The organism is Nostoc sp. (assembly GCF_036917095.1).
Classification (GTDB): domain Bacteria; phylum Cyanobacteriota; class Cyanobacteriia; order Cyanobacteriales; family Nostocaceae; genus Nostoc.
Genome location: NZ_JBALFH010000018.1, coordinates 1 through 51,656, shown reverse-complemented (window position 1 = coordinate 51,656; position 51,656 = coordinate 1). Strand labels below are relative to the sequence as shown.

The following is a 51,656-nucleotide window of genomic DNA, read 5'->3' as shown; positions in this document are numbered from 1 at the left end:
GATTTCTTGGTTTTCGCACTATCCCTCAAGCTCAACGTGCTTTAGCCAATCAAATTCAAAAGGTTTTTTCTTTCTTTGTATGAAACCACCCTGCCCAACGCTAGTAGGGAAGGGGCTGGGGGTTAGGTCTTTATTGGACTCAACCCAGAAGGTTTATCGATTGGCTCCGATTTTTGCCTGCCAGTAAATTAGCGATCGCAGTACTAATCGCCTGACCTGTAAACTGTTGGTAATAGGTAAACCCAGGCGAAGGATTAACCTCGAAGCAGTACCATTCACCTCCAGGTGTGCGCCGCAAATCGATGCCGCAAAGAGGTAGATTTATCGCTTTTGCCAATACTCTGCACTGCTGTTCTACTTCTTCAGGAAGATGACAAGCACGAATTTCTGTAGATTCGTCCTCTGGTGTTGCATAGCGATAATCATCAGCTTGGGAAATTACCTCGCTGGCAAAAACTTCTGTGCCCACGACATGAACGCGATAATCTCTGCCAGGTATATACTGCTGGAACTGAGTTGGACACCAAGATACATTATCAAGTCGCTGCAAATGCTCAACTCCCAGACGCGAGACTTTGCTACGGATACCACTGATTGATTTATAAATTATGTCGCCGTGGCATTTCCAAAAAGCTTGCACAGCTTCCGGGTCAGTGGTGACAAGGGTTTCGGGAACTTTAAAGCCTAGCGATCGAATTTGCTCTAGCTGGTAAGGTTTAGAGCCATTAGCAGCCATTGCTGACGGACGGTTAACGACAAAGGCGGGTGTAATTTCAGACCAAGACATTAAGGTATCATCAACTGCGATCGCATGTTGCCAAGCTGGACTATTTGCACCTGCTTCGGCAATTTGGGGGAGGCGGCGCGAGTCATAGGGGCGCAAGTAGGCTGCGGTAATTTCACTCAAGTCTATTTTTTGATACCAAGTACGAATTTGTCCTTGAACTGGTAGTTGTAAGACATCGCCTACAGTAAGTTCAATTTCAGTATCTAAAATATCTCGTTGGTCAAGAAATACTGATGGTATGCCCAAACGAGTTAGTTCTGAGTAGACTGCTGCCAAAGGAGATTCTTCGGAAATACCCCACAACAAAATCAACATTTGGCATCACCTCCACTCAAATACTCAAAGATGGCATCACCTACATCTGGCGTAGAAATATCAGTCCACAAGTCAGCCCCCAAAAGCTCTGCTGAGGATTCACTGCTGCTAAAATGAACTGTCAACAGGTCAACTTGAGCAGCATCAGCAAGGCGTCTTGCATGAGATGCCAGCGTTTTTTCAACATCACCCAAGCAGCGATCGCCTACTACCGTCACCGTTACCAGCGGTTTTTTAGGAACCTGGGAACACACATTTGCCGACATCGAACTGTGCCGTCGCACTGGACGTACTGGAATACCCAGTTGAGCAGCCGCATAAACCCATTGTTCGGGTCGCCAAGCCGGCCCCAACAGATACGTTGGTGTCGGTCGGTTCAAGACTGGACATTTTAAGCTGGACAGCCAAGCAATTAAAAAGGCATTCATTTCCGTAGCGACATATCCCCGGTCTTCAGGAACGATGTGCCAAAGTTCTTGCTCAAAAATAGAAGGTAGGCGAGTCAGAACGCCGGTAATCCGATCGAGAGCGTTAGCGCAACCCGTTGTAGACATCACACGCCCGCCTACCACTGCTTCCCCTACTCCCCCTACTCCCCCTGCTCCCCCTGCTTCCCCTCCTCCCCGATCGCTAGAACTCAAGTAGTGTCGCCATCCAATCATTGATAAATCTTCAGGTGTTAGGAGGCTAGCACCATAAACCGCCCAATTAGCAACCAGCGCCTGTGCGGCTTTGTCATGACGACTGGCGACAACAACCAACATCCTTGGTTAATTCTTTGGTTGATTAACTACTTGTTCGCCAACACTTGGGCGTTCTTTGGCTTGAATGAAAGACTGGCCATTTTGACCATTAGCTGTGCGCTGTTCTATTTGATCGAGACGTTGAGCCATCAGACCGATTAGCCGCTGTAGGTCATTTGAACCATCTCCTGAAGTCAGATTTTCAACTTGACTTGTCTCAGCGAGTTTTTCAGCCTGAACTTTCTCGAAATCTTTATCTTTCTGAACTTTCTCGAATTCTTTAACTTCTATCTTCAGTTCTTTGTTAATTTTCAACACTGGCGCTGTAAGCGTAAACAAGCTTCCACCACTAGATGTGGGCAGAGAATAGGCCAATTGATCGAAGTCAGGATTGGGAGCCGCCAAATTCTGAGGCAGGAATGTGCCTCTATGTTCAGGCGTCAACAGCAGGTTAACTGGAGTTCCCGCAGAGGGAGAATTTAATAAGATTTCCACATACCCGCGAATCTCTAGTTTCGCTGCTTTTATAAGGTCTATTTTGCTGACATCAGGTAGTAATGTAACCAAAGCCGTATCGTTGGCTGAAATGCCCAAACTAAAAGTAAATCTATTAGGATCGCCTGCAACAGGGGTTAGATCGCTAAAGTCATTAGTTCCTTTGACATCACTGATTGTCACCGTGTCGGCTACATTTAATACTGGTGTAGTTGCAGTAAATTGCAGCGTCAACCTTACATTGGAGTTGCTAGTATTGGCAATCGTCAAAAAGTAACCTTGGACAACTGTACGAGCAACAGGCTCAGTACCAGGAGCGGTAACGGGTGTAATTGCTTTTACTAGTAGTTCAAAGGTTGAAACTAGAGTTGGTTTTTGTCTGATAATTCCAATTCCGTTTGATAGGTCTGTCATATGTTTGTTTACAGCGAAACTACATATACAAACTAACTGCCTAGACCTATTGACGAGTAGTACCCCTTAGGGTAATATTTCGGACAAAAAAAGTGGCTCTGCAACTAGCAGAACCACTAAAGCTTTCGCAAACCTGTTATAACTTAACGAACTGCGCCTTGAGCAGAAACAGTATCAATTGGCTTCATCAGGTACAGCCGCAATAACTGCCAGCCATTGGAGATGTAAAGCGGCAGTTTTTGGAAGAATTGCAAGAATTTGGGAGTGCTAGAGTTAGCGATCGCACCCAACTTCTCGTTATTGCTTATACAAGTATCCAACCGCTGATAAAACTCTGGATTCTCTACATCCAGCATCAACGGGAACACTCTACCTGCATTCTCGTTTGTCTTCTGAATAACATGGATGTCGTATTCTCGCGCATCCAGCCCAAGGGTGGCATAAAAGTCCTTGCGTTGGATGTCATTGAGATACATTGTCGCAAACACAGATAACAAGAAGAACCGACTCCACAGCCGTGCTTTCCAATCATTCAATATTTGCGGCTGGGATTTCATGATCGCATCAAAGAAATCGCCGTGACGGTTTTCATCCTGACACCAGTTCTCAAAGAACCGGAAGATTGGATAAACCCGGTCTTCGGGATGTGCTTCTAAATGGCGATAAATGGTGATGTAGCGCCAATAACCGATCTTCTCAGAAAGATAAGTAGCGTAGAAGATGAATTTCGGTTTAAAGAAGGTATAACTGCGACTCTTAGTCAAAAACCCTAAATCCAGGGACAGATCAAAGTCCGACAAAGCTTTGTTCAAAAAGCCAGCGTGACGTGCTTCATCCCGTGACATCAGGTTAAAGCACTCTGCCAATACGGGGCTTTTGCCTTTCAAGCGACGACCAAGTTCTTTATACAGCAAAAAGCCGGAAAACTCTGCCGTACAGGAACGTTCTAGAAACTCAACGAACAATCGGCGAGTTTCCCCGTCAATATGATCCCAGGATTGTTCAAATTCGGCATCCCGAACAAAGTGATGGCGGTTGTAGTCAGTGCGAAACTCTTCGAGAATGGCTCTCAACTCGTCTTCGTTGACGGAGATATCCATCCGTGCCATTTCATCAAAATCGGTAGTATAAAACCGAGGTGTTAACAAGGTTTCTTTTGCCGGGACTTTAATCCCTGGCCGGATTTCTTCAAAGCCTGGTTTTTTGAGGGAATCTACCATGTCTTGATTGCTCTTTCGTCTTTATTATCTTAAGTAGACCCTTCGGGTGACGCTCCTACGTCGCTACCGCTACGCTAATAGCAGTTCCTCATGGGGAAACCCCGAAGACCGGACTGCCTTACCATAAAGCCAAAAGTAATGCTCTGGCAAGCTATAACAGCCCACAATAATCCAATTGTATAAAGTTCAGTCTACCAAGGTGCGGGTTACAAACTAGTAAGCAAAACATTAAGAGTTGCAACAATAATTCAATGTTTACGGAACAGAGAATCGCGGATTAGTAGTCAAATAAACGTAGTTGAGTAATCAGCATTGTTTTATCAAGTGGAGTGGCAAGCACGTGTTGTATTCTCAAAGCACTGCTATTTCAGTAATTTTCTGTGGTTGTTACTACAATAAATTAAAGCGGTTTTATCAATTTAAAATTAACAATCTCTGACTAGCATAATTACTGAAAAATTATAATCAATCTAGTGATATATTGCACCTTTATCGATAACTGTAAGTTGGACACTGCCCACAACCTCAAATCATAGTTGGAGCGAACAGCAGTGCCCATCTACAAAAATTGCCAGAAAGCAACTGGTGCAATATATAAGTCTAGCCATCCATACTTTGTATAAAAAACAGTATGGAACAACCATTTTAGACAACAGCAAATCCAAAGGGTTGAAAACAAGATGAATCTTGAAAACAATCAGCAAAAAGACCGACTTCTGGTCTCTTACATCTTGTGTGCAGTCGGATTTTTCGGGGTGGGAGGGCTGCACCGTTTCTACAATGGCAAAATAGGGACGGGTTTGTTCTGGCTGTTGACTGGTGGTGTGTTTGGTATAGGGCAGATCGTAGATGTGTTCTTCATCCCCAACATGGTTGACGAATACGAATACAACCTGAGACTAAGAGCGGGTGTATCTCCCTTGGGTGTGCCGTTGAATCAAGCAGTGGTTGCCTCTCAAGTCCACCACCCAACTGGTAACCAACTCATGGTTAAACTGATTGAAGCGGCGGAAAGCAAAGATGGTATTTTAACTGTCACTCAAGGCGTGAAGTTCACGGGAGCTAGCTTTGCTGAAGTGGAAGCTACTCTCAATGAAATGTATAAATCAGGCTATGTAAAAATTGATAACGACCCCAATACTGGAGCCGTTATTTATCATTTCCACGAGCTTTAAATTGTCATTTGTCCTTTGTCCTACCCTGCGGGAAGCCGCTGGGGCGTCTGTGTCTTTTGTAAAAAAAACCAATGACTAATGACTAATGACTAATGACCAATGACTAATTTATACCTAACCACTTTTGGCCGCCCAAGCGCTGAACTAAGCCATATACCAACAAATCGAGGGTAATTTTGCGCTCATCGATTAAGAAGGACTCAAGAGTGCTAGGTTTTTTGCCTTCATTACAGGAAAATCCTTTTTTCCCTTGAATATCTTCTTCGGGGAAATACAAATTAAACTGACGCAAACCAGTTTCTTTCCAACTGCCGATAATTTGCCAGCATTCTTCAGCCGATTCAAAGCCAGTGATTGGCACTTTCTGCTTGGTAAAAGATACCTGTAAATCTTGCACGCCTTGTTGAGCGATCGCTTTTTGTAAAGCTGGCAAGTAGTCTTGCTCGATGAACTCTACAAATGGCTTATCTTCAACAGCTGGGGCTTTTTCCTTTTTGGCGGCTTTAGCTGCGGCTGCGGGTTTTTCTCCTGTTGCGGCGGCGGCTGGTTTTTCGCCGTCTGCGGCTTTAGCTGCGGCGGGTTTTTCTCGCTTGGGTGATGCCGCAGCTGGTTTAGCAGCATTGGGATTATCTTCGGGGTTTGCGGCTTTAGGATCTGGCGCGTTAGCAGTAGGAATGTCTGTGGCTTCGGGTGAGTCTGTACTAGGAGCGTGTTCTTCAGCCACACTGGGAGCTTGCTTATCAACAGTGCTGGGAGCTACTTCTCCCGCTTGATTGTGATTGGTTGGGTCTGCCATTGCTCAGGTCAATCCTTTAATCTAGCTTTTGGAGCGATCGCTCACCTTGAGGTATCGGGTATTTTTATTTTGACATACTAATGCAGCAGGGCACTAATAACTGTACAGTTAAAAATAATCCAAAGGCATAAGACATAAGCTTTCTTTCCTTCTGTCCCCTATCCGTTGAATTTTTTATTTCGCGTAGCTTGCTTAAGAGTAGCGGTATCGGTGAGGCTCATACGTAGCTACCGCTTTGCTAACAGTGGATATGGAATTATCTAGTAAAATTTCTTTTCTTATAAAATAAAAGCCAACCCTCTAACCCTGATTCAGTCTTAGTGAAAATAGTAAAAACTATGGGAGGCCATTTCAGCATTTACCCCCTTTTTGAAGGTGTCAAGCTAGGCGGACGATTTGGATATTGGATAGCGCAACCCTTATCCGATAAGTATTGCGTACCTACTTAGAACTAACTTAAGGTTTACCAACTACAGCAATTTCTTTGAAGTTACCGTTAGAGGCAGCTAAAGATTTTAAAGTTTTATTTGATAAGCCATTAGAGCCTGTAGGTAATATTTCTTTCAAAATTAATTTATTGTTGTCAATGGATAGACAAATATCTGTTTCTTCAATGACTTTTTTTAAAAAATTTGTCAACTTCTCACCATGACTTTCTCTTTTTTCGTCAAAGTCTGGGATATTTTCTCTCAATAGCTTGTGGATTTGAGATATATGAATGCCATCTTGTTGAAGCTGAGTTAATTGCTCAATATTCTGCTTCAATTTCTGCAAAAATTTCTTAGTGGCTACTAAAATATCATCATTTAATAGACTCTCGTTACTTACTTCATTAATTGGAATATCCTCTATTTTTGCTTGGGGAGCAGGTATAGGTATAAAGCGATCGCAAACAGACTTGAAAATACGATTAATTTGTCCTTCGTAAGCACATCCAATTACAGTTTTTCCATATTCATGGAGCTTTTTAGCTAAAGCGGCAAATGCACCATCACCTGATACAATAACGAAAACTTGCAATGCAGGACGACTCTGTGCGAATTCCATGATATCAATGGCTAGTTGCATGTCTGCTGCATTCCGTTTATAACTGTAATCAAAAACTTGAATTGCTTCAATGCCAAGTTCTTGAATCTCATTTTTGAGTAGCCTTAATCGAGAATCACTCCAGTCAGCATAAGCGCATTGGATAGCAATTTTATTAACTAGGGTAGTGTTTTCTAGATTTGTTTGAATTTGTTTTAGAGAAAAATTTAAGTTAGGGTTGTTTCTACCCATTGTGAGGTTTTCAATATCATAGAAAATAGCTGTATTAAACTGCTCAGTCTTAGATGAAAAGTTAGTTGAATTAGTAAAATGCTCTACACGAATCTGACGTTGCTTTAACTCTTTCAACTCAGCTATTAAAGATGTTATCTCTATCCTTGATTCAGAATTAACTTCTTCCCCCTTTAACTGTGTAATTGTTGTTTTTAAGTCATTAACTTGCAGCTTTGCTTGTTGTAATTCTTCTTGTAATTGCTCAGTTAATGTATTGATTTGAGTCTGGGTTTGGATAGTCTGCTCTCGAAGTTCCCCAATAGTTCTGGAGAGAATTTGCTGGCGTTGCTGATAAGCTGTTACCAAAGCTTGCTGGACGACATCCCATTCTTTGGGGAAAGCCTCACTGGTACACACTTGCAAAACTGTTTCATAACCTGCGATCGCAATTTCTAAATTACTTGCAAGGTTACCTTGTTCAAACCCTTGAATAATTGTACTTAGTTTGACAATAACTCTGGCTATATTAATGGCATTGGCAGGTTCTTTAGCAAAGCGATCGCTTACCCATTTTCGCAACATTAAAGCTAAATCATCATTGAGTTTGCTTAAGTTATGTTGCAAAAGTGGATATACTTCCTGATTTTGATAAGTTGCTCTTAATAATTCAATCAGGAAGGTTTGCTCCTGGTTAGCAGCTTCGTTTGGCATAGCTAAATCCCTGACAATAAAGATTTAAGGTTAGTATTCCCAAGTTTTTATGCTATCTAACAATTATAGTGGCGTAATCCAATAATTAATGCCCCGAATAGGTTGTTTTTTAAAACCAAACAGAGGTAAATTCACTTCAGATAAACCTACATAAGTCCAATGTGGTACATCGTTTTCTACAGTTTGAAACCACCCATTTTCATTAAGAGCTTTTCTCTGTTTTTGATTAGATACATGTAAATCAATTGCTAATCCCCAGAGATGTTGTGAAGTTCCAGGAGGTGCAACCAAACCGAGAATTTTTGTTTCTCTACCCTGTTGAACTTTTGCCAAAGTTTCATTGTTAGCATATTTGTGCCAAAATCTTAAATTCGTGTTGAAAGTGCGAGTACAATCACCAGAACCATAACCCGATTTTAGCGGGATATGTTGTTGGATTTGCGCTTTATTTAAAGCATCAGCCGCCGATTTTTGTAAGTAACAGTCCTTAGTACCATCAATCTGGCCCATTGTTAAAGTAGCTTGAAACTCTTGGGTTTCTTTTTCGTTCGCCAAGATATCTTTAGGTGGCAGTTTAATCCCGGCATCTTGATTTACAAAGACTGCACCATATGCCCGCAGCAAAATATATTCATAAGTACCAGGCTGGGGAACTGTAGGTAACTTCCTAGCGATCGCAGATAAAAAACGCTGTTGCTCATTTAATTCTGGGTTGGGAATAAATGGTTCTGATATTGTCTCTTTAGAGGTATCTGTACAAGGTAATGAATCAGTACTCAAGCAGACGTTTAATGGTTGGGCAGTTCTAGCTAATTTGTGATGGGTAATTTCATTACTGGCTACTAAGATAAAAATCATCAAGATAACTATACCGATGAAAGTTGTCTTTCTGATAGCTCTAGTAACGAATTTTGGCTTCCTGATAGTGAGTTTCATTTTTAAATAATTACTTAATTGATTGAAGATTAAAACTAATAGGATTTTTGCAATCTGTTATTGCTTGGGTTAAGGCTTAATATTCCCTAGCCTTGCTTATTGACCAAGCATTGAAAAGGTGCAGCCAGCGCGGTCTTGGGGGGATGTTTCGGGGCAATATATAAAACACCAAGCGGATTAAGTTATTGATGAGTTAAAGCCACAGATGATAGAGATGAACACCGATAATCCATCAATGTTTATTTATGGTTTTCTATAACTTGTGCAAGATACCTAATATATACCCGCAACAAATCAATTTGTGTTGATGGCTAACCATGTAAAACTTAGCTTTGTTAAATAAACCGGAAGATTGCCACGATTCTTAAAAAAGATTATATTTTTACTTAAAATACAAGCTTAAAAATAGAAATTTCCCTTTAATTGAGTACTAGTAAATTTGATAACTTGTTTATCAGAAATATACATCCATGAAACCACTGGAACAGTTAAAATTGAAAAGAACTCTAAGCTTGCCGATCCTGTAAGTATGACCATGCACAATTCCGTTGAATTCCAAGACGCTTTTGATGTCATAGTCGTCGGTGCAGGTCACTCCGGTTGCGAAGCAGCTCTCGCCTCTGCACGCCTCGGTTGTCGTACCCTGCTATTGACGCTCAACTTGGATAGAATCGCTTGGCAACCTTGTAACCCAGCAGTGGGTGGCCCGGCAAAATCCCAGTTGACTCATGAAGTAGATGCACTTGGCGGAGAAATTGGTAAAGTAGCAGACCGCACCTACCTGCAAAAACGTATCCTCAACTCTTCACGGGGCCCTGCTGTTTGGGCATTACGCGCCCAGACGGACAAGCGCGAATATGCAGCGGTGATGAAAAATATTGTCGAGAACCAAGAAAACTTGACAATCCGCGAAAGCATGACAACAGACTTGGTGCTGGGTGCTAACGGTGAAGTCATCGGCGTTGAAACTTATTTTGGTGTCGGGTTCCAATGCAAAGCAGTCATCTTGACAACTGGCACTTTCCTGGGTGGTAAAATTTGGGTTGGTAACAAATCAATGCCAGCCGGACGGGCAGGGGAATTTGCGGCTGAAGGATTGACACAAACCCTAAATCGGCTGGGATTTGAAACCGGAAGACTCAAAACTGGAACCCCAGCACGGGTAGACAAGCGATCGGTAGATTATAGTAAAATGCTCATCCAGCCAGGGGATGAAGATGTGCGCTGGTTTAGCTTTGACCCAGATGCGTGGGTAGAACGGGAACAGATGCCTTGCTATATCACCCGCACAACCGCCGAAACCCATCGCCTAATTCAGGATAATTTGCACCTGTCGCCAGTTTATGGCGGTTGGGTGGAAGCCAAAGGGCCGCGTTATTGTCCCAGTATTGAAGATAAAATTGTCCGTTTTGCCGATAAGGAAAGCCATCAAATCTTTATTGAACCAGAAGGAAGGGATATACCCGAACTTTATATCCAAGGATTTTCCACAGGTTTACCAGAAAATTTGCAATTGCAAATGTTGCGGACTCTCCCCGGATTGGAAAAATGTGTGATGCTCCGTCCGGCGTATGCTGTGGAATATGACTATTTACCTGCAACTCAGTGTTACCCCACACTGATGACTAAGAAGATTGCCGGGCTGTTTTGTGCTGGGCAAATTAATGGCACCACAGGTTATGAAGAAGCCGCAGCTCAAGGGCTTGTAGCAGGAATTAACGCCGCTCGATTTGCTCGTTCTCAAGAAATGATTGTCTTTGCCCGCGAGCAAAGTTACATTGGGACGCTAGTTGATGACCTGTGTACAAAAGACCTGCGGGAACCTTACCGGATGCTTACCAGTAGGTCTGAGTACCGATTGATATTGCGTTCTGACAATGCCGACCAACGCCTGACACCCTTGGGACGGGAAATTGGTTTAATTGACGATCGCCGCTGGGATCTATTTACCCAAAAACAAGCGAATATTACCACAGAAAAACAAAGATTGCAAGCCACACGAGTCAAAGAACATGATGAAATTGGAATTGCGATCGCATCTAATACCCAGCAATTAATTAAAGGTTCCATTACCCTGAACGACTTACTGCGGCGTCCGGGATTTCATTACGTTGACCTCGACAGGTTCGGGCTGGGAAACCCCAACCTCAACCGCGCTGAGAAAGAAGGCGCAGAAATTGACATCAAGTATTCTGGCTATCTCGCTAGGCAACAAAATCAGATTGACCAAATTGCCCGCCAAGCGCACCGCCAGTTACCTGGGGATTTGGACTACACAAAAATTGATACTCTTTCTAAAGAGGCACGCGAAAAGCTGACTCATGTCAAACCACTCACCCTTGGTCAAGCTGCACGTATAGGTGGTGTAAACCCAGCAGATATAAATGCCTTATTATTATATCTAGAATTGCGTAAAACCAAGACCCAGCATGAGTTTTCAGCATTAGCTTAACACAAACTTGATAAAGACTGAGTATAGTAGTAGGGAGGGAGATTGGTATGATAGATGACATGAATATTAGTAATGACATCATCAACAACCCCGATATTCAAGTTGGGTTTAATACCAACACCCAATCAACTCGTCTCATTATGACAGGGGATTGGATGTTTCATTATTCAGGAGGCAGGAGGCAGAAGGCAGATAGCGCAGCGTTAGCGAATCCGCGAGCGAGCGTCAGGCAGGAGGCAGGAAGAAGCCACAGGCAACGCAACTGCGTGGGATTCAAGCAAGGACGCTTTGTATCTCGCCCGACGCGTCTCGTACCAGTATCTTCTTTTTAAACTGGGTAATATAACTCAGAACTAAAGTTTTTATTCATACTTCTTTCCTGCTGCCTCCTGCCCTCTGCCTCGTGCCTTCTCTTATAATCCTGATTTCCAGGCAGTAGGGGCGGCGTTTCCCCGTCCTAGCAACAACCCAGAACGTCTATGTTACAAGAAGCCAGCACCCGTCTCATAGTACCCGAACCATCAGAAGACTTAATCGCCAACGAGCCTTGGTCGATAGAAAACTATGCTGATGGCCTAATGGATGAACTCTTTGCCGATATCGACTACATTCTGGATGTTAGTGGTAATCTGCCTTCTCAAACCATTAGGCACATTAGTCAGAAAAAATCGCAGTCTGTTGCTGGGGCTTCTCCCCAATCTCAACGCCAATCGCCTTCAGAATACGTACCTCTGCAAACAGTTACCATACCGCAGATTATCTTACCGAACACACTAAACCAATCAGTACAGTCAGTTGCTCAAGATAACAACAAGCAATTGAGTACCGTTGTGTTCGATACCACCGCCGTTAAACCAGTTAGTAGAAAGCGTCACAAAAGTAGTCGTACTTTGGGCAAACTACTGATTGTGGGAACAACTTTAGGCGTGGCGATGGCTAGTATTATCTACCTGGTACAGTCTGGAGTCGTATATCTTTTAAATACCAAATTGCCTGAGTCAGCTCTTCTAGTGCCGCAACCGCAGTCGCAGTTGCCTGTAAAGCCAGAAATTGAGGCAGAGTTAGTTGACTACATGCTTGGAGCGCTGGCAGTTATAGATAAGCAAGAAACAAAAAGCAATCAAAAATCTCTTAGCCGCCAATTTTTCAATCAGGCAAATACTAACCAAATAGCTCTTGGTCGTCAGCAATCAATTGGTAATCTACCCCCGCTGCCACTTATAGCTAACAATACACCACCAGCCCCTAACCGTTCTGGAAGCGTTGTTGAGCGCATCTACGTTCCCGTTTATCAAGCGCCGTCGCCAATGCGCTACGCGCTCCCGAATATACCTGGGACTCCCAGACTACCACAAGTTCCCACTGCGTTTAAGGGATCTCAACCTAATGTTGTGAAAACTGCCCTGAAAACAGTACGACAAGCTACCAAGCCTGTAACCGTCAATATGTTAGCTGCGGCTGTACGATCGGAACTCAGGCCTGTGGCTGCGAAAACTGCACCGATTAGCGTGCGGCAAACACCCAAACCTCTGCCTGCATTACCAGTAGTTCCATTACGTGCTGCACTCGCACCAGAGTCAGAACCAACTATTACCCAGGAACAAGTATATCCGGCAACTGAGATCGCAGTTGCTCCTAGTAATACCTTAGAGGGGTTGCTAGAGTTGGGCAACAAATCTGCTGCTTTATTTAAAATTGATGGCGTGACTCGCCGCATCAATATGGGTGAAAGTATCGGCTCAAGCGGTTGGACACTAGTAGATGTTAATAATGGCGAAGCTGTCATCCGGCGTAACGGCGAAGTGCGATCGATTTACGCAGGGCAGAAATTGTAAAAATTCTTCGCGGATAAGCTCAAACTAGTACATGTTATTCACAGATGGCGCGATCGCACTTCAATCAGAATCAATGTTTACGACGGGCTACGCCAACGCATTTTTCATGCATTGCCCAAACAAAGCATTGGGCAACGCCTAGAACTTGCGTTGTACCCGGAGCAAGCACCCGCAGCGCTTTAGAAGGTTAATGAAAAATCTCAGGCTCATTTCCGACAAAATCAACGCCCTAGTCTCAAACCTCTTTCCATAAGCATCTGAGGTTCGATATTTTCAACTTTAGGTATCGCTTCTAACTGGGAAATCCCGGCGATCGCATCAGCAATATTACCTGATTGGGCACGCAACCAAGCGGCGTGAGGTGTATACGAAAGGCTTTGTGCTATTTCGTAACCCGCTCGGTTAATTGCCTCGCGCTGAGACTCTACATCAACGCCTTCAGCAAAGCAGATGAAAACCAGTCCAGTTGGCACTGCTACCGAACCATTGGGTTGGAGCGTGTAAATTGGACTTAGTGTCCCCTGTTCTGATTGATTGGGTTCGCCTGGAAAAACTGCCGCAACTACGCCCGTCGGAGACATTGCATCCTGGTTAAGTTGTAAAATTGCTCCTGATGCCACGGTGTTGGGTTGATTGTAGTGGACTGCATAGTATCCAGGCTTACGAGTGTAGAATACACTAGTGCGTAGGCGTAGCCCGCCGTCGGCATCGCTACCAACGCGAATTTTTTCGGGATACTCAGAAAAGTAGTCTTTTTGAAATCTCACTTCAGCAATCAGGGGTAAAGAGTACACCTGGAGAAAATATTCAGCCGCAAAATAAAACATCTTTCTTTAGTTCTAATGATGTTATAACGTTTTTCAGTGCTATGAAATACAAATCTTTCATCGGGATGCAAGCTATACGCCCCTCTTGATAGTGAAGATTTTTAAAGCAACCTGACTTTGAATCCCTCTTTTCTAGAAAGACAAATCGAAAACTTGTATAAACTTAGTACAGCATTTCATTAATTCGTAGCAAAATAAATTTGGCAATACCCTACTGGTCTGTCCTATTAATTCTCATAGGTGAATCAAATTTCAATTTCTCTTTTTTCCTTCTTCCTTTGCGTTCTTTGCGTCCTTTGCGGTTCGTTCTCTTATCCCTGAAATTTCGTGAGATAGACCACTACAATGCCAATGCACAAGAATGCATTGTTAATGCATCAGCTTGCATTAAAAACGTTACGCTTTACGCAAAACTGGACTTAAAGAAGATTACATTCTGTTTAAGCTGTATCTTTATTAATGCCGTAATACACATATAGCACATGAAATAAGAAGCATTTATAAAATATATGTAAGCGCACGTTGTCTGTAGCAAACTTTAAAAGCTGGGCTTAAGTAAGGAAACTTCAAAAAATAAATTATCCAATTTTTGGAATCAAAACAACTTTTCCTCTCCCTGCTCCCTGTTACCCTACCTAAAAGCGATGGGATATTTTTGTATTTGGAAGTCCCTAATGTGGTTTCCCAATGCCCCATGCTCAATTTTCAAGACATTTAATATCCCAGGAGATTAAACTATGGTTCAGGTTCGCTATGGTGGACAGAACGGTCAACAGTATGAACTTGCTATCAGTGACGAACACGTTGTAGTGCGTACCGAAAGCCGCAGTACTCTTGTCGGTGCAAGACCGTTTGAAGTCGCACGTGTGTCACCCACAGCTCGTAGCATCCTCAATCAATTCGAGTTAGTAACGCGGTTTCGGCAGGCGGGTGTAGAAATTCTGCGAATGAAAGTTCCGACTCAGGGCGTTGCTTTGCGCGATCGCGCCCGTGAAATTCTCAACAATGAGTCTGAAGTGCAATTTGCCGGACGCGTTCTGATCGATCCAGTATCCAGTCAACCGATAGTTTACACTGAAAACCTCTTCGTTAAATTCCATAACGAAGAAGAGTCAAGGGTCTGCCAAGAGGTATTAGGACGTTATAGCTTAACAATTAAACGCCAACTTGAATATTCGCAAAATGCTTACTTTGTCAATGCACCTGTAAATACTGGTATAGCCGTCTTTGACATTGCCGAGAGACTTCTGAATGAGGAATCAGTAGAACTGTGCCATCCCGAACTAGCGCGTGAGCCACGCCAACGTCAGGTTTTCCCGCAGCAGTGGCATCTAAAGCAAACAACAATTAATAGTAAGGTAATTAACGCCCATGCCAACGTCGAGGCAGCTTGGAAGTTGAGCAATGGCACAGGGGCAATTATTGCAATTATCGATGACGGTGTGGATCTGGATCATGAAGAATTCCGTTCCTCTGGAAAAATTGTTGCACCGCGTGATATCACACGTAAAACTGACAATCCCAGACCAGGGAACGACAATAACCACGGCACATCCTGTGCAGGAGTAGCTTGTGCAAACGGCAACTTTGGTGCATCTGGAGTAGCACCTGGTGCAAAACTGATGCCGATTCGTTTAGCTTCAGCGCTGGGGTCGCAGGATGAAGCAGATGCTTTTGTTTGGGCGGCTCAAAATGGTGCTGATGTCATTTCTTGTAGCTGGGGGCCCGCAGACGGTACTTGGTATGAGCCAAACGATCCCGTACACAATCAGAAAGTACCTCTACCTGACTCCACACGCCTTGCTATGGAGTTTGCAATTAATAAGGGACGCAATGGTAAGGGATGTGTAATTTTATTTGCGGCTGGCAATGGTAACGAAAGCGTGGATAACGACGGCTATGCCAGCTACCAAAAGGCGATCGCTGTGGCAGCTTGTAACGACTACGGCACGAGAAGCGCTTACAGTGACTTTGGTCAGGCGGTCTGGTGTGCCTTCCCCAGCAACAATGGCGATAGTTCTCAAACCACTGGAATTTGGACAACCGATCGCTCTGGTGTAGTTGGTTATAATTCGGGTAATCGAAATCTGGGTGATGTCCCAGGCAACTACACGAACGAATTCGGCGGAACTTCCAGTGCTTGTCCAGGTGCAGCTGGTGTAGCAGCTCTGATTATTGCCAGAAATCCAAATCTGCGTTGGGACGAAGTGCGAGATATTATTAAACGCTCCTGCGATCGCATCGATCGAGATGGAGGTAAATATGATGCCAATGGTCGTAGTCCCTTCTACGGTTACGGTCGAATCAATGCTCTGAAAGCTGTAGAATTGGCCAAGCCACCTGAAACATCACCTATCAGCAGATTCCAGGCTGTGCAAGATATCCCAATTAACGACTTACAAACATCAACATTATCGTTGGCGATCGCTAATACCGACCTCGTGAAATCCATCAAAGTTAATGTAGACATTGAGCATACTTTTATTGGGGATCTTGTCGTTACTCTTTTTCCCCCAGCGCAAACAGGCGTACTTCCTGTAATTCTGCACGATCGCCAGGGCGGAGGTACAGATAATATTAAAACAACCTATGACGAGGTAAATACTCTTAAACTTGCTGCCTTTAAAGGTAAAAGTCTCCAAGGAACCTGGACTCTTGAAGTTGCAGATAAAGCTGAAGCAGATACAGGAAAGATTCGCAGCTTGAGCATTGAAATTGGATTTTAACCCAAGCGTAGAAGACTTGTTCCCACTTGACATTTTAACGATCGCTTTAAGTTGTCACCAATAGTCTCTGACTGGGAACGGGGGAATCAACTACTTAGAACTTTTATCAAATATTGTGTCAATGTAAATGCATCTACACCTAATTCGGTACGCTCTTGGGCGGCTAGAATACCCGCTTGCGAATGCCACCAGGCGGCAGTTGCCACAATATCTTCTACCGGAATCTGCTTTGTTGCTGCTTGCGCCAACAATCCACCCAGTAACCCAGTTAACACGTCGCCGCTACCGCCACGTGCCAAGGCGGGTGTGCTTTCAGGAACAATCCAAACGGCACCTTGAGGGCTGGCGATCGCAGTTCTCGCCCCTTTCAACAATACTATCGCCTCACTTTGCGCCGCCGCTTCCCGTACTGCTTTCACCCTGTCATCTTTAGCATCGGCGACATCAGCAAACAATCGCTCAAATTCGCCAGTGTGGGGTGTGAGTACAGTTACTGTTTGGCGTTTTTTTAATGTGGCGATCGCTCCCATTTGTGCCAAAATATTTAAACCATCGGCATCGAGAATTAGAGGGCGATCGCTTTCTATGACTTCTTGGACAATGGGAGTCGCATCTCGTGTTAAACCGGGGCCACAAGCGATCGCATTAAAAGAACTCAGATCGGTTTTTTCTGGTAATTGTAGGTGGGCGATCGCTCCGGTTTCCGTCTCTGGACAACCAACAATTAGCGCTTCTGGCAAATGTGACACCAAAAGAGATTTCAGCGATTCGGGTACGGCGATCGAAAGCATCCCCACACCACTAGCCCGCGCACCCAAACCAGTTAAAATTGCCCCACCTGCATAGCGCCGCGAACCGCAAATCAGCAGTAAATGTCCTTCCTTATATTTGTGGGTGACTGGTGGACGGGGTAAGGGTAAATTAGCAAGTGCCGTTGCTGGTGTAATACGTTTAATCCTGGGTGCATCTTTTAGAACAGCTTCCACATCAGCTAAAGGAATATCGAAATCGATTAACTCAGCTTTACCCAGATATTCCAGCGCCCGATCTTGGAAGAAAGCTAGTTTCCATAAACCCAAGCAAAAAGTGTGAGTGGCGCGAATCGCAGTTCCTAATACAACGCCAGTGTCGGTGTGTAAACCTGAAGGTAAATCGATACTATAAATCGGCACAGGCAATTCATTTAGCTGATTAATTGCAGAGGCGATGGGATCGGTGAGGTTTCTTTCTAAACCATACCCAAACAAGCCATCAATCAACAAATCAGAATTTGGCAGTTGCTCAATTGTTTGATAAATTGGAATGCCCAAACTCTGAGCATACTGCAAGTGCTGCGAAGTTAATTCCTTAAGCTTAGAGAAAGGAGAATAAATCCAAACTTCATACCCGCGAAAGTGTAATTCACGGGCTACTACTAAAGCATCCCCGCCATTATGGCCGGGGCCGACAAGAATTCCGACACGAGATCCCGCTACTTGCGGCGATCCCCTTAAAAAGGCAGGGCTTGAAGGAACAGAGCAAACCTTTGTAAGGGGGGTTGGGGGGATCTCTTGAATGCGACGGGCAATTAATCCCGCCACCTTTTCCATCAAAGCTATTACAGGCATTCCCGCTGCAAAGATCCGCTCTTCAATATCGCGCATCTGCCCAGCAGTCACTACGACTTGCGAAATTTTTTCTTGCCTGTTCTGCATCAGTCCTGAGTCCTGTTAGCGGATAGCTATGGTTTAGCCCGTGCCGAGTTATGAGTTTCAGTTACCCTGAAACTTTAGCAGATTTCACACAATTATATATTTAAGGGACTTCTAAATAAAAAATATCCCAAAACTGAGGCAACAACCTTCTCTATTTCTCTTCTCTCTGTGTTCTCTGCGCGGCAGTCGCTGATGGGGGAAACCCCCAAGACCGCGCTGCCTTGTCTCTGTGGTTAGTTTATTTGAATAATTTATTTCTGGGAAATCCCTAATCGTGACTAATCCATGTATGCCTAGCGCTGCAATTACACCTCCTAGTAATCCCCAAGTTCCATCGGCAAATACATTGATGCGATGAATATAGGTGCGATGATACGCATACTCTAACTGTCTATCATTAACTTTTCCTACCTCTACCAGGTTTTCCACATACTTTTCAGCTTTTATCAGTGCTGCATAATCTAGGTTAAACCAATAAAGCGATACTCTCACCACCGCCAGCCCTGGAAAAACCAAAGTAATTAAGAGAATTGCTTTGCGTGCGATCATCCACTTACCCCCCAATTTACCTGCTCAATGCTGACATAGCAAGAATCTTTGTGTTACAACTTGGCAGATCGATTTGATACATGGAGTGGGTGAATCAGATTTTGGGAATAATCCTCATAGTGTTTGAAAGCATCGTTTTGGTTGGGCTACACGCTATGAGAGCGCGATTTTTAGTAAAAAAGAAGATTTTTTGCTGTTTTTGTATTGTATTCTGCTGCATTTTGTGGAATTTTTCGGGATTAATTCCAGCAGTCGCAACATCCGCAGGTTCTATTGATACTTTGCGACAACAGCAGCAACAAACAAACCAGCAGCGTCAAGGTGTGGTTAACGATCGCGATCGCTTAACAAATCTCCAACAAGAGGCCCAAAAACACCTCACTGGTTTAAAGCAAAATCTGCAAACTACAGATAGCTACATTCAAGAGAGCGAATCACGATTACAACTCGCCACCGAACGCCTCCAACAGTTGGAAACTGATTTAGCAGTAGCGGAACGTTCTTATGAGGAGCGGCAAATAGCAACAGTAGCACGATTGCGTTATCTCCAGCGATCGCCAGTTTCTGTTGGATGGGCAGTTTTGCTCGAAAGTGAAAATATCAGCGACTTTTTCAGCCGTCGTCATCAGTTGAAGTTACTGTATCAAGCAGACGAACAAATTTTGCTAAAACTCAACGCCCAAGCAAGCCTGATAAATAAACAAAAAACGGACGTAGAACAGCAAAAAAACGAAATTGCCTTGATTCGCGAGCAACTGCTGGCACAAAAAACCGATTATCAAACTCAGGCGGAGTCACAATCAGAATTGATTCAACGCCTCAATAGCGATCGCCTAGCCTTGGAAGCGGCGCAAAACCAGCTAGAGAGAGAATCCCAAAATTTAGAAGTCTTGATTCAACAAAAGGTAGCAGAAGCTAGAGCAACAGAAGAGGCGCAAGCAAAAACCAACAGCCGTAACAGTGTCATCATTCGCGGAACTGGTATAATGGCATATCCTAGCGATGCTTCTACTAGCAGTCCCTTCGGCTGGCGGGTACACCCAATCCTCGGCTATCGTCGCTTTCATGCCGGGTTGGATTTTGCCGCTAGCTATGGTAGTAAAATTCGGGCATCCGATTCGGGCAGAGTAATTTTTGCTGGGTGGTATGGTGGTTATGGCAGAGCTGTAATTATCGACCACGGCAATGGCCTTACTACACTGTACGGACATACCAGCGAGTTGTATGTTTCCGAAGGACAAGTAGTCGAACGCGGACAAGCGATCGCTGCTGTCGGTTCCACAGGTTTCTCAACTGGGCCCCACCTCCACTTTGAAGTCCGCCGCAATGGTACACCCGTAGACCCAGCTAATTATCTTTGAACCTAGAAACCAAGTTTCTCTAGGCTGCAAATTTTATCACAGACGTGCTATAATCTGTAAGAATAAGGGCGCGTAGCTCAGTGGATAGAGCAACAGATTCCGGTTCTGTGGGTCGGGGGTTCAAATCCCTCCGCGCTCGTTACCTTGGCAAAATTAATTGCAAAATCGAAAGGTTGTTTTTTCTAACCTTTATACAAAGATAATACCTTTGGTTAGTTTAAGCATTGCGTTTTTTTGACCTGAAAATACCTGTAAAATAAGATTTCTGTAAGGTTGACATTTTGCCCGCCTATAGTATGTAAATTAAAAGTTGAAAGAGCGGCAAATATGGTTTTCCAGTACACTAACGCATTTGTCACCATAGCATCGGTTAAGTGCGAGAATTTAGTAAATTTCTATACTAAATTGCTGGAGCAAAACCCAGTTATTTTGATCCCGAATGTCTATGCTGAGTTTAATTTGGTTAGTATGCGTTTAGGTATTTTTAAACCAAAGAACATAAACGAATCGGAATTTGAAGCGATTGCCAAAGGAAAAGTAAGTTTGTGTTTAGAGGTGAGTAACTTAGAAGATGCGATCGCTCACCTAACAACTTTGGGCTATCCCCCACCAGGAGACATTTCCATTGCTTCCCACGGCAGAGAAATTTATGCCTACGATCCTGATGGCAATCGGATAATTTTACATCAAGCCCCAGTGAATGATAATTAATAAGTGATAATAATTTATTTGGTAATTGATTATGGCTATAACTCAAAACTATAGATTAAACCTGATTCAATGGTATCCGGGTCACATTGCGAAAGCTGAAAGGAAGCTCAAAGAACAGCTGAAGCGCGTAGATGTGGTGTTTGAGGTACGAGACGCCCGAATTCCCTTAGCAACTCACCATCCCCAAATAGGTGAGTGGGTAGAAGGTAAGGCACGGGTGTTGATACTTAACCGAGTAGATATGATTACACCGCAAATGCGATCGCTGTGGATAGATTGGTTTAAACGTCAAGGGGAAGTCCCTTATTTTACCAACGCTCAACATGGTAAAGGTATAGCAGAAGTGGCGCGGGCAGCGCAAGCAGCTGGGGTAGAACTTAATAAAAGAAGAAGCGATCGCGGCATGTTACCCCGTCCAGTCCGGGCTGTGGTGATTGGTTTTCCCAATGTCGGTAAATCAGCTTTGATTAACCGCTTGTTGGGACGGCGAGTAGTGGAAAGTGCAGCCCGTCCTGGGGTGACGCGCCAACTGCGCTGGGTGCGAATTTCCGAACATTTGGAATTGCTAGATGCTCCTGGTGTGATCCCTTTAAGATTGGAAGACCAAGATGCAGCATTGAAATTAGCCATTTGTGATGATATCGGTGAAGCATCTTATGATAACCAGCTAGTAGCAGCAGCCTTGGTGGATTTACTCAACTATTTGGAAGCTGTAGCCGCAGATTTATTACCAAAGAAACCATTAGAGTCTCGTTACCAGATCGATTCGACGACATCAGACACCGGAGATATCTATTTGCACGCCTTGGCGGAACATCGTTACAAAGGTGATATAGAGCGAGCTGCAAGGCAACTTTTAACAGATTTTCGCAAGGGATTGTTGGGTGAAATTAGTTTGGAATTACCACCTAACTAGGTTACAAGCATTTTCAGCCTGTTTCTGAGTAGCCAATGAGTAGGTCAAAAATCTGGACATTCGGCTTTGGTGACATCTGGGTGGCAGTAGTACCTCAAAACTGTTTGCACGTTGTCGCCAATCCAGTAAGCTACTTTTTCCGGCGATTCCCCAGAAGCGATCGCCCAAGTAGCGAAGGTGTGCCGAGTGCTATAAGCCTTTAAATAAGGAACTATGCCTTGGTCAGCTAGTTCTGCGACTACGCCGTTGTACCGATAACCCGTTGTGTCGTGGGCCCTCCAACATTTATCTAAGATATTTAAATTCAATCTCTGCCCGGTCGTGCTTTTGAAAATTAGTTCTTTTGGATCTGGGGAATCTGGCTTAACCTCTGCAAGCAAAGATTGTAGTTTAGAGCCTTGCGTAGATGGGAACACTCTCCGTTTATTATTTTTGGTTCCCTTGGTGACGCGAACGCGAGAGGCGTAGGCTTTTGTAATAGAGATTCGAGTGCATTCGCGGCTTACATCACCCCAAGTCAGCGCAAATGCTTCTCCATGTCGGCATCCAGTCCAGAATAAAAATTTAATTAGGCTGCTGTAGTGTGAAAATTTTGGGTGAGACTCAAAAGCTGTGATGATTAAATCCCTCTGCTCCAACGTGTAGGCTTTTAGCTCATTCTTGATGCTGGGATTTTTGGGACTTGGTAACTGGATTTTTTCAAAAGGATTGAAATCAACCAGGCACGAATCAATACCCCACTTACAGCACCTAGAAAAAGCTGCAAGCGCTTTGTGTGCTGTATGGTAGCTGTATTTTGTTAATAGCCAATCTCGAATTGTCGGAGCATCCTGAAGTGACTGACTTGATAACTCCACAACAATTTTAGTTATTTGCTTGTAATCACTTTCTAGGGTTGAGCGCTCTAAATGTTGAGTTTGAAAAGCGAAGAATTTATCCCATAGCTTATCTAAAGATACTTTCTCTACAGGGACTCCAGCGTTTTGATAGTTTCCAAATTTATATAATTCTAGGGTGGGGTCGAAGCGATTTAAGGCGATATCTCTCTCTATGATTTCCTTCCGAGAACGGACTAAATCCCAGTTCGTTTTACTGGCTTGCAGTCCTGTGTTGAGATAAAACTGCTTCGGGAAGCCTCGAACCCGAAAACGAATAACCAGTTTCCCTGTCCGAGGATCGGAGTTAATCCACTTGTCCTCAGCTATCATGCTAGTTTTCCCCATTCCAACGTCTTACCATGCTGAATGGAATCCAGCAGCCTTCAAAATAAACTAAGTCTCCACTTGGTTCATATCTAAGTTCAATTACCTCTTCATCATCTTCGTCATAATCTGGATCGTGTTGGTCAATCCCCCAAACATGACCGCAGTCAAGGCACTCCCAGTAACCATAATTTTCTTGGTATTGCAGTCGCGTAGAGTCGCAGTGAGGACAATTTGTTTGAGTCATTGCAGATTTAAAATTGTTTCGATTTTTTAAGTTTTTTCAACCCCAAAAATTTTGTCTACAGACGCTAAAATTCGCTCTGGCGGCTATTTTTAGCGTCTACAGCCGATTTTTTAGGGCGAAAAAATTGTAGGCGGTGTAGACGGACTTTCGAGTGGGTATCGGCAGTGTATTGAGCTATCACACTTCCACCCAAGCACTGCCTATTTAATCGGTTATTTACCTATAAAGCGTTGCCTACAGCCTGTAGACGGACTGTAGGCAAACTGTAGGCATTACTTTGACCACCTCCAGCCGAGGCGATCGCCACTATCTACCACTTCCCCCAGCCCCCTGTCAGCAAGGGATTGAAAGATAATTCTGATGTTCTCAGGGTCATCTTTCTTGAATTGCTGGCTTGTTTGCTGGAGTACTCGGGCCTTTAAAATCTCCCCTGGATGCTCTTGTCCCCAGGCGACGATGATTTGCTCATATTCATTGAGTTCTTGTGGTGATAGAAGATCCTCATTTCCTCGGCTGGAGGTTTCCGGCTGCTCCCTGCTCCCTGCCCCCCAACTGCTCAGGTCAAGTTCACAAGGGCAGTCATCGACCATAAACCGCCTTTTACCACCAGCTTTCAACCACTGCTCTAGTTGAGGATCTTTAAGTTTAGTCCTGGCGTAGTCGCGCCCGAACTGTCCCAGGCGCACCAGACAGAAGCAGCTGTAAAGGGTGTCTTTGTCACCTTGCAAGCCAAAATTCTCAGCAGTATCGTTTTGGGCCAGCGCACAAATGAACTGTTTATATCGCCTGCCCCGTTTGGCGTGGCGCTTGATCCAGGGGGTGGAATTGTCGCATTCGTCCACCAAAATAGGGAATTCTTCAGCGATCATGAATCGTTCCCGACCGGCGATCGCGTTATCTCCCCCTTCACCCCTAAGCTGAACTAGGTCTTCCAGGGTTTCTAAGTCCTTGCCCATTGCGGTGTCGATGGCTTTGAAGTTCCCTTTTCTGCCAATGACATCTTTCTGATCCAGCCACGCCCAATCATCGGGCTTGGCATCGGAATCATAGACAACGACCCTACCACCGATTTTGGAGGATAGATACTGGGTAAAGGTTGATTTTCCATCGCCCGTGCCACCCACCAAAGCAACGTGTTTCTGCTTTTTCTGGATGTACTCGACCGGATCTGTAATGAGATTATCAGGTTTACAGTTGACATCGATGCTGCCAACCGTAAGGGCTAATTGTGCTGTTGGTTGAGTGTTATTTCTAGCCCATGTCTGGAAGTTGAGCCGTGATGCTCGGTCGATATCGCCTAAAGACTCTTGCAGCAGTTTGGCTGTTTGGCGATGTCTGCGCCCGACTTCGAGAACGCCAACAGACGCACCTAGTATCCACGGCTTAGATTCTGCCTTTTGGCTGGCTCCCAAAAACAGCAAGCCACAGCTGACAATTAGACTACCCCAGAATGACCACTTGGCACAGGCGTACATCTGCAAGTGTTGATGTAACTGGGATGGGTGTAGATCGCTGCTCATATTCCTAGCAACACCCCCATAGCAACTAACCCCACACGTAGCAGCAGAATATCTCTGACCTCTGGCACGGCTTGCCGCAAGTAGATAACGACAATCCCAGCGATCGCTAACACCCCCAGCACTCCCAAACGGATAAACCCAGGTATGGGTATACTTACCCAGCAACTGCTCAATAAAGCAGGAATCGCCACCGTGGAAGCAAGAGTGCAAGCTAAATCTGGCAGATTGTCTGGGAGGGCGATCGCATTCACCCACCCCTTTTTAAATTCCTCCAACTTAGATAATTGGGCCGCGGCGACTGGGGAATAGTGACCGCTGCTGCTCGGAACCTCAACTACAATTTTTTGCTCATCTGCCATACTGCACCTCAATCTTGAAGTAGAAAGGGCGATTGCTTTCCTGCTTCCACAGTGCTGCGATCGCAATTAACAGAGCCGCTATGGTGCAAAGAAGAATGATTCCTTGATACACTACTGCCCTCCTAGCAATTTGCTGGCTTCATCCAGTACTAGCTGCTGCTGTTCAGGCGTGAGGTTATCGTTCCCGTTGGAGTCGATAACCTCCATGTGCGTCCCGGCACGATAGAGATAATTGCTTTTCTTGGCATCGCTGCCTGTTGTCTTAGCTTTCTCAACATAATGCTGGACGTAGGATTTGTTGATGTCTTCTGTCATAATGCAGGATGTGTGTGGTTTTCATTTCGTTGATGACCGCATGACGCGGCGATCGTGAACCTGATGCGGATGGCGATCGCCACTAAAAATCGGCTTTGGTAGCAGTTGTGCTATTAAAAAGGGTTACAAGCCATATCTGCCAAGTTTTTCGCCTTGTTGGGCTAACCTCGATTGGTTGACGAGTATCAAGGCAAATTGCTCGACCATCATTAAGCTTGACGTAAAGGCTTTTCCCGGTTTTTGACCGAGAAAACAGTTGACCGGGTTCTAAAGTCCCAAAGCCTACCTGAGTTCTACCTACTACATATTCAGCTTGATGAGAATCGAAACCCTCCGAGAGCGGATCGTCTGCCATTTCTTTCCACTCTCGTGGTCTGCCTTTGCGATCGCTCTTGTTCGTGGTCGATTTGCCGTTAGTTATGGCTCGATCTGTGGTCTGTTGGTCGGTCATAGTGGCTCACAAATACCTCATTAGTTGGTCACGAGTACTTCATTAGTTGGTCACAAGTACTTCATGAGTGGGTGATGTATGCCTCATAAATAGGTTGATAGTCGTTCACCTCTAGCTAAAATTGTCTTTCTGTTGTTCGCTAAAGTCTTACTGTATCTAGCCTTCAGCGTTTTCTTTTGATTCTCCCGCTAACTCGCTTAAGGCTACCTTGGCGACGGTAGCCCCCTTTCTGACTGCTAAAGGTGCAGCAATGGCTGATATCACCCGCCCAGAGATAATTTTTAATCCCCGTCTCTTGCGCCGTCGGTTTTGTTGAACAATGTTTTGCTTCTTGGTCATAATGGGTTGTCCACTCTTTCAACGTTATTTACTTGCCGATCGATTTAGGATATCCAGGGCATTTTGCTCTGGATTTTTAATTGCCTGCTAACCCAGCGACGCTACGACTTACGGGTGAATGCAGTTATCAGTTGTCGAGTTTCCCCTAGCAGGTCTTTGGTATTTGCTCAGTGCTGGCAGGCTGCTATCTCTGCCTGTTTTGGGGTGTAAATTTTGTTTTGTATTTACGAAACTAGTGCTAGTATATCGTAAAGACATAACCTGTCAACAGTTCTGTATATACAAAAAAATTCTGTAAAGATAAAATGGAGATGCCCTTACGGTGAACAAAAAAAATGGCACGACCCAAGCAGTTGGCAGAAGACTCGAAGTTAGTCAACGTGAGAATGAGCCAGGAAGACTGGCTGCACTTAGAGACAATAGCTCAATCTATGGGGTTGACCAGATCGGAATTGCTCCGCTCGATAGCTCAGGAGAAGATAAGCCTGGGGCAATCATCCGAGAAAAATCTGATTCTGGGAAAATCCTTGAGCGTCTCGAACTGATAGAAAAAACCTTCTTGTTTTATGTACAAGAACAGCAGAAGCTTTTTGAGACGCGCTTAGAAGAAAGTAAGGGAACAGAAAATCTTTTCAAAGCGGAAGTACAAGCACTTAAGCAAGAAATATATGGGTTAGTTTCTACTGAAACAGAAATAGAACAAAGTTTATAAGCCGTCCTGCCTACTCTGGCAAGGACGGCTTATTCGTGGATATGTCGCCTACTTTCTGTAGCAGGCGACGCATCTGTGATTATTCGGGGTTGAGTTGCGATCGCCTTTAGTAAAACTTGATACCTAAGTAATGAATGCTAACACTCAAAATTTTCAAAACAAATGCGGGTATCCTCCGATGCTTTCAACTGGAGAATACCCACATGGTGGACTGAGAACCAACTCAATTCACTATGGAAATTCTACTCACGATTGCTTTATTTATTGCATTCCTCTTGCTGCTTAGACAAGAGAAGGCTTTAGGGAAATATGCACAATCTACAACACTGTTTACACAGGCTGTAGACCAATACCAGGAAGCGGTAGAAGGCTACCAGGAAGCTATAGCCAAATACCAACAAGCTATAGAGCTTTATGAACAAGACTTAGCAGAGTGCGAATTGCTACTCAAGGAACACGGCATAGATAAATCAAAGCCCAAGGCTGAACCTACTCAACAACTAATACCCCCGCCTCCACCCCAATTTACATTGCCAGACCTGAAAGCAACGAAAACACAGCCTAGCAAGCCAAAAGGAGTATCCAAGAATAGTCCAATGTACAAAGAATTTCTTAATTTACTCAATGGCAACGAAGAAACTGCCAATCGGTTGATTACACGTCAGCAGCAATTAAACCCACACAGATTAGATAGCTGGATTTTAGAAAAAGTTATTGGCGACTTAAAGCGCGATCGGCGTGCTTGATTAACCCAAGCGATCACACCAGAAGCAAGAAGTGTGATCGCTTAACTCCTAACCTCTAATACCCAATGCTGAAAGCAACTTTAACCACAGAAACAGGACAGATATTAGCCAGCAAAGAAATGATTGCCCTAAACACATTTCCGCCTGCTGTTCTTCTCGACGGCGGACTTTACCTATTTTTGATGCTGCGATCGCCGACCGAGGCATTCTACAGAGCAACCCGCTGTTATCTCTTTCCGCCAACTCCAGTAGAGGAAGAAGAATTCACCGGGGAATTTCCTGGGTATCTTCCTTACTTGCCATGATGCATCCAGGATTTCCTCGCCGAATACCCAACGTCCAATCCCCAATGACCGAGAAACCAACATACCCAAACTTCGACAACCTAATGACCCAGACAGATAGCGAGATGCAGCGATTAGGCTGGACAAAAGCACAAGGTCGAGAGCATTTGGAGAAATATTACGGAGTGCGATCGCGCCTTTTATTGTCTGAGGAAGAATTGGACAACTTTCTGCTGTTTCTGCAACTTACCGATACCCCAACACCTAATGAGTGACGAAATTAGAGTAATCATCTACCAGCCAAAGCGAATACCTAATGTTTACCGCCCACCCCTGGGTTTACCTCTCATCTGGCAAGACGAAACATCAGGAGAATTGCCCCGCGCAGTTTTCAAATACTTTAGTTCCCAGAACTTGACCGCCGATGAAATCAGCCTTGTAGCTGAATACTGCCAGCATTACATCAGCGCCCCTTGCTGGGATGCCACAGGCGGATTCCCCAATGAGTTAGCAGCACTACGGCAATCATCCAATTCACTTTCTAGCGTTGGCGAGATTAACCAGTGGATTGATGGCTGCCTTCAAATTGCGATCGACCCGTTTTAGTGATGGATAGAAAACCGAACTTGAAAGTGCGATCGCAGTTACCTAAAAAAATGTCTAAAAACGTCTTGACCCGTCACCACCTTATACAGCAATGATTCCGACCCGTCACCTCACCCGTCACCGACCCGTCACCTCACCCGTCACCGACCCGTCACCTCACCCGTCACCGACCCAACCCGTTCTGAATACCAAGAAAACTATGTATAAAAAGATAAAAAAAGTGAGCAAGTGTTCAACCACCGCTCAACAGAGAATAAAAAGACTTATTAAAGAAAATAACTTCTTTGAAAATAGCACATTTGGAGGGACTAATGATTAGTCAAACCCTCTTGCAGCAAGGATCTTCACTGTTAAATGCTGAATATCAGCAGGTTAATAAAAATAGATTTCAATCATTTGACGAGTTTAAAGAGTTTATTGAAGCTGCCTTTATCGACGGCAGTGGCATTGATCCAAAACTATTCAAGCACTGCATCGAATTTCATGAAGACCAAGAATTTGACTATGGCGGTGAAGTTAATACCCCCATCCATGAGGCATTAAATTGGACGTTTACCCGATTTACCCAACAAGTCAAAGAGCCAATGTACGCCGCTTTCTTCATGAACGAAGATGGCACAGTCTGGCAAGCTGTTGTCTCACTCTGGGACGAAGACAAACAGCGACCGTACCGTTATATGGCTCCCACAGACAATGGTTCACGAGTTTATCTTCCTCCAGTTCCCCCATCTGCCAGAAAACGCATTGCTTCCCGGTATGCGGCAGAAGTGCCAATGGACGGCAGTTTTTGGTCATGGTTTGAGACTGCCCCCATTCCTCGGATCATCGGCGAAGGGGGCAAAAAGGGATTAGCCATGCTCTCTCAGGGGTATGTCCCGCTACCTCTCTATGGCTGTAGCTCCGGCGGCAAAGAAAACTTAATCCCTGACCTGAAGCGATTCAACCAGGAAGATGCCATCTGGCTGTTCGCCCTAGATCGTGACAGCAAAGAAAAAACTAGACACACGGTCAACGCTGCCAAACGAAAACTAGGAAATGTCTTAGACAGGGATGGATTTCAGACCTACAGAGAAGATATTGTTTGGTCATCGGAGGATGGCAAAGGAGTAGACGACCTGATGGTTAACAAAGGATTTGGGGCTTTTGACTCAGCTTACAATCGTGCGATCGCTCGACTAGAGAAGCAATTTCACCCCAACAGCACATCGGACTCCAAGGAAGAGAAACATAAAAACCCGCCTCCTGACCAAATGGCGAAGAAAATAGCCGAAGATTACCGCCAACTGCTGGCATTTGATAATGAAACCAAGCAATGGCGGAGATACGCGGCTGACTTCGATGGAGTTTGGTCTAATGAATCGCCGGAATACGTGGAATCAATTGTCTATAAAATTCTTGGCAATGAAGGCGCTTACAATTTTGGGCCCGATTATGTGACTGGCGTAGTCAAAATTCTCCGCCACGAACTCATTGAACGCCAGTGGAATCAAGCTTCATCCCGTGATTTTCTCCCCTTTCTCAACGGAGTAGCAGAAGTTAATACAGGTAAATTGTTGCCACACTCACCTCAATATCGGCTTACCTGGTGTCTACCAAGGGATTATTCATCTGAAGGTGGAAGTTGGGAAAATATCAACGCCTTCCTAGAACACCTAGCGGCTGGTAATGCTGATATCAAAGAACTACTAATTTGCTACTGCAACGCCGTAATCAAAGGACGGTACGACTTGCAGAAATTTCTTCACCTGATTGGATTGGGTGGAACAGGTAAGGGAACATTCACCAGATTGCTGACTGAATTGATTGGTAAGCAAAACGTTTTAGTGACCAATCTCCCTATCTGGTGTACAAACCAATTTGAGGGAGCGAACGCTTTTGGCAAGCGGCTGGTGATATTCCCTGACGAAGATCCTTACAGAGGAACCATAGGCAGATTCCTCAGTTTGACTGGTGAAGACCAGGTTAGGGCTGAGGAGAAAAGAAAGAAATCTTTCAACTTCGATTACCAGGGAATGACCTTAGTAGTCTCCAATTTCCCCGTTTTCAGTGGCGGCAGCAGCAGTCGCGCCAAGCGTCGAACCATCACGGTTCCTTGCAATAACACCGTTCCCGAAGCCCAGCGCCAACAGCTATCTACGGTATTTGAGCCGGAATTAGCAGCATTCACCAACTACTTGCTTTCACTCAGCGACGAGCGCGTTACCGCAGTCCTCAGAGGTAAGAAAGAGATCCCAGAATGTACCTTGGAATTCTGGAACAACCAAATGAAGGGCGATTCAGTCGCATCTTGGATCAACGACAGAGTTATTTATGATGTCAACGCTCTGACTGCGATCGGAAATGACAGAAATGAAGGTGCAAACGGCGAACAGGTGCATACCTTGTTTGGCTCTTATGTCCGCCATTGTCAAGCCTCTGGTGATTTGCCCAAGAGTAGCAAGGTTTTTACCCCAGATTTAATAGAACTTTGTCACACAATTCTGAAATGGCCAGTACTGAAACACCATACAAAAACTGGCAAGTTTATTAAGGGACTGCGGTTAAGAACTGCCTTGGATGTAGAAATTCCAACATACGATTACTTACTCATCGAACGGGTGACGGGTGGTGACGGGTCAGGTGACGGGTCAGGTGACGGGTCGGAAGCCTTGCCAGATATAGAGGTGACGGATAGTGCTGATGTAACCCCAACTTATATAGAGGAAAAAAGCTCCGAAGCAGTTCAGGTTTTAACGGTTGATGAACCTGCCCAAAAACCAAATACCATTAATACCAAAAAAGATTTCGATTTCTGGCTAATAGACCCAACACCTCTTAGCCTTCATATCGCCACCCACCTTGGAGACATAATCTGTACTGCCAAACCAGTGGCAACCATTTTGAACGCAGCAAAGATGCCTGGTGGTTACGAATGCTTGATGACCTGGCACTGGCCCACTGGCGGACAAGCTCAGACAAAAGTAGGACTGACTGAGGCAGGAGATTTTGAGGAAGGAGCCAAGAAAATAGCTAAGGAATGGCTTGAAAAACAGGAGCCGTGGCAGCCTCAAGTAAATAAAGATGCGATGTACGGCGGGGAACTGGTTAAAATCGTCGGTCGCTGGGATAGAAAATGGCAAATAGAATTAGCTCCAGGGCGGTTCCTGAATGTGAGAGCCAATCAGCTAAGTAAACCCTAAACCTGAATGGAACAATCAACTTTTCAAATCATGTATCAAGCCTTGGTAGAAATTGCTACGGCTGACACTTTCTTTGATGAGAGCAAGAAACTGAGCCAGATAGCCAAACAAGCTCTCCAAAATATTGGGAAGGCTGATACCAAGGATTCTGAAACGAGGTAAAACGCGATCGCGGTTAACACTGAGATTTTGGCAAACTTTTCATCAAATTCGCCCTAGTTTAAAGATTTGTATAAATTATTTTCCTATCAAAATCAGTACAGCTACTCAGGCTGTTGAAAATCTTTTCGGGGGTATGACTTCCGGTTTAACCATGCCACAAGGTTAAATCGGTATATTTTAAATTTCCAAAATTAGTAGTCTTTCTAGAATTCAATCATTGCAATATGTTGGTTCAGTAAAGTAGTTCCTCTTTTACATAAAAGTGGAATATTTACGATTTTTTTAATTAGCCATACAACGGATTTATTCAAACATTCAAATAAATCCAGTTTCCATGTCCGAACCAACTCTTGCACAAGTTTTTGGCAGTAATGCCACCCAAGACGCTACAACAATCACTATTTACAAAGCTGACCTACCACGTTTAACACCACAAACGGTAAACACCCCCGAAAGCTTGCTAACTGGCATTATTGTCAAGGCACAGTCAGGACTACCAAAAAGCACCTTTGACTCAAATATCGACCAGAGCATTTACGTTGAGCCTGGTTATCCAGGGTTTGCATTCCGTGGAACAGATAACACGTCCTACCGTGTAGATAATCTCGTCGTCAACCTCGCGAAGATCGACACTGCATCTACCATCGATCCTGATGACTACTAACCTTAATCGGCTTACCCTTGCTGACATTTTTGGCGAGGGTGCGACGCAAAATGCAACTGTACTTGTAATACGAAAAAGCGACTTACTACGACTAACACCGCAAGCAAACAACACCGCAGAAAGTCTACTTGTTGCAATTCTCATTACTGCGTTATCTGCTTTCTCTGGAACGATTACCACTGAAGACGCTCAACCGATTACCACCGAAGATGGGTTGTCACTGACTTTCGACAATTCCGAAGCATTCGAGCTACTGAAAATCATCGGGTGGACACCTTTTCAAATCGTCAGGGCAAATCAAAAATACATCAACAACCAAATAATCACAGAGTCTTATGACGCAGATTAAAGACCTTGAGATAGTAAAAACCTCTGCGGAGAATGGCGATTATTTTGTAATGCAAAGCCCGGTAACGGGTGAGACGTACAAAATCACAAAGGCTGATTTATTCGCAGGTTTATCTACTGGGACTGGTAGTACTAATCACGTCGGAGCGTACAGCGATGATGGTGACACGAACGGAGTCTTTTATTATCTTGGGCGTCAGTTAAACACCGCGCCTTGGGTTAACCCGTATAACAACGGTGTGACGATAACTGCAAGTGGGGTGGAAAGCGGGTCTTTAGCACAATTAACCGATAGATCGGGTAGTGACTTCTGGACGCCATCCGCAAACGGTTCGTTTGTAATGTTCCACCTTGACACTGGTAAATTGAAGTGCAATTACTATTCAGTGAAAAGCCGCGCCAATAGCGCAGGTTACTACCCACGGAACTGGAAATTAGAAGCAAGCGTGAATGGTAGCGAATGGTTCTACCTACACAATCACGTCAATGACACCTCTCTAAACGGCGTGAACCAATGGGCATCATTCCCTATAGAAACGACGATTGCAGCATCGTATTTTCGACTCACCACGACTGGTGTTAATAGCGATAACTACTATCACCTTTGCCTTGGTGAAGTGGAATTTTACGGTACATTCACGCCGAACTAAAACAATGACTTATTGCAACACTGGAGATAAGCCAAAGGTCACTTATCGTTTTAACAATGGCTCCCCTGTCGATGTTCAAATGCAGTCAGGGCCGATCGACGTACAAACAGGAACTGCACCGAACGACCATACCTCAAATTACAACGGTGACGGATATCAAATCACGTTTAACAGTCCACAAGCTCTTAATGGAACAATATCGCTGACAGTCGTTGATTACAAGGTGGACTACGTTAACAAAGGCGAATTCGATTCTGGTACTGGATATTATTTGCAGTACATCGGTTGTGGAGACACGAAATTCCCGACATTATCAAGCGGTGTTAACGGGATAAAAATGTCATCTCCAAATGTCAATATTAATGCCTCTGCTAAGTGTCCAGTACCAAATAAAGACGATGAAAAATGTGAAATAAAAATATTAAGTGACGGTGCTGTTTTGTTTCGTGCGGAGGGTGAGTGTCCTGTAAGTTTTACTGTTGCCTGTAACAGATGTCCAGTCGGTACATGTGAGTGCAAAAGTGATTCCTATCCCGGTTACTGCTGTAATGACTGTGCTAGCACTGCTAGTAAACTTCGGGCGATCGCAAGTGAATTGAGGTCGAAAAATGGCGGATAATTGCAGCGAATTGTCAGCACAAATATCGGCGCTTGCGTCTCAAGTTGCACGATTGAAGATACTCACTGAATCGCAAGTAAAGCAGATCGCTACCGTCGCTGCAAACACCGTAGTAGACGAACGACTGCCACCGAAAATAATTGAAATTGAGAACAAACTACTTGGCGTCGAGACGACGGCTACAGCAGCGAAATCGACAGCAGATAATGCATTATCCGAAACGAGAGCAACACTTGGGAGAATCCTTAAGGTAGAAACAACTGCAAACAACGCTCAAAGCGAAGCAATTAGAGCGTCTGCCAGTGCCATGAAAGCAGATCGAGATGCAGCAGAAGCAGCGAGAAAGGCGGTCAGGGCGCAGGGTACGGCTGACACTGCGGAAGCGACGGGACAGGGCGCTACGCGGTCAGCAGGTGAAGCTAAAACAATCGGGAATAATGCTTTAGATGAAGCGATAAAAGCTAAAAATAGTGCCTTCACTGCTGACAGGAAAGCTACTAGTTCGTTAGACGTTGCCAGAGAAGCATCGTTAGAATCAAAACTCGCAAAAGGGATCGCAAATCAAGCGGATTTTAAAGCAGGTAGCGCTATAAATCGCGCTACATCTGCCGAGGGTATGGCAACCGGTGCGGCTACAAAAGCCGCTGGCGCTCTTGCTGAAGCAACAAATGCAAAGAATGCGGTTGGCGGTCTACGTGGACTAATAAATGGTATTGGCGCCAAGATCGAGGGTTTTGGGCAAGCTATTAGTGCACTAGAATCAAAAGTCGGTGGTGCTATACAAAAAGCAGCAGAGGCAATAGGTATCAGTAAAAATGCTCTCGCTGCTACAGGCAAACTAGCGGGACAGGTGCTAGAGATTTTCAATGTTATTGGTACCATCTTTACCATACTTGACGGTATAGCAACACGAGAGCTACTAGGTGCTCGTATTGATGCTATAGAAGCAGGTTTGCAAGCGCTCAGTAACAGCATTTCAGGTATCTTTGGCACATTACTTAGGTTACAAAACCGCATTGCCAACAATGAAGCAACCATAGGGCAAGTAAAAGCGATCGCAGTAGACGCACGACTGATTGGTGAAGCTGCTAACCTACGCGCTGGCAGTGCATACGTGCTAGGAGGTCAGGCACAAGCTACCGCCAATTCAGCAACTACCAAAGCAGTGCAAGCGCAAACGACCGCTGACGGCGCCGAACGTAACGCCGTAAGGGCAAACGAGAATGCTACTACTGCATACCAAAAAGCAAATGAAGCCGAAGGTATTGGACAGAAGGCATTAAAACTTGGTGGTGATGCACTAGGTAAAGCGGGACAGGCTTTAACAGCAGCGCTGACAGCGCTTGCGATCGCACAAGCAGTGCGTAGCTTAAAAGGCTTGAAAGGCGATCCTGGTGTACCGGGATTGCGCGGTTTGCAAGGCGCTCCTGGTATGCCTGGTATCCCAGGAACGAATGGCAGGGATGGAGTAACCGCAATTGTCACTCTGCCAGGGACACCAGGAAGTCCGGGAAGAAATGGTGTAGATGGACGGAACGGAGCAACAGGAAGACAGGGCGTACAAGGTATTCCCGGTCAACGTGGTGCTAACGGTTCCCCAGGGTTACAAGGTGCACCAGGTATCAATGGAAGGGATGCAAATAACGTGAATCCAGCGGAAACGGCAAGTCTAAGGGCACTGATCATCGCTCAACACGCTCAGACACGAGCGAACGTTAATAGCACGTCAACGGGTCTTGTGAATGGTGTTAAGGCATTCTTTACAACGCAACTAGCGAGTATAACAACGCTAATAACGTTGATTGCCACCAATACATACGTCGAGAAAGCACTGGCGGTCTTGACATTCGCTGCGACGGTACACAACGCCTTAATGTTGTCGAGTAATCTCGGACAGACGTTATTCATGATCATCGATCAGGTAACGGGCTTCATCCTACCGAAGGGTATTAATGGTCAACCGATCAGCATCGCCGATACCTTGGGCAAGGCTGTACACGAGGTACTAGAGCAAACAGTTGGTGAAGCTACGACGGGTACAATACAGCAGACATGGGATAAAGCAAACAGGATATATCAAGCCGCTGCTGGCGTATTCAATCATGTAACGAACCTTGGTGGTATTCTAACTGCTGGCATGGAAGTCATTGGTGGGAATGTAGGGAAAATCGGGAACGCACTTAGGAAAGGTGGCGTATTACTTGAAAATGCTTATACATGGATGAACCCACAGCCAAACCTCAAGGGTAAATTTTTCGACTTCCTGCATGTCACGGGTGAACAGGCAACGGTTATCGCTACGCTTGTCGCATTACCAATTGCAATCTCCGGCGCACTAGGTGATGTAAACACAAGTGTAGGGGATCTGAAGAGAGAGATAGCGCAGGTTGACCCTAAAGACGCCAATGGCAATCCCATTAAAGACGCGGAAGGCAAGATTATCCACTACAAGCCTGGTTTGGCTGTTCCCGATCCTGAAGTAGTAAAGGCGACGGGCGACCAAGCCAAAGCCGACTCCACCAATTTCTTAGAACTGGTACTTGAAGATATTTTTGATGGAGGAGATTGATTAAATGGTAATTACTCCAGCGCCACCTCCTAATGATAAGCTCCCGGATAATTTCGATTCATTTGAGCATTTACAAAAAACATACATCCCCCAACATAATGGACTTGTTCAAAAATATTTCTCTGATTTAGGAGATGATTGGAAGCCTAATATAGCATCTTCTAGAAGTGCCTTGCGAGTAGCTTGCACCATGACAGATAACGACAATCAACTAATAATGAACTTGCGACATCATTTGTTGTTTGATTTGTTGGGATATGGCAAAAAAGACTTAGGAATTTTTTATGGTATTCCGGCTGAACATTTTCAAGAATCTGTTGACGGTAAACCACAAGTTTTTTTGTACTTCTCTCAGGATGCTGCCAGCGTTCCCCCAGGTGAGAAGAAAGTAGAAGCTGAGTATAGCTTTCGGCTGATGAACGAAACACCAGCTACGATGACCCCAGTAAAAGCAATTGCACTGGCGAAAAAGATCAAGACGCAGCTTGTTTCTGCGGGACAAGGGGTAGTGTTTACAAAAGGGAAAAACATCTACAAGTACTACCATGAAGAACACGGCTATCGCCTACAAGTCTATGGAAATACTGAAACCGATACACAAGATATAATTACCCGACTTTTAAAATGCCAGGATATCCTTTATGACGAGAATAGATTAGTAGTTAGCACTCCCAAAAAAGCCTCAATCACAAATCAGACAGGAACGCAGTTAGTATACGGAAAACAAAAGAAAAAACCAAGGTATCGACCCGTTTCTAATGTGCGGTTCAGATATGCTTATATGTATCTGCGGGGTAACGAAAGACCCATTTACTTAGTCGATGTTACGGGAAGACATCATGGGGCACTTGCCTAAGCGTCAAGCGATTTATATCAATAAAAACTCACTCAATTAGTATCAGCAAATTATCTTTGATACTTATTAAAATCAAAATAGAATATATATTATCTTTTTCCCGATACCTTGAAATGTCTTTGTATTGCGAATAGATGTAATTTTAGAATTTATTGTCCTAATTTGACAAATCATAATTAGCGGTCTTATCTTGTCAGTTCAACATTGATTGTAAGAAAATCTACTTAAGATTTAATTGAATTAAAATTCTACTTTTAAGTATGATTTCGTAGCAATTAATTCGATTAAAAAAGATGCAAGATTTTTCTGTGTTGATAACCCGTGACTCAATTCGGAACCCTTAAAGGTTCCTTACAGTGAGTAAAGCGTGAGAGCCTTGCTAAAACTGGATTACGCACAAATAGAGTAATTATGGCGAATCTAAAGCAGGCTTATTACATTTCACTAGGAACTGGTGTCGCTTTTAAATTTTCTGGCACTAAGACTATTTACACCGACCCAGTTTGCACCTTACTTGGCATCGTCAAAACGCCTCCCGCCAACGCCAAAGTTTTTAGTGGCAGTGCTAGCACTTTCGGCGTTAGTAAAGTCCGCGTGAAATACATTAAAACTGGTACTATCGCAGCTGATACAGCCGTTTTTGCCACAGGTAATTTTTTGGTTGCACCCGCAAAGCTTGAAGACGCTGTGTCAGGCTTAAGTGGACAAAACTATAAAGGCAAAGATATTACTGAAGCGTATCTAGCACGAAAGAGAATCTTTATCTAATCTGGTAGCTATTTGTTAGCTCCACTGTTAGGTTAGATTTTCACTTTTCCGCTTTCTGAAGCACCTAAGACTTTCATTCTGTAAAAAAAAAGGTAATTTCATGCCAAGCTTTGTTGTTTGTGTTGAGAACGATGCTAACGAGTTGAAGGGTTATTACTCTTCAACCACTGGTTCCGATGGATTGCTAACTGAAAATTTGAATGCAGCTAATATCTTCTCAAGTAAAGCTGAGGCGAGAACGATAGCTGGTCGTTACCAATCGCTAAATGCCGATGACGAGGTTTCAGTAAAATCGGTTGAAGTAACTGTAAAGCTGGTGTAGATCGGGCTGGTAATGGGGTGATGGAGGTAGAATTCGATGACGCTTAATTGGTCACTAGTACATAGCAGCCACACAAACATTAACGGCAACAGTTCAGAAATCTCTATCACTCCAGCACTTACAGGAAAATATATTATTGTCTTTACTGACAGTCTTGGGGCCAATCCTGCATGGTATAAGGCAGGATATTTAATACCACTTTTTGACGATAGTAGTATTGGTAGGGTCTACGGCAAGAGTAAATTTTGCGGACTCAGACGCCACTCCTTTGTCAAGCTTACTGATTGGGAATTTCTTAATAATTTCGTATTCAAGCCCGTACCTTGGTTAGTGGATATCCAGATAAAAATCTGGAGTACAGCCGACTATTCTTTATACGATCAGGAAGACCGAGTAGAAGAAAGAATCAACGAAATTCATAACAACCTTTTAGAGAATTAGTTGCGAACTGATAGATAAAAATAATGCTCTTTAAGAGATGAAAATTGATTTGAATAATGCTCTAACTATTATTCTTGGATTACTTACCTTGATTGGCTCAATTTACAGACTAGCTAAAATTGAGGCTAATATTAATAGTAGAATTAGCAATGTCGAAACAAACTTGCTTCTAGCCATTGATAATCTCAAAGACAATTTGGCTGATAGGATAAATACAACTAACAGCAAAGTTGAAATACACATAACTGAGTACAAGGCCGACAAAGAATACATATACTTGTATCGACTCAATGCCAGCGATAAAGCTCTTGAGCATAAATTCAATCGACTTGCTAATTGGATAACCCAGATAGCCGGCTTTCTGCATAAAGAAACTGGGTTTCAAATTCGCGACGATAAATTCTAGTCACTGGGGATTCACCTCTAGATATTCTGGACTGACCAGCATGAGATAGTTTCTCAGTACACACAATCCATCCGGGGCTATCCAGATTATTTCGTAGGCAGTGTTAACCGACATTCCAGCAGCGCCTGGTTCATTCTCTGGGATAATTCCGTCCTTTCGTTTAACAAAGTCACCAATTTTAAGCATCTGGGGATTCACTCTAGTGATTTAAGGAAACTTGCTGTTATCCCGAAGATTCGGCGGAACTCGCTGCCACCATGTCTTGACCTTACCTTCTTCATCCAGTACCACTATCTGAAAGTATTCAGGGAAATCAGGATGATTGAAATCGATCCACGGTGGAGGGGCTAAGTGTTTCTCTATATTGTCAAATAATCCGCTAGCATCCACTACATTGTCATCGTCAGCCATTAGTCAAAATCTCCATTTTGTCACTTAGTAGGCTTAAGCCCTGTAAGCTCGTAAGTTAGTTGATTCCCCGGTTGCTTGCGACCTTGCACAAAGTCGTGTTTTCTCAAATGGTTTAACGCTGGGTACAACCGATGAAAGCCCATTTTTAGAGTTTCGTGAATTTGGACGGCTCTTAATGGGCCAGCCTTTAGCAATAAATCATAAATTTTAGCTTCATCTTCACTCATTAATCTTCCTCCCATTCTTCATCAAAATCGCGCTTGTAGAGCAACCAGCATTCTGGATAAAAACCGTCTTCTTCAATTTCTGTAAACAAATTTGTGTTTGTATATCTTGCGCCAATTGGTAAAGCTGGCATAAATGATTCCCAATGGGTAGGAGAAAGATCATATTTATGCTGCTTGTCATATTTCCAAGGTCTAGAAAAAGTAACTTCTTCCTCAAGTTTTAGATGATGAGTTACAACAATCCCTCCTTCTGGAATTGCTTCATAAGGTAAAGAAATACTCTTCCACCAACCACTAGCCCAATACTCAACTTGAACTCTGGCTACCCAGGCATTGTAATTGTCTTGCTGAATTATTAAATGCTCAACGTTTGGGCAGTCGTCCCAGTCATAATCAGGCAAATTAACTTCCAGACAATTTACTCCTGCTGCCCAAAAAGGATTTAACCAATAAGGCAACGGCCACGGTTCAGCTAATTCATGGCAGTAAGAACGATTTTCGCAACTAGAGCGTTTTGAAAGTAACTCGCAAATTAAACCGATTGGGCATTCACTCATTAATCAAAATTCCCTTTTTGTAACTTAGGTGGCTAGAACGCCTATGTTATCGTTCCCAATGAGTAGCATTTGAGTAGCACGATCGCTGCTTGCGATCGCTAAAAATAAGGGTAAAAATTGCTCAGTTGAGTAGCAAATGAGTAGTAAAGTCTGGTCATAGTTCCAGGAGGCTTGTATAGAGTAGGCTCGTGGACACTAGTTTGGAATTACCACCCAATTAAAAAAGAAGCGTGGCACAAAAGGAACAATTGTTAATTTATCATTTTTAATTGAGCAGCCCGCACTCTCAAAATTAGCATAGTTCCTCCTGTGAATAACATACCCAGTAATAGGGTTTTTAGGCTGAGGTTTTTACCGCTTTCACTTACTAAAATACCTTCCAATATTAGAGAAGGTATTAATATCCCCCCATAAATCAATAACTTAGAAAGTATCAATCTTCTTTTTGCAAAAATAGTTAACATTGATAAACAAAAGCCTAGAGGAATAAAACTTAGTGCATAGTAAAAAATCATCTGATTTTTAGGCATCAATTCCAATAGGTTCAAAGAGTAAAAATTCTGTAAATTGTCTACATATACTTGGATAGTTGCTCTGGAATAAGTGATGATTATGTGGTGAGGATTAGTGTCGGTAAAAATATTAGGAATACTCAGTGTTAAGTCCGATCCATTTTCTCCAGTTATCGGCGTTCGTAATCGAAAATCTAAGTTATTCCCCCGCTGTCCCAGCGTCAAATTACGACGTAGGGAAGTGCCGGAAATCGAAATAATGCGGGCAGGGCCAAACTGCTCTAAGTTGGCAGTAGTTAGGATAGTGCTGAGTGTAAATTCAGATGTTTTACTAATTCTTTTGTTGAGGGTTGTGACAGGAGTAGATGTTTGTAGCCAATGACTAGAATTCAAAAAAACACCTTTATCTTCCTGTGCATTTGAAGGCTGTCCTTGCCACAATAGTTCTGGCAATTGTCCAGTTTGTTCTTTATAACAACATTTTCCCTTTAATTGATAATTAGCTAGTAGAGAATTACCAAGATTATTAAAGGAACTTGAATCAGCTAATCCTTGTGCTACCTCATTTTTTGAGATGGCTCTATCGGCAATATAAATTTCAGATATGTATCCTTGCCAAGGTCTATCCCTCGTTTGTTCGTTGCCAAGTTGCAGCGGATAATTTGCATCCCAATTACTCAAATTTATCGTATTTTGCCAAAACAGCGAAATCACAAATATCAGAAATATATACCCAATAAAAAATAATCCTATTTGTTTAATTGAGCGGCTAGCTCTGCTGCTTTCTATAGATACAACAGTATTCTTAAAGCTTTGACTATTCCATAGATAAAAACAAATAAAACCAATAAATCCACCGATAGTATTGTTCAGAATGTCAGATGGAGTAGGCATTCTTGAAGGTAGAAAGACTTGCAAGACTTCAACTGTCAACGATAAGCCAGCACTGCTCAGGATAACTAGGAAAACTTGCACTTTTGTTTTTATCTTTCTTTTCTGCAAGAGTCTAGTGCAGCCAAAACCTAAAGGCATAAACAGCAAAAAATTATTTACCTGGTCTTTAAAATTACTAGAATTGTTAAAACTTGCAAAAAATTCTGGCAGGGAAAAACTGTCTGGGATGGAAAAATTAAATGGATAAAGTGTAGCTAATAGTACTACTAAAATGCTGGTAATTAAAATCAGCAAATTAAATACTTGAGGATAAACCGGGCGTTGATTCATAAAAGTTTATGTTACTTTTATCACTAGTAATGGATATAAATAAAGATAGTTGGTTATAATACCTCAATGATTATTGAGAGTAAATACCTAAAAAATCTTAATACTTGTTCGTGCTAAGTAGGAGTTATGAATTATCACTAATAGATGCTTAAAGCTACTTTTTAACTGCACGCGATATCGACACTGCTTTTATATTATTTACCAGTAGATAATTATGAACACTAAATTATGAAGAAATCATCAAGCTATTATAAAAACTACATATAGTTGGGTTTGGGCTTAAGTTGACGCTGACGGTAGATGTACGCCCCTCATGAGGCTTTCATCAGAAAGGCAGGAGGTGAGGCGGTAAAGAGGCAAGGGAGGAGCGGGCAGGGGGCAGGGGGAAAAACTGAGATAGAGCTTGTACTCTGCCCCAGTTCAAGCGGACAAAGAAGGAGGGGGCTTGATAACCCGTGTTTCGCTTTGCTCCACGCTTTTGGGAAGGGCTTGCTCCCCCAGCTAAGAGATCCCTTCCCCCCTGCCTCTTCTGTGAATTCACCGCGCTGGCTCGCGAAATTGAATAATTTGCTGGCTCCTTTTCATAAGGGCATTCAAACCCGCTCTGAACTGAATCTTCAGCAAAATTGTCTCCTTCAATGTAATATCTGTCACATACAGTTGTCGGAATGCAGCTAACAGTGTCATAAAGAAAAGGTCAAGGTTAACCTGTAGGGTATAACTTACCTTAGAGCTGCTTGCACCTCTAGCTTCGATGGATCTATCACACTCATGACTGAACTCACACTACGCCTACAAGAGGGAGATACCGAGACAACGATCACAGTTGAGCAAGATGTATTTACAATTGGTCGTTTGCCAGAATGTAATTTATACTTACCTTTTGCTGGAGTATCCCGTAACCATGCTCGCCTTGTGAAAACCGCTGACGGTGTATGGGTTATTGAGGATCTGGGCAGTAAAAACGGGACACAAGTAAATAAGTATCTTGTTAACCATCCCCAAGAATTGCATCACGGCGATATCATTTGGCTGGGCAATGTTAGCCTAGTAGTCTTGCTCACAAGCGTTGTTTCACAACCGACACCTGAGTATCCCCGAACTTCGGAAAATAATGAGCAAAGAACAATCCTTCATAATGTCGAACAATTACAACAGCAATGGATTGCAGCTGATAGCAAAGATGGCGACATCAATAATAAAGATAAAACTATTGCCCGTCTCAAAGACTTAGTGGATATAGCGAAAAATCTCTGTGCGGCGGCGTCTATAGAAGAGATTTTTTCTCAAGTGCAGCAAGTAGTTTTTCGCTACCTTGATAGTATCGAGCGCTTGGCATTATTAATTGATGTCAATAGTTGCGGACAGTTGGAGTTAGTGAACGCAGCCACCAGAAACGTTTCTCAACAGAGACAACTCCCTTCTGATGGTAGTTGGATTAGTCGTAGTATCTGTCAAAAGGTATTTGACGAAAAAGTTGTTATTCAAACTGCTGATACTCATCAGGATGAACGGTTTGCTAGCGAACAGAGTATTTTAGTCAAAGGCATTCGTAGCGCGATGGCGGTGCCTTTATGGGATGAAAATAAAGTTGTAGGCGTACTGTATGCCGATGCTAATCTTTCTTCTTACCATTGGGCAAATGAAGGCGAGGAAGAACTCAGCTTTTTTTCAGCCTTAGCAAACCTTGTGGCTTCTAGCGTGCAGCGTTGGCTATTGGTAGAGAAGCTCAAAACTGAAGAGATGATTCGTCACCGATTAGAACGCTATCATTCTCCAGCAGTTGTCCAACAGTTGATATCTGTAGGCGGATTACCGGGTGGTCGTTTAGCTCCCGCTGAGAGCGAAATCAGCATTTTGTTTGCGGATTTAGTTGGCTTTACGGCAATTTCTGAAAGATTAACACCAACTGCGATCGCTCAACTATTAAATAAATTATTTGAAGAAATGCTAAAAGAAGTGTTTACTTACGGTGGCACTTTAGATAAGTATATTGGCGATTGTATTATGGCATTTTTTGGCGCTCCAGAACCGCAATCAGATCACGCCGATCGCGCTGTTGCTGCTGCCAAGGGAATGCTCAATCGTCTCGAACATCTTAATGCCAATGGTTTTTGGCACGAACCGCTACAATTACGCATTGCGATTAATAGCGGTAAGGCTGTTGTGGGAGATGTCGGTAGTTCCCAAAGGGTAGATTATACGGCATTAGGCGCGACAATTAATCTTGCTGCTCGGATGGAAGCAGTTTGTCCCCCTAGTGAATGCGTTATTAGTGAAGCCACCCATAAAATGCTTTCACTACCTTCAGACTTTGAGGAAATGGGAGATTATCGTTTCAAAGGTATTGAGCGATTAGTTAAGGTTTATCAGACAAATTTGCAGCAAGTGCCAACAATTATTAATTATTAGGCATTGGAATGATTAATGACAATTTTATCGAGATAAATACGTAACCAAACTGTATATTTTATTTCAAAAATAATTGCAAAATTGTAATATTCAGCAACTAATTCTGGGTTATAAGACTAGAATTTGGGTGGTAGCTTCCAGAATTGATCTGTGTAACACTAGGAAGCCTACCGAAGCTATTTTTTAACGGGAGGTCAGGTAATGGCGATCGCCACCATTAATCCCGCCACTGGGGAGACGCTCAAAACCTTTGAGGCGCTCAATGATGCAGAAATTGCCGCTAAACTCGATTTAGCCGATCGGACTTTTGAACAGTATCGTCAGACTAGTTTCTCTGAACGATCGCACTGGCTGCAAAAAGCTGCTGATATTTTAGAGCAAGACAAAGCAGAATTTGCTAAGTTAATGACTCTAGAAATGGGTAAACCATTTAAAGCTGCGATCGCAGAAGTCGAAAAATGCGCCGCCGTCTGTCGCTACTATGCCGAACACGCCCCTGGTTTCTTAGCTGATGTCAGTGTAAAAACTGATGCCAGTCAGAGTTTTGTACGTTATCAACCAATGGGTGCGATTCTCGCGGTGATGCCGTGGAATTTCCCCTTCTGGCAAGTTTTTCGTTTTGCCGCACCAGCCCTGATGGCGGGAAATGTCGGCTTACTCAAACACGCTTCTAATGTGCCGCAGTGCGCCTTGGCAATTGAAGATATTATCCGACGGGCGGGTTTTCCTGAAGGTGCGTTTCAAACTCTATTAATAGGCGCTGCCAAAGTTGCCGATTTAATGGCTGATGACCGCGTAAAAGCTGCTACCTTGACCGGAAGCGAACCAGCAGGGGCATCCCTCGCCGTCGCCGCCGGCAAACAAATTAAAAAAACCGTCTTGGAATTAGGAGGAAGTGACCCGTTTATTGTGTTAGCAAGTGCTGACTTAGAGACAGCAGTTGTCACAGCTACTACAGCGCGGATGTTAAATAACGGGCAATCATGTATTGCAGCGAAACGTTTTATTGTCGCAGATGCGATCGCAGACAAATTTGAAAAATTGCTTTTAGAAAAATTCGAGGCGCTGAAAGTAGGCGATCCTATGGAACCAGATACCGATTTAGGGCCACTGGCAACACCTGGTATTCTCCAGGATTTAGATCAACAAGTGCAAGGTGCAATTAGCAGCGGGGGTAAAGTCATCACCGGTGGACATCCTTTATCAGATCGTCCTGGAAATTTTTATCCGCCAACGATTATCATAGATATCCCCACCGACACACCAATTGCAAAAGAAGAATTCTTTGGCCCGGTAGCCTTGTTATTCCGGGTTCCAGATATTGATGCCGCCATTAAACTTGCTAATGACTCACCCTTTGGCTTAGGTGCAAGTGCTTGGACAACCAACGACCAAGAGAGCGATCGCTTGGTTGAGGAAATTGAAGCCGGTGCCGTGTTTATCAACAGTATGGTCAAATCCGATCCTCGGTTGCCCTTTGGTGGCATCAAGCGTTCTGGATATGGCAGAGAATTGAGTATCCAAGGTATACATGAGTTTGTCAATGTTAAAACCGTGTGGGTTAAATGATTAGTCATTGGTCATTGGTCATTAGTCATTAGTCAAAGAACAAATGACAAAGGACAAAGGACAAATGACTAATGACTAAAGTCTTATTCGTTGCTAGTTAGGAAATAAAATGAATACAGCCGAATTATTGGTGCAGTGCCTAGAAAATGAAGGAGTGCAATATATTTTTGGACTCCCTGGTGAAGAAAACCTGCACGTTTTGGAAGCATTAAAACATTCTTCCATTAAATTTATTACGACTCGTCATGAACAGGGTGCAGCATTCATGGCCGATGTTTATGGACGCTTAACCGGAAAAGCCGGAGTATGTCTTTCTACTCTTGGCCCTGGGGCAACCAACTTGATGACTGGGGTAGCAGATGCTAACCTCGATGGTGCGCCCTTAGTGGCGATTACCGGTCAAGTGGGAACAGATAGAATGCACATTGAATCCCACCAATATTTAGATTTGGTGGCAATGTTTGCACCTGTTACCAAGTGGAATAAGCAGATTGTGCGACCGAGTATTACACCCGAAGTAGTGCGGAAAGCATTTAAGCGATCGCAATCGGAAAAACCTGGTGCAGTTCACATCGATTTGCCAGAAAATATTGCTGCTATGCCCGTCGAAGGCAAACCTTTACGTAAGGATAGTGGCGAAAAAACTTATGCATCTTTTGCTAGCATTCGGGCAGCAGCAGCCGCAATTTGCCAAGCCGTTAACCCATTAATCTTAGTCGGAAATGGGGCAATTCGCGCTCATGCAAGTGATGCAGTCACGCAATTTGCCACCTTGCTAAATATACCTGTTGCCAATACTTTTATGGGTAAAGGCGTAATTCCCTACACACATCAATTAGCTTTGTGGTCAGTAGGATTACAGCAAAGAGATTTTATTACCTGTGGCTTTGATAATACCGATTTAGTAATTGCGATCGGCTATGATTTGATTGAGTTTTCCCCCAAGAAATGGAATCGGAATGGTGAAATTCCCATTGTGCATATTGGGGTAAGTCCGGCGGAAATTGATAGTAGTTATATTCCCAACGCCGAAGTCGTGGGAGATATTTCAGATTCCCTCTATGAAATCTTAAAATTAGCAGACAGACAAGGCAAACCAGATCCCTTTGCTATTAGCTTAAGATCGGAGATTCGCGCTGATTACGAACAGTATGCCCATGATGACGGATTTCCCATTAAGCCGCAAAAGTTAATTTATGACTTACGCCAAGTGATGGGACCAGATGATATCGTTATCTCAGATGTTGGCGCACATAAGATGTGGATGGCCCGTCATTATCATTGCCATAGTCCTAATACTTGCATTATTTCCAACGGCTTCGCGGCTATGGGTATTGCCATTCCTGGCGCTTTAGCAGCAAAACTGGTTCATCCCAAGCGCAAAGTCGTTGCTGTCACAGGTGATGGTGGCTTTATGATGAATTCTCAAGAATTAGAAACAGCCTTGCGTGTCGGTACGCCCTTTGTCACCATAATTTTTAATGATGGTGGCTATGGATTAATTGAGTGGAAGCAAGAAAATCAATTTGGTAAAGGAAACTCATCCTTTGTGCATTTTAGCAATCCTGATTTTGTTAAATTCGCCGAAAGCATGGGTTTAAAAGGCTATCGAGTTGAATCGGCTTTAGATTTGATTCCTACTTTGAAAGAAGCCCTCGCTCAAGATGTACCTGCGGTGATAGATTGTCCCGTAGATTATCGGGAGAATCACCGCTTTAGTCAAAAAGCCGGCGAGTTGACTTGTGCATTGTAAAAAGTAGAGACGCGATTAATCGCGTCTCTACAAGAGTTAGGAGTTATTTATTCCTAAACTCCTTTAGTGTTTTGGTAGGGTACGTTAGCCTTTAGCGTAACGTACCGCTTTACTTCACTTTATTTATAAATAATATTTCTCCTCTTTCTTTGCGTCCTCTGCGTCCTTTGCGGTTCGTTAAAAAAACCACGAGTATCAAAGACTCATTCACGAGTATCAAAGACTCATTCACGAGTATCAAAGACTCGTCCGCGAGTATCAAAGACTCGTCCGCGAGTATCAAAGACTCATCCGCGAGTATCAAAGACTCGTTCACGAGTATCAAAGACTCGTTCACGAGTATCAAAGACTCGTCCGCGAGTATCAAAGACTCGTCCGCGAGTATCAAAGACTCGTTCACGAGTATCAAAGACTCGTTTACAATAAATTAGAAGTTATTGATTTTAACTCATCACTGATTTTTACTCTTACTTAATCGTTTTCTGGTTGGATATTTGTGCTTTCCTGCTTTTGGGCAATATCTTCTACTGCTTTGCATTGCCTTTTGTCAATATCTGACTTAATAATGAGTCCCTTAGTATTGAGCGCCATTTCAACTCGGTATTGACCATTCACCATATTAATAGCGGCGTAGGTTACTGTACCAAATATCATCACTCCGCAAAGTGATAAGGTAATTTGCAGAATTCCCAATTCTCGTTTCATTTTTAAAGCCCCTAATCCCTTACATTCCCATTACAACTTGGTGCTGGCTGAGAACGGAGTTGAGAAATAGTTACCGATTAGACGAGTTGTGAGTTGATTATCGGTTAAGTTCAGGATGACTATAATTCCTAGAGTGTAAGACGTTATAGCTAAACAGCTTTGTTATTTAGCGAGTATGAAAAGCTGATATACTCACAGCAGTTTCTCGATGAGGAATGATGGCGCGATCGCTCCGAGTAGCCCCAGAGTATATTGAAAAAGTTAAGTCAGCACCTCAACGTAACGGCTATCCCAGCCAGCAGTCCTTGGCTACTGATATAGGATTTTCTCTCTCCACAGTCAAAAGCTTTCTCACAGGCAAACCTGTTGACTATCTAAATTTTGTAGAACTTAGCAAAAAACTGAGGTTAGAGTGGCAAGACATTGCATACAAAGAACCAGAAACTCAACCGCCTAAACCTCAGCCAACTAAAGGGGAAGCATCACCCTTCATCACTGGCGCACCCATCACCCAGCCGCGTTACTTTTTTGGGCGAGAGAAAGAATTAAAACGCCTCTTCAACTTACTCAAACGCTATCCCCTGCAAAACGCCGCGATTATCGGCAAAAAGCGTAGCGGTAAAACATCTCTGCTGCACTACCTCAAAAATATCACCATCACCCCAGCAGAACAGCTGCGTCCTGCTCAAAAATCTGACTGGCTACCGCATCCAGAAAATTACTGTTGGATTTTCGTAGACTTGCAAGACGCACGAATGCAAAGCCGAGAAGGACTGCTAAAGTACATATTAGAATCACTGAAGATGCAAGTGCCTACACCTTGCGATTTAGATCGTTTCATGGATGTAGTCAGCGATAATTTGCATTCTCCCACGGTCATCTTATTGGATGAGATTAGTGTTGGATTGCAACGCTGTTCAGAATTAGATGATGGCTTTTGGGAATGTTTGCGGTCTTTGGCAACTAACCATACAGGGGGGAATCTAGCATTTGTTTTGGCTACCCCCGAATCACCGATTGAAATGGCGCGAAACACAGGACACAGTTCACCCTTTTTCAATATTTTCGGCTATACCGCATATCTGGGAGCATTGACTGAGATAGAAGCGCGAGAATTGATAGCAAGTTCGCCCATTACTTTCGCTGATGAAGATGTGGAGTGGATTTTGACACAAAGTTGCTGCTGGCCTCTGTTGTTGCAAATTCTGTGTACAGAAAAATTATTTAACTTAGAAGAAGGGGAGAATGATGATAATTGGCGTGAGGAAGGATTACGACAAATAAAACCATTTGCTGATTTATTAGATTCATAACTAGCAGAGTAACTATGAAAGCACACCGAATTGAAACAAAGTTAACTAAAAACGGAACCTTGATTCTTGAAGATTTACCGTTTCAAGCAGGCGAAGCAGTAGAAATCATTGTTTTAGAACGTTTTCCCCAACCTTCAGAATCTAATCCTTATCCTTTACGGGGAACAGTTATTCACTATGATGATCCTTTTGAGCCTGCTGTACCTATAGAGGATTGGGAAGTCTTGCAATGATAATTTTAGATACCCATATTTGGATTTGGTGGGTAGATAACAATGAACGACTAAACCAGAAATATCGAGATTGCATTGAAGAATATCAATCTCAAGGACTAGGAGTCAGCATTATTTCTTGTTGGGAAGTCGCCAAACTGGTTGAGAATCGCAAACTTGCTTTTTCAATTTCAGTTGACGAGTGGTTAACAGCAGCTTTAGCTTATCCAGGAGTGCAGCTACTCGAATTGACAATTCCAATTATCGTTGAATCAACCAAACTCACAGGTTTTCACCGAGATCCATCTGACCAAATCATTGTAGCCACTGCCAGAATTTACAACTGCCCGTTACTAACTGTTGACGCCAAAATTCTGGCATATCCTGGGGTGCAAACTCTTGGAAAGTGAAACAAAAGTTAGCTTCGCTGAATTAAGCTATGAATTGTTCTTTGCGCCTTTGTGCCTTTGCGTAAAGCTCTTTAATATCCTGATTCAGCAAAGCCGAGTATTAAATAGGAGTGCGCGATGTGCGATTTATTCTTAAAACCCCTCTCCAAACCTCTCCCCGAAGCGGAGAGAGGCTTTAAGTCTTGCTCCCCTTCCCTTGTAGGGAAGGGGCTGGGGGTTAGGTTTGAGAAAAAGTTGCACACTGCGTTAGGAGTGCAGAAATGTTGACCTCACCACAACTACCCCCCAACGCCTACACCGATGCACCCCAGCAGCACCCCAACTTAATACTCGGTAGCTTACAACTACTTTTCTGGCTCGTCTTCCGCCCTTCAGCATGGCGTAACCACCTTGAGCGTATTGACCCTGCTTTAGACTCGCACTCCTCGCTAATTATCTTGTTGAGACAAGGGCGATGGCGAAATCTTGCTCTGTGGCGGCTGTTCATCCAGGGATACTTTATCTTACCTATCCTGGCTAACTTATTATTGGGCTTGGTGCTGTGGGCATTGGGTGAATCAATCGCAAATATAGCTTTTCGCCTGGCGTTCGGCGTGGCGTTCGGCGTGGCGTTCGGCGTGGCGTTCGGCGTGGCGTTCGGCGTGGCGTTCGGCGTGGCGTTCG

At 43.8% G+C, this 51,656-nt stretch carries 54 protein-coding genes, 1 tRNA gene and 2 pseudogenes; 33 read left to right on the top strand and 24 right to left on the bottom strand.

What is annotated here, in order from left to right:
* Nucleotides 1-139: 139 nt before the first annotated feature.
* The 4 genes from V7L01_RS08015 to acsF all read right to left on the bottom strand — a co-directional run bounded on the left by V7L01_RS08015 (nucleotide 140) and on the right by acsF (nucleotide 3,974).
* A complete protein-coding gene (locus V7L01_RS08015) occupies nucleotides 140-1,102 on the bottom strand; it encodes an ATP-grasp domain-containing protein (RefSeq protein WP_335033531.1) in 963 nt (320 codons plus the stop codon).
* The gene (locus tag V7L01_RS08010) at nucleotides 1,096-1,866 is read right to left on the bottom strand and encodes a hypothetical protein (RefSeq protein WP_335033529.1); all 771 of its coding nucleotides are present in this window, start codon (nucleotides 1,864-1,866) and stop codon (nucleotides 1,096-1,098) included. Before V7L01_RS08010 ends, V7L01_RS08015 begins: the two co-directional genes overlap by 7 nt.
* A gap of 6 nt (nucleotides 1,867-1,872) precedes the next feature.
* Complete coding sequence (locus tag V7L01_RS08005; RefSeq protein ID WP_335033527.1) at nucleotides 1,873-2,754, bottom strand: hypothetical protein; 882 nt, start codon at nucleotides 2,752-2,754, stop codon at nucleotides 1,873-1,875.
* Nucleotides 2,755-2,897: 143 nt separating this feature from the next.
* On the bottom strand, nucleotides 2,898-3,974 hold the full coding sequence (gene acsF / locus V7L01_RS08000; protein ID WP_335033525.1) for a magnesium-protoporphyrin IX monomethyl ester (oxidative) cyclase: 1,077 nt from the start codon (nucleotides 3,972-3,974) through the stop codon (nucleotides 2,898-2,900).
* A 680-nt stretch (nucleotides 3,975-4,654) separates the two neighbouring features.
* On the opposite strand from acsF, the gene V7L01_RS07995 reads away from it, so the two are divergent.
* On the top strand, nucleotides 4,655-5,149 hold the full coding sequence (locus V7L01_RS07995; protein ID WP_335033523.1) for a TM2 domain-containing protein: 495 nt from the start codon (nucleotides 4,655-4,657) through the stop codon (nucleotides 5,147-5,149).
* Nucleotides 5,150-5,252: 103 nt separating this feature from the next.
* Here V7L01_RS07995 and V7L01_RS07990 read toward each other — a convergent pair whose 3' ends face one another.
* The 3 genes from V7L01_RS07990 to V7L01_RS07980 all read right to left on the bottom strand — a co-directional run bounded on the left by V7L01_RS07990 (nucleotide 5,253) and on the right by V7L01_RS07980 (nucleotide 8,852).
* Nucleotides 5,253-5,945: a DUF2996 domain-containing protein gene (locus tag V7L01_RS07990; RefSeq protein WP_335033521.1), complete on the bottom strand. Its 693-nt coding sequence runs from the start codon at nucleotides 5,943-5,945 to the stop codon at nucleotides 5,253-5,255.
* Between the two features lie 456 nt (nucleotides 5,946-6,401).
* Nucleotides 6,402-7,916 carry an NYN domain-containing protein gene (locus V7L01_RS07985; RefSeq protein WP_335033520.1) on the bottom strand — a complete coding sequence of 505 codons (1,515 nt, stop codon included), beginning with the start codon at nucleotides 7,914-7,916 and terminating at the stop codon, nucleotides 6,402-6,404.
* 63 nt (nucleotides 7,917-7,979) lie between these two features.
* Nucleotides 7,980-8,852, bottom strand: a complete 873-nt coding sequence (locus tag V7L01_RS07980) for a D-alanyl-D-alanine carboxypeptidase family protein (protein WP_335033518.1) — start codon at nucleotides 8,850-8,852, stop codon at nucleotides 7,980-7,982.
* A gap of 529 nt (nucleotides 8,853-9,381) precedes the next feature.
* Between V7L01_RS07980 and mnmG the strand changes: the two genes are divergently transcribed.
* The 3 genes from mnmG to V7L01_RS07965 all read left to right on the top strand — a co-directional run bounded on the left by mnmG (nucleotide 9,382) and on the right by V7L01_RS07965 (nucleotide 13,139).
* On the top strand, nucleotides 9,382-11,304 hold the full coding sequence (mnmG, locus tag V7L01_RS07975) for a tRNA uridine-5-carboxymethylaminomethyl(34) synthesis enzyme MnmG (protein WP_335033533.1): 1,923 nt from the start codon (nucleotides 9,382-9,384) through the stop codon (nucleotides 11,302-11,304).
* A gap of 47 nt (nucleotides 11,305-11,351) precedes the next feature.
* Nucleotides 11,352-11,636 (top strand): hypothetical protein, encoded by a 285-nt coding sequence (locus tag V7L01_RS07970; protein ID WP_335033517.1) that lies wholly within the window; start codon nucleotides 11,352-11,354, stop codon nucleotides 11,634-11,636.
* Between the two features lie 147 nt (nucleotides 11,637-11,783).
* Complete coding sequence (locus V7L01_RS07965; RefSeq protein ID WP_335033515.1) at nucleotides 11,784-13,139, top strand: hypothetical protein; 1,356 nt, start codon at nucleotides 11,784-11,786, stop codon at nucleotides 13,137-13,139.
* 221 nt (nucleotides 13,140-13,360) lie between these two features.
* On the opposite strand, the gene V7L01_RS07960 is transcribed toward V7L01_RS07965, so the two are convergent.
* Nucleotides 13,361-13,966, bottom strand: coding sequence for a hypothetical protein (locus tag V7L01_RS07960; RefSeq protein ID WP_335033513.1), 606 nt, complete (start codon nucleotides 13,964-13,966; stop codon nucleotides 13,361-13,363).
* Between the two features lie 737 nt (nucleotides 13,967-14,703).
* Here V7L01_RS07960 and V7L01_RS07955 point away from each other — a divergent pair.
* Nucleotides 14,704-16,692, top strand: a complete 1,989-nt coding sequence (locus tag V7L01_RS07955; RefSeq protein ID WP_335033511.1) for a S8 family serine peptidase — start codon at nucleotides 14,704-14,706, stop codon at nucleotides 16,690-16,692.
* A gap of 86 nt (nucleotides 16,693-16,778) precedes the next feature.
* Here the strand turns inward: V7L01_RS07955 and V7L01_RS07950 are convergent, their stop codons facing one another.
* Both V7L01_RS07950 and V7L01_RS07945 read right to left on the bottom strand, forming a co-directional pair.
* Nucleotides 16,779-18,386: an NAD(P)H-hydrate dehydratase gene (locus V7L01_RS07950; RefSeq protein WP_335033509.1), complete on the bottom strand. Its 1,608-nt coding sequence runs from the start codon at nucleotides 18,384-18,386 to the stop codon at nucleotides 16,779-16,781.
* A gap of 264 nt (nucleotides 18,387-18,650) precedes the next feature.
* Nucleotides 18,651-18,935: pseudogene (locus V7L01_RS07945) on the bottom strand (hypothetical protein); the annotation flags it as partial.
* Nucleotides 18,936-19,090: 155 nt separating this feature from the next.
* On the opposite strand from V7L01_RS07945, the gene V7L01_RS07940 reads away from it, so the two are divergent.
* From V7L01_RS07940 to ylqF, 4 genes are all read left to right on the top strand, one after another.
* A complete protein-coding gene (locus V7L01_RS07940) occupies nucleotides 19,091-20,296 on the top strand; it encodes a murein hydrolase activator EnvC family protein (RefSeq protein WP_335033507.1) in 1,206 nt (401 codons plus the stop codon).
* A 66-nt stretch (nucleotides 20,297-20,362) separates the two neighbouring features.
* Nucleotides 20,363-20,435, top strand: a tRNA-Arg gene (locus V7L01_RS07935).
* Between the two features lie 188 nt (nucleotides 20,436-20,623).
* On the top strand, nucleotides 20,624-21,007 hold the full coding sequence (locus tag V7L01_RS07930) for a VOC family protein (RefSeq protein ID WP_335033505.1): 384 nt from the start codon (nucleotides 20,624-20,626) through the stop codon (nucleotides 21,005-21,007).
* A 31-nt stretch (nucleotides 21,008-21,038) separates the two neighbouring features.
* Nucleotides 21,039-21,923, top strand: a complete 885-nt coding sequence (ylqF, locus tag V7L01_RS07925; protein ID WP_335033504.1) for a ribosome biogenesis GTPase YlqF — start codon at nucleotides 21,039-21,041, stop codon at nucleotides 21,921-21,923.
* A 44-nt stretch (nucleotides 21,924-21,967) separates the two neighbouring features.
* On the opposite strand, the gene V7L01_RS07920 is transcribed toward ylqF, so the two are convergent.
* From V7L01_RS07920 to V7L01_RS07885, 8 genes are all read right to left on the bottom strand, one after another.
* Nucleotides 21,968-23,131, bottom strand: coding sequence for a tyrosine-type recombinase/integrase (locus tag V7L01_RS07920; RefSeq protein ID WP_335033503.1), 1,164 nt, complete (start codon nucleotides 23,129-23,131; stop codon nucleotides 21,968-21,970).
* A gap of 1 nt (nucleotide 23,132) precedes the next feature.
* Nucleotides 23,133-23,372, bottom strand: coding sequence for a hypothetical protein (locus V7L01_RS07915; RefSeq protein WP_335033501.1), 240 nt, complete (start codon nucleotides 23,370-23,372; stop codon nucleotides 23,133-23,135).
* A gap of 272 nt (nucleotides 23,373-23,644) precedes the next feature.
* Nucleotides 23,645-24,892, bottom strand: a complete 1,248-nt coding sequence (locus V7L01_RS07910; protein WP_335033499.1) for a hypothetical protein — start codon at nucleotides 24,890-24,892, stop codon at nucleotides 23,645-23,647.
* Complete coding sequence (locus V7L01_RS07905) at nucleotides 24,889-25,251, bottom strand: hypothetical protein (RefSeq protein ID WP_335033497.1); 363 nt, start codon at nucleotides 25,249-25,251, stop codon at nucleotides 24,889-24,891. The genes V7L01_RS07910 and V7L01_RS07905 overlap by 4 nt, the downstream gene beginning before the upstream one ends.
* A complete protein-coding gene (locus V7L01_RS07900) occupies nucleotides 25,241-25,363 on the bottom strand; it encodes a hypothetical protein (protein ID WP_335033496.1) in 123 nt (40 codons plus the stop codon). The genes V7L01_RS07905 and V7L01_RS07900 overlap by 11 nt, the downstream gene beginning before the upstream one ends.
* Nucleotides 25,363-25,566 (bottom strand): hypothetical protein, encoded by a 204-nt coding sequence (locus V7L01_RS07895; RefSeq protein WP_335033495.1) that lies wholly within the window; start codon nucleotides 25,564-25,566, stop codon nucleotides 25,363-25,365. Before V7L01_RS07895 ends, V7L01_RS07900 begins: the two co-directional genes overlap by 1 nt.
* Nucleotides 25,567-25,648: 82 nt before the next feature.
* Nucleotides 25,649-26,017 carry a hypothetical protein gene (locus V7L01_RS07890; protein WP_335033493.1) on the bottom strand — a complete coding sequence of 123 codons (369 nt, stop codon included), beginning with the start codon at nucleotides 26,015-26,017 and terminating at the stop codon, nucleotides 25,649-25,651.
* A 156-nt stretch (nucleotides 26,018-26,173) separates the two neighbouring features.
* Nucleotides 26,174-26,356: a hypothetical protein gene (locus V7L01_RS07885; RefSeq protein WP_335033491.1), complete on the bottom strand. Its 183-nt coding sequence runs from the start codon at nucleotides 26,354-26,356 to the stop codon at nucleotides 26,174-26,176.
* Nucleotides 26,357-26,678: 322 nt separating this feature from the next.
* On the opposite strand from V7L01_RS07885, the gene V7L01_RS07880 reads away from it, so the two are divergent.
* From V7L01_RS07880 to V7L01_RS07800, 17 genes are all read left to right on the top strand, one after another.
* Nucleotides 26,679-27,068, top strand: a complete 390-nt coding sequence (locus V7L01_RS07880; RefSeq protein WP_335033490.1) for a hypothetical protein — start codon at nucleotides 26,679-26,681, stop codon at nucleotides 27,066-27,068.
* A 233-nt stretch (nucleotides 27,069-27,301) separates the two neighbouring features.
* Nucleotides 27,302-27,814: a hypothetical protein gene (locus V7L01_RS07875; protein ID WP_335033488.1), complete on the top strand. Its 513-nt coding sequence runs from the start codon at nucleotides 27,302-27,304 to the stop codon at nucleotides 27,812-27,814.
* A 65-nt stretch (nucleotides 27,815-27,879) separates the two neighbouring features.
* A complete protein-coding gene (locus V7L01_RS07870; protein WP_335033487.1) occupies nucleotides 27,880-28,119 on the top strand; it encodes a hypothetical protein in 240 nt (79 codons plus the stop codon).
* Complete coding sequence (locus V7L01_RS07865) at nucleotides 28,116-28,373, top strand: hypothetical protein (RefSeq protein ID WP_335033485.1); 258 nt, start codon at nucleotides 28,116-28,118, stop codon at nucleotides 28,371-28,373. Before V7L01_RS07870 ends, V7L01_RS07865 begins: the two co-directional genes overlap by 4 nt.
* On the top strand, nucleotides 28,366-28,704 hold the full coding sequence (locus V7L01_RS07860; protein WP_335033483.1) for a hypothetical protein: 339 nt from the start codon (nucleotides 28,366-28,368) through the stop codon (nucleotides 28,702-28,704). Before V7L01_RS07865 ends, V7L01_RS07860 begins: the two co-directional genes overlap by 8 nt.
* 311 nt (nucleotides 28,705-29,015) lie before the next feature.
* Nucleotides 29,016-31,883, top strand: a complete 2,868-nt coding sequence (locus V7L01_RS07855) for a DUF3854 domain-containing protein (RefSeq protein WP_335033481.1) — start codon at nucleotides 29,016-29,018, stop codon at nucleotides 31,881-31,883.
* A 6-nt stretch (nucleotides 31,884-31,889) separates the two neighbouring features.
* Nucleotides 31,890-32,045, top strand: coding sequence for a hypothetical protein (locus V7L01_RS07850; protein WP_335033479.1), 156 nt, complete (start codon nucleotides 31,890-31,892; stop codon nucleotides 32,043-32,045).
* A gap of 334 nt (nucleotides 32,046-32,379) precedes the next feature.
* A complete protein-coding gene (locus V7L01_RS07845) occupies nucleotides 32,380-32,709 on the top strand; it encodes a hypothetical protein (protein ID WP_335033478.1) in 330 nt (109 codons plus the stop codon).
* Nucleotides 32,699-33,058, top strand: a complete 360-nt coding sequence (locus V7L01_RS07840) for a hypothetical protein (protein ID WP_335033476.1) — start codon at nucleotides 32,699-32,701, stop codon at nucleotides 33,056-33,058. The genes V7L01_RS07845 and V7L01_RS07840 overlap by 11 nt, the downstream gene beginning before the upstream one ends.
* Nucleotides 33,045-33,707, top strand: coding sequence for a discoidin domain-containing protein (locus V7L01_RS07835; protein ID WP_335033475.1), 663 nt, complete (start codon nucleotides 33,045-33,047; stop codon nucleotides 33,705-33,707). Before V7L01_RS07840 ends, V7L01_RS07835 begins: the two co-directional genes overlap by 14 nt.
* 4 nt (nucleotides 33,708-33,711) lie before the next feature.
* Complete coding sequence (locus V7L01_RS07830; protein ID WP_335033473.1) at nucleotides 33,712-34,326, top strand: hypothetical protein; 615 nt, start codon at nucleotides 33,712-33,714, stop codon at nucleotides 34,324-34,326.
* The gene (locus V7L01_RS07825) at nucleotides 34,316-36,895 is read left to right on the top strand and encodes a collagen-like triple helix repeat-containing protein (protein ID WP_335033471.1); all 2,580 of its coding nucleotides are present in this window, start codon (nucleotides 34,316-34,318) and stop codon (nucleotides 36,893-36,895) included. Before V7L01_RS07830 ends, V7L01_RS07825 begins: the two co-directional genes overlap by 11 nt.
* A 4-nt stretch (nucleotides 36,896-36,899) precedes the next feature.
* Nucleotides 36,900-37,751: a hypothetical protein gene (locus V7L01_RS07820; protein WP_335033469.1), complete on the top strand. Its 852-nt coding sequence runs from the start codon at nucleotides 36,900-36,902 to the stop codon at nucleotides 37,749-37,751.
* A gap of 411 nt (nucleotides 37,752-38,162) precedes the next feature.
* Nucleotides 38,163-38,519, top strand: coding sequence for a hypothetical protein (locus V7L01_RS07815; protein WP_335033467.1), 357 nt, complete (start codon nucleotides 38,163-38,165; stop codon nucleotides 38,517-38,519).
* A gap of 100 nt (nucleotides 38,520-38,619) precedes the next feature.
* Entirely contained in the window at nucleotides 38,620-38,841 is a 222-nt protein-coding gene (locus V7L01_RS07810) for a hypothetical protein (protein ID WP_335033466.1), read from the top strand.
* Between the two features lie 36 nt (nucleotides 38,842-38,877).
* Entirely contained in the window at nucleotides 38,878-39,282 is a 405-nt protein-coding gene (locus tag V7L01_RS07805; protein ID WP_335033464.1) for a hypothetical protein, read from the top strand.
* Between the two features lie 37 nt (nucleotides 39,283-39,319).
* Nucleotides 39,320-39,688, top strand: coding sequence for a hypothetical protein (locus V7L01_RS07800; protein WP_335033462.1), 369 nt, complete (start codon nucleotides 39,320-39,322; stop codon nucleotides 39,686-39,688).
* On the opposite strand, the gene V7L01_RS07795 is transcribed toward V7L01_RS07800, so the two are convergent.
* The 5 genes from V7L01_RS07795 to V7L01_RS07775 all read right to left on the bottom strand — a co-directional run bounded on the left by V7L01_RS07795 (nucleotide 39,689) and on the right by V7L01_RS07775 (nucleotide 42,619).
* The gene (locus V7L01_RS07795) at nucleotides 39,689-39,874 is read right to left on the bottom strand and encodes a hypothetical protein (protein ID WP_335033460.1); all 186 of its coding nucleotides are present in this window, start codon (nucleotides 39,872-39,874) and stop codon (nucleotides 39,689-39,691) included.
* 21 nt (nucleotides 39,875-39,895) lie between these two features.
* Nucleotides 39,896-40,099: a hypothetical protein gene (locus tag V7L01_RS07790; RefSeq protein ID WP_335033459.1), complete on the bottom strand. Its 204-nt coding sequence runs from the start codon at nucleotides 40,097-40,099 to the stop codon at nucleotides 39,896-39,898.
* Between the two features lie 20 nt (nucleotides 40,100-40,119).
* Complete coding sequence (locus V7L01_RS07785; RefSeq protein WP_335033457.1) at nucleotides 40,120-40,326, bottom strand: helix-turn-helix domain-containing protein; 207 nt, start codon at nucleotides 40,324-40,326, stop codon at nucleotides 40,120-40,122.
* A complete protein-coding gene (locus tag V7L01_RS07780; RefSeq protein ID WP_335033455.1) occupies nucleotides 40,326-40,883 on the bottom strand; it encodes a hypothetical protein in 558 nt (185 codons plus the stop codon). Before V7L01_RS07780 ends, V7L01_RS07785 begins: the two co-directional genes overlap by 1 nt.
* A 251-nt stretch (nucleotides 40,884-41,134) precedes the next feature.
* Nucleotides 41,135-42,619, bottom strand: a complete 1,485-nt coding sequence (locus V7L01_RS07775; RefSeq protein ID WP_335033453.1) for a VanZ family protein — start codon at nucleotides 42,617-42,619, stop codon at nucleotides 41,135-41,137.
* A 771-nt stretch (nucleotides 42,620-43,390) separates the two neighbouring features.
* Between V7L01_RS07775 and V7L01_RS07770 the strand changes: the two genes are divergently transcribed.
* From V7L01_RS07770 to V7L01_RS07760, 3 genes are all read left to right on the top strand, one after another.
* Nucleotides 43,391-45,031: an adenylate/guanylate cyclase domain-containing protein gene (locus tag V7L01_RS07770; RefSeq protein ID WP_335033452.1), complete on the top strand. Its 1,641-nt coding sequence runs from the start codon at nucleotides 43,391-43,393 to the stop codon at nucleotides 45,029-45,031.
* Nucleotides 45,032-45,232: 201 nt separating this feature from the next.
* Nucleotides 45,233-46,600, top strand: coding sequence for an NAD-dependent succinate-semialdehyde dehydrogenase (locus V7L01_RS07765; protein ID WP_335033450.1), 1,368 nt, complete (start codon nucleotides 45,233-45,235; stop codon nucleotides 46,598-46,600).
* Between the two features lie 109 nt (nucleotides 46,601-46,709).
* Complete coding sequence (locus V7L01_RS07760; protein ID WP_334720128.1) at nucleotides 46,710-48,353, top strand: acetolactate synthase large subunit; 1,644 nt, start codon at nucleotides 46,710-46,712, stop codon at nucleotides 48,351-48,353.
* Nucleotides 48,354-48,824: 471 nt separating this feature from the next.
* On the opposite strand, the gene V7L01_RS07755 is transcribed toward V7L01_RS07760, so the two are convergent.
* On the bottom strand, nucleotides 48,825-49,058 hold the full coding sequence (locus tag V7L01_RS07755; protein ID WP_335033448.1) for a hypothetical protein: 234 nt from the start codon (nucleotides 49,056-49,058) through the stop codon (nucleotides 48,825-48,827).
* A gap of 215 nt (nucleotides 49,059-49,273) precedes the next feature.
* On the opposite strand from V7L01_RS07755, the gene V7L01_RS07750 reads away from it, so the two are divergent.
* The 4 genes and pseudogenes from V7L01_RS07750 to V7L01_RS07735 all read left to right on the top strand — a co-directional run.
* Nucleotides 49,274-50,371, top strand: coding sequence for an ATP-binding protein (locus V7L01_RS07750; RefSeq protein ID WP_335033446.1), 1,098 nt, complete (start codon nucleotides 49,274-49,276; stop codon nucleotides 50,369-50,371).
* Nucleotides 50,372-50,385: 14 nt separating this feature from the next.
* A complete protein-coding gene (locus tag V7L01_RS07745) occupies nucleotides 50,386-50,604 on the top strand; it encodes a hypothetical protein (RefSeq protein ID WP_094352538.1) in 219 nt (72 codons plus the stop codon).
* On the top strand, nucleotides 50,601-50,993 hold the full coding sequence (locus tag V7L01_RS07740; protein ID WP_335033444.1) for a type II toxin-antitoxin system VapC family toxin: 393 nt from the start codon (nucleotides 50,601-50,603) through the stop codon (nucleotides 50,991-50,993). The genes V7L01_RS07745 and V7L01_RS07740 overlap by 4 nt, the downstream gene beginning before the upstream one ends.
* A gap of 260 nt (nucleotides 50,994-51,253) precedes the next feature.
* Nucleotides 51,254-51,656 (top strand): annotated as a pseudogene (locus V7L01_RS07735) (AAA family ATPase); the annotation flags it as partial.

Excerpts from the sequence above, each read along its gene's own strand:
- V7L01_RS07960 (WP_335033513.1), bottom strand. The coding sequence starts at position 13,966 with ATGTTTTATTTTGCGGCTGAATATTTTCTCCAGGTGTACTCTTTACCC.
- V7L01_RS07745 (WP_094352538.1), top strand. The coding sequence starts at position 50,386 with ATGAAAGCACACCGAATTGAAACAAAGTTAACTAAAAACGGAACCTTG.
- V7L01_RS07985 (WP_335033520.1), bottom strand. The coding sequence starts at position 7,916 with ATGCCAAACGAAGCTGCTAACCAGGAGCAAACCTTCCTGATTGAATTA.
- V7L01_RS08005 (WP_335033527.1), bottom strand. The coding sequence starts at position 2,754 with ATGACAGACCTATCAAACGGAATTGGAATTATCAGACAAAAACCAACT.
- V7L01_RS07910 (WP_335033499.1), bottom strand. The coding sequence starts at position 24,892 with ATGAGCAGCGATCTACACCCATCCCAGTTACATCAACACTTGCAGATG.
- V7L01_RS07760 (WP_334720128.1), top strand. The coding sequence starts at position 46,710 with ATGAATACAGCCGAATTATTGGTGCAGTGCCTAGAAAATGAAGGAGTG.
- V7L01_RS07865 (WP_335033485.1), top strand. The coding sequence starts at position 28,116 with ATGATGCATCCAGGATTTCCTCGCCGAATACCCAACGTCCAATCCCCA.
- V7L01_RS07915 (WP_335033501.1), bottom strand. The coding sequence starts at position 23,372 with ATGACTCAAACAAATTGTCCTCACTGCGACTCTACGCGACTGCAATAC.
- ylqF (WP_335033504.1), top strand. The coding sequence starts at position 21,039 with ATGGCTATAACTCAAAACTATAGATTAAACCTGATTCAATGGTATCCG.
- V7L01_RS07770 (WP_335033452.1), top strand. The coding sequence starts at position 43,391 with ATGACTGAACTCACACTACGCCTACAAGAGGGAGATACCGAGACAACG.
- V7L01_RS07775 (WP_335033453.1), bottom strand. The coding sequence starts at position 42,619 with ATGAATCAACGCCCGGTTTATCCTCAAGTATTTAATTTGCTGATTTTA.
- V7L01_RS08010 (WP_335033529.1), bottom strand. The coding sequence starts at position 1,866 with ATGTTGGTTGTTGTCGCCAGTCGTCATGACAAAGCCGCACAGGCGCTG.
- V7L01_RS07850 (WP_335033479.1), top strand. The coding sequence starts at position 31,890 with ATGGAACAATCAACTTTTCAAATCATGTATCAAGCCTTGGTAGAAATT.
- V7L01_RS07965 (WP_335033515.1), top strand. The coding sequence starts at position 11,784 with ATGTTACAAGAAGCCAGCACCCGTCTCATAGTACCCGAACCATCAGAA.
- V7L01_RS07895 (WP_335033495.1), bottom strand. The coding sequence starts at position 25,566 with ATGACAGAAGACATCAACAAATCCTACGTCCAGCATTATGTTGAGAAA.
- V7L01_RS07825 (WP_335033471.1), top strand. The coding sequence starts at position 34,316 with ATGGCGGATAATTGCAGCGAATTGTCAGCACAAATATCGGCGCTTGCG.
- V7L01_RS07980 (WP_335033518.1), bottom strand. The coding sequence starts at position 8,852 with ATGAAACTCACTATCAGGAAGCCAAAATTCGTTACTAGAGCTATCAGA.
- V7L01_RS07755 (WP_335033448.1), bottom strand. The coding sequence starts at position 49,058 with ATGAAACGAGAATTGGGAATTCTGCAAATTACCTTATCACTTTGCGGA.
- V7L01_RS07740 (WP_335033444.1), top strand. The coding sequence starts at position 50,601 with ATGATAATTTTAGATACCCATATTTGGATTTGGTGGGTAGATAACAAT.
- V7L01_RS07890 (WP_335033493.1), bottom strand. The coding sequence starts at position 26,017 with ATGACCGACCAACAGACCACAGATCGAGCCATAACTAACGGCAAATCG.
- V7L01_RS07940 (WP_335033507.1), top strand. The coding sequence starts at position 19,091 with ATGAGAGCGCGATTTTTAGTAAAAAAGAAGATTTTTTGCTGTTTTTGT.
- V7L01_RS07780 (WP_335033455.1), bottom strand. The coding sequence starts at position 40,883 with ATGAGTGAATGCCCAATCGGTTTAATTTGCGAGTTACTTTCAAAACGC.
- mnmG (WP_335033533.1), top strand. The coding sequence starts at position 9,382 with ATGACCATGCACAATTCCGTTGAATTCCAAGACGCTTTTGATGTCATA.
- V7L01_RS07860 (WP_335033483.1), top strand. The coding sequence starts at position 28,366 with ATGAGTGACGAAATTAGAGTAATCATCTACCAGCCAAAGCGAATACCT.
- V7L01_RS07930 (WP_335033505.1), top strand. The coding sequence starts at position 20,624 with ATGGTTTTCCAGTACACTAACGCATTTGTCACCATAGCATCGGTTAAG.
- V7L01_RS07920 (WP_335033503.1), bottom strand. The coding sequence starts at position 23,131 with ATGATAGCTGAGGACAAGTGGATTAACTCCGATCCTCGGACAGGGAAA.
- V7L01_RS07970 (WP_335033517.1), top strand. The coding sequence starts at position 11,352 with ATGATAGATGACATGAATATTAGTAATGACATCATCAACAACCCCGAT.
- V7L01_RS07845 (WP_335033478.1), top strand. The coding sequence starts at position 32,380 with ATGTCCGAACCAACTCTTGCACAAGTTTTTGGCAGTAATGCCACCCAA.
- V7L01_RS07835 (WP_335033475.1), top strand. The coding sequence starts at position 33,045 with ATGACGCAGATTAAAGACCTTGAGATAGTAAAAACCTCTGCGGAGAAT.
- V7L01_RS07795 (WP_335033460.1), bottom strand. The coding sequence starts at position 39,874 with ATGCTTAAAATTGGTGACTTTGTTAAACGAAAGGACGGAATTATCCCA.
- V7L01_RS07990 (WP_335033521.1), bottom strand. The coding sequence starts at position 5,945 with ATGGCAGACCCAACCAATCACAATCAAGCGGGAGAAGTAGCTCCCAGC.
- V7L01_RS07830 (WP_335033473.1), top strand. The coding sequence starts at position 33,712 with ATGACTTATTGCAACACTGGAGATAAGCCAAAGGTCACTTATCGTTTT.
- V7L01_RS07820 (WP_335033469.1), top strand. The coding sequence starts at position 36,900 with ATGGTAATTACTCCAGCGCCACCTCCTAATGATAAGCTCCCGGATAAT.
- V7L01_RS07790 (WP_335033459.1), bottom strand. The coding sequence starts at position 40,099 with ATGGCTGACGATGACAATGTAGTGGATGCTAGCGGATTATTTGACAAT.
- acsF (WP_335033525.1), bottom strand. The coding sequence starts at position 3,974 with ATGGTAGATTCCCTCAAAAAACCAGGCTTTGAAGAAATCCGGCCAGGG.
- V7L01_RS07905 (WP_335033497.1), bottom strand. The coding sequence starts at position 25,251 with ATGGCAGATGAGCAAAAAATTGTAGTTGAGGTTCCGAGCAGCAGCGGT.
- V7L01_RS07805 (WP_335033464.1), top strand. The coding sequence starts at position 38,878 with ATGACGCTTAATTGGTCACTAGTACATAGCAGCCACACAAACATTAAC.
- V7L01_RS07885 (WP_335033491.1), bottom strand. The coding sequence starts at position 26,356 with ATGACCAAGAAGCAAAACATTGTTCAACAAAACCGACGGCGCAAGAGA.
- V7L01_RS07875 (WP_335033488.1), top strand. The coding sequence starts at position 27,302 with ATGGAAATTCTACTCACGATTGCTTTATTTATTGCATTCCTCTTGCTG.
- V7L01_RS07785 (WP_335033457.1), bottom strand. The coding sequence starts at position 40,326 with ATGAGTGAAGATGAAGCTAAAATTTATGATTTATTGCTAAAGGCTGGC.
- V7L01_RS07815 (WP_335033467.1), top strand. The coding sequence starts at position 38,163 with ATGGCGAATCTAAAGCAGGCTTATTACATTTCACTAGGAACTGGTGTC.
- V7L01_RS07810 (WP_335033466.1), top strand. The coding sequence starts at position 38,620 with ATGCCAAGCTTTGTTGTTTGTGTTGAGAACGATGCTAACGAGTTGAAG.
- V7L01_RS07765 (WP_335033450.1), top strand. The coding sequence starts at position 45,233 with ATGGCGATCGCCACCATTAATCCCGCCACTGGGGAGACGCTCAAAACC.
- V7L01_RS07840 (WP_335033476.1), top strand. The coding sequence starts at position 32,699 with ATGACTACTAACCTTAATCGGCTTACCCTTGCTGACATTTTTGGCGAG.
- V7L01_RS07855 (WP_335033481.1), top strand. The coding sequence starts at position 29,016 with ATGATTAGTCAAACCCTCTTGCAGCAAGGATCTTCACTGTTAAATGCT.
- V7L01_RS07800 (WP_335033462.1), top strand. The coding sequence starts at position 39,320 with ATGAAAATTGATTTGAATAATGCTCTAACTATTATTCTTGGATTACTT.
- V7L01_RS07995 (WP_335033523.1), top strand. The coding sequence starts at position 4,655 with ATGAATCTTGAAAACAATCAGCAAAAAGACCGACTTCTGGTCTCTTAC.
- V7L01_RS07750 (WP_335033446.1), top strand. The coding sequence starts at position 49,274 with ATGATGGCGCGATCGCTCCGAGTAGCCCCAGAGTATATTGAAAAAGTT.
- V7L01_RS08015 (WP_335033531.1), bottom strand. The coding sequence starts at position 1,102 with ATGTTGATTTTGTTGTGGGGTATTTCCGAAGAATCTCCTTTGGCAGCA.
- V7L01_RS07955 (WP_335033511.1), top strand. The coding sequence starts at position 14,704 with ATGGTTCAGGTTCGCTATGGTGGACAGAACGGTCAACAGTATGAACTT.
- V7L01_RS07950 (WP_335033509.1), bottom strand. The coding sequence starts at position 18,386 with ATGCAGAACAGGCAAGAAAAAATTTCGCAAGTCGTAGTGACTGCTGGG.
- V7L01_RS07870 (WP_335033487.1), top strand. The coding sequence starts at position 27,880 with ATGCTGAAAGCAACTTTAACCACAGAAACAGGACAGATATTAGCCAGC.